Annotated in this window: 58 protein-coding genes (1 of these 58 running past the window's edge); 36 read left to right on the top strand and 22 right to left on the bottom strand. The window is 40.4% G+C overall.

Annotated features, from left to right (window positions below; all coding sequences use genetic code 11):
- The 3 genes from BCU94_RS13370 to BCU94_RS13360 form a co-directional block, all read right to left on the bottom strand.
- Window positions 1–289, bottom strand: partial view of a transporter gene (locus BCU94_RS13370; RefSeq protein WP_241905004.1) — the beginning only. It extends 686 nt beyond the left edge of the window; only the first 289 of its 975 coding nucleotides appear in the window; its start codon is at window positions 287–289; the stop codon falls past the left edge of the window.
- A gap of 76 nt (window positions 290–365) precedes the next feature.
- A complete protein-coding gene (locus BCU94_RS13365) occupies window positions 366–1,406 on the bottom strand; it encodes a LacI family DNA-binding transcriptional regulator (RefSeq protein ID WP_102476632.1) in 1,041 nt (346 codons plus the stop codon).
- An 88-nt stretch (window positions 1,407–1,494) separates the two neighbouring features.
- Window positions 1,495–2,193 carry a DUF3334 family protein gene (locus tag BCU94_RS13360; RefSeq protein WP_102476631.1) on the bottom strand — a complete coding sequence of 233 codons (699 nt, stop codon included), beginning with the start codon at window positions 2,191–2,193 and terminating at the stop codon, window positions 1,495–1,497.
- 290 nt (window positions 2,194–2,483) lie between these two features.
- On the opposite strand from BCU94_RS13360, the gene BCU94_RS13355 reads away from it, so the two are divergent.
- The 11 genes from BCU94_RS13355 to BCU94_RS13305 all read left to right on the top strand — a co-directional run bounded on the left by BCU94_RS13355 (window position 2,484) and on the right by BCU94_RS13305 (window position 11,900).
- Window positions 2,484–4,130, top strand: a complete 1,647-nt coding sequence (locus BCU94_RS13355; RefSeq protein WP_102476630.1) for a methyl-accepting chemotaxis protein — start codon at window positions 2,484–2,486, stop codon at window positions 4,128–4,130.
- A 102-nt stretch (window positions 4,131–4,232) separates the two neighbouring features.
- Window positions 4,233–4,505 carry an HPr family phosphocarrier protein gene (locus BCU94_RS13350; protein ID WP_102437341.1) on the top strand — a complete coding sequence of 91 codons (273 nt, stop codon included), beginning with the start codon at window positions 4,233–4,235 and terminating at the stop codon, window positions 4,503–4,505.
- A 25-nt stretch (window positions 4,506–4,530) separates the two neighbouring features.
- Window positions 4,531–6,225: a phosphoenolpyruvate--protein phosphotransferase gene (gene ptsP / locus BCU94_RS13345; protein WP_102476629.1), complete on the top strand. Its 1,695-nt coding sequence runs from the start codon at window positions 4,531–4,533 to the stop codon at window positions 6,223–6,225.
- 74 nt (window positions 6,226–6,299) lie between these two features.
- Window positions 6,300–6,809, top strand: coding sequence for a PTS glucose transporter subunit IIA (gene crr / locus BCU94_RS13340; RefSeq protein ID WP_102437337.1), 510 nt, complete (start codon window positions 6,300–6,302; stop codon window positions 6,807–6,809).
- A gap of 54 nt (window positions 6,810–6,863) precedes the next feature.
- Window positions 6,864–7,214: an arsenate reductase gene (locus BCU94_RS13335; protein ID WP_102476628.1), complete on the top strand. Its 351-nt coding sequence runs from the start codon at window positions 6,864–6,866 to the stop codon at window positions 7,212–7,214.
- A complete protein-coding gene (dapE, locus tag BCU94_RS13330) occupies window positions 7,214–8,344 on the top strand; it encodes a succinyl-diaminopimelate desuccinylase (protein ID WP_102437333.1) in 1,131 nt (376 codons plus the stop codon). The genes BCU94_RS13335 and dapE overlap by 1 nt, the downstream gene beginning before the upstream one ends.
- Entirely contained in the window at window positions 8,338–9,024 is a 687-nt protein-coding gene (locus tag BCU94_RS13325; protein WP_241904077.1) for a M15 family metallopeptidase, read from the top strand. The genes dapE and BCU94_RS13325 overlap by 7 nt, the downstream gene beginning before the upstream one ends.
- A 99-nt stretch (window positions 9,025–9,123) precedes the next feature.
- Window positions 9,124–9,930: an alpha/beta hydrolase gene (locus tag BCU94_RS13320; protein WP_102437331.1), complete on the top strand. Its 807-nt coding sequence runs from the start codon at window positions 9,124–9,126 to the stop codon at window positions 9,928–9,930.
- 190 nt (window positions 9,931–10,120) lie between these two features.
- Window positions 10,121–10,735, top strand: coding sequence for a carbonate dehydratase (gene can / locus BCU94_RS13315; protein WP_102437329.1), 615 nt, complete (start codon window positions 10,121–10,123; stop codon window positions 10,733–10,735).
- A gap of 175 nt (window positions 10,736–10,910) precedes the next feature.
- Window positions 10,911–11,654, top strand: coding sequence for a 3-deoxy-manno-octulosonate cytidylyltransferase (kdsB, locus tag BCU94_RS13310; protein WP_102437327.1), 744 nt, complete (start codon window positions 10,911–10,913; stop codon window positions 11,652–11,654).
- 39 nt (window positions 11,655–11,693) lie between these two features.
- Window positions 11,694–11,900 (top strand): DUF2897 family protein, encoded by a 207-nt coding sequence (locus BCU94_RS13305; protein ID WP_102437325.1) that lies wholly within the window; start codon window positions 11,694–11,696, stop codon window positions 11,898–11,900.
- A gap of 236 nt (window positions 11,901–12,136) precedes the next feature.
- On the opposite strand, the gene BCU94_RS13300 is transcribed toward BCU94_RS13305, so the two are convergent.
- Both BCU94_RS13300 and BCU94_RS13295 read right to left on the bottom strand, forming a co-directional pair.
- Complete coding sequence (locus tag BCU94_RS13300) at window positions 12,137–13,243, bottom strand: AI-2E family transporter (RefSeq protein WP_102437323.1); 1,107 nt, start codon at window positions 13,241–13,243, stop codon at window positions 12,137–12,139.
- Window positions 13,244–13,312: 69 nt separating this feature from the next.
- Entirely contained in the window at window positions 13,313–13,546 is a 234-nt protein-coding gene (locus BCU94_RS13295) for a sulfurtransferase TusA family protein (protein WP_102437321.1), read from the bottom strand.
- A 180-nt stretch (window positions 13,547–13,726) separates the two neighbouring features.
- Between BCU94_RS13295 and BCU94_RS13290 the strand changes: the two genes are divergently transcribed.
- The 4 genes from BCU94_RS13290 to BCU94_RS13275 all read left to right on the top strand — a co-directional run bounded on the left by BCU94_RS13290 (window position 13,727) and on the right by BCU94_RS13275 (window position 18,167).
- Window positions 13,727–15,136, top strand: coding sequence for a M48 family metalloprotease (locus BCU94_RS13290; protein WP_102476650.1), 1,410 nt, complete (start codon window positions 13,727–13,729; stop codon window positions 15,134–15,136).
- Between the two features lie 97 nt (window positions 15,137–15,233).
- Complete coding sequence (gene arsC, locus BCU94_RS13285) at window positions 15,234–15,584, top strand: arsenate reductase (glutaredoxin) (RefSeq protein WP_102476627.1); 351 nt, start codon at window positions 15,234–15,236, stop codon at window positions 15,582–15,584.
- Window positions 15,585–15,592: 8 nt separating this feature from the next.
- Window positions 15,593–15,970, top strand: coding sequence for a DUF2069 domain-containing protein (locus BCU94_RS13280; RefSeq protein WP_102437317.1), 378 nt, complete (start codon window positions 15,593–15,595; stop codon window positions 15,968–15,970).
- Window positions 15,971–16,217: 247 nt separating this feature from the next.
- Window positions 16,218–18,167: a hypothetical protein gene (locus BCU94_RS13275; RefSeq protein ID WP_102476626.1), complete on the top strand. Its 1,950-nt coding sequence runs from the start codon at window positions 16,218–16,220 to the stop codon at window positions 18,165–18,167.
- A gap of 122 nt (window positions 18,168–18,289) precedes the next feature.
- Here the strand turns inward: BCU94_RS13275 and hda are convergent, their stop codons facing one another.
- Both hda and BCU94_RS13265 read right to left on the bottom strand, forming a co-directional pair.
- Window positions 18,290–19,000, bottom strand: a complete 711-nt coding sequence (hda, locus tag BCU94_RS13270) for a DnaA inactivator Hda (RefSeq protein ID WP_076537757.1) — start codon at window positions 18,998–19,000, stop codon at window positions 18,290–18,292.
- A gap of 53 nt (window positions 19,001–19,053) precedes the next feature.
- Entirely contained in the window at window positions 19,054–20,184 is a 1,131-nt protein-coding gene (locus tag BCU94_RS13265; RefSeq protein ID WP_102476625.1) for a DUF2066 domain-containing protein, read from the bottom strand.
- 186 nt (window positions 20,185–20,370) lie between these two features.
- Between BCU94_RS13265 and BCU94_RS13260 the strand changes: the two genes are divergently transcribed.
- Complete coding sequence (locus tag BCU94_RS13260) at window positions 20,371–21,597, top strand: uracil-xanthine permease family protein (protein WP_102437312.1); 1,227 nt, start codon at window positions 20,371–20,373, stop codon at window positions 21,595–21,597.
- Window positions 21,598–21,755: 158 nt separating this feature from the next.
- On the opposite strand, the gene grxD is transcribed toward BCU94_RS13260, so the two are convergent.
- The gene (gene grxD / locus BCU94_RS13255) at window positions 21,756–22,097 is read right to left on the bottom strand and encodes a Grx4 family monothiol glutaredoxin (protein WP_076537750.1); all 342 of its coding nucleotides are present in this window, start codon (window positions 22,095–22,097) and stop codon (window positions 21,756–21,758) included.
- A gap of 233 nt (window positions 22,098–22,330) precedes the next feature.
- Here grxD and sodB point away from each other — a divergent pair, with 233 nt between their 5' ends.
- From sodB to BCU94_RS13235, 4 genes are all read left to right on the top strand, one after another.
- Entirely contained in the window at window positions 22,331–22,915 is a 585-nt protein-coding gene (gene sodB / locus BCU94_RS13250; protein ID WP_102437310.1) for a superoxide dismutase [Fe], read from the top strand.
- A gap of 316 nt (window positions 22,916–23,231) precedes the next feature.
- The gene (locus tag BCU94_RS13245; protein ID WP_102437308.1) at window positions 23,232–25,166 is read left to right on the top strand and encodes a PrkA family serine protein kinase; all 1,935 of its coding nucleotides are present in this window, start codon (window positions 23,232–23,234) and stop codon (window positions 25,164–25,166) included.
- Window positions 25,167–25,236: 70 nt separating this feature from the next.
- Entirely contained in the window at window positions 25,237–26,508 is a 1,272-nt protein-coding gene (locus BCU94_RS13240; RefSeq protein ID WP_102476624.1) for a YeaH/YhbH family protein, read from the top strand.
- Window positions 26,509–26,517: 9 nt separating this feature from the next.
- Window positions 26,518–28,140 (top strand): SpoVR family protein, encoded by a 1,623-nt coding sequence (locus BCU94_RS13235; protein ID WP_102437305.1) that lies wholly within the window; start codon window positions 26,518–26,520, stop codon window positions 28,138–28,140.
- A gap of 80 nt (window positions 28,141–28,220) precedes the next feature.
- On the opposite strand, the gene fadR is transcribed toward BCU94_RS13235, so the two are convergent.
- Complete coding sequence (gene fadR, locus BCU94_RS13230; protein ID WP_102437303.1) at window positions 28,221–28,952, bottom strand: fatty acid metabolism transcriptional regulator FadR; 732 nt, start codon at window positions 28,950–28,952, stop codon at window positions 28,221–28,223.
- A gap of 445 nt (window positions 28,953–29,397) precedes the next feature.
- Between fadR and nhaB the strand changes: the two genes are divergently transcribed.
- Window positions 29,398–30,984 (top strand): sodium/proton antiporter NhaB, encoded by a 1,587-nt coding sequence (gene nhaB, locus BCU94_RS13225; RefSeq protein ID WP_102437301.1) that lies wholly within the window; start codon window positions 29,398–29,400, stop codon window positions 30,982–30,984.
- A gap of 110 nt (window positions 30,985–31,094) precedes the next feature.
- Window positions 31,095–31,604, top strand: a complete 510-nt coding sequence (gene dsbB, locus BCU94_RS13220; RefSeq protein ID WP_102437299.1) for a disulfide bond formation protein DsbB — start codon at window positions 31,095–31,097, stop codon at window positions 31,602–31,604.
- A gap of 7 nt (window positions 31,605–31,611) precedes the next feature.
- Here the strand turns inward: dsbB and BCU94_RS13215 are convergent, their stop codons facing one another.
- From BCU94_RS13215 to BCU94_RS13205, 3 genes are all read right to left on the bottom strand, one after another.
- Complete coding sequence (locus tag BCU94_RS13215; protein ID WP_102476623.1) at window positions 31,612–32,052, bottom strand: YcgN family cysteine cluster protein; 441 nt, start codon at window positions 32,050–32,052, stop codon at window positions 31,612–31,614.
- A gap of 40 nt (window positions 32,053–32,092) precedes the next feature.
- A complete protein-coding gene (locus BCU94_RS13210) occupies window positions 32,093–33,067 on the bottom strand; it encodes a lytic murein transglycosylase (RefSeq protein ID WP_102476622.1) in 975 nt (324 codons plus the stop codon).
- 134 nt (window positions 33,068–33,201) lie between these two features.
- Window positions 33,202–33,480, bottom strand: coding sequence for a YcgL domain-containing protein (locus BCU94_RS13205; protein ID WP_102437293.1), 279 nt, complete (start codon window positions 33,478–33,480; stop codon window positions 33,202–33,204).
- A gap of 122 nt (window positions 33,481–33,602) precedes the next feature.
- On the opposite strand from BCU94_RS13205, the gene minC reads away from it, so the two are divergent.
- From minC to minE, 3 genes are read left to right on the top strand one after another with little or no spacing between them, the layout of a single operon-like run.
- Window positions 33,603–34,268 carry a septum site-determining protein MinC gene (minC, locus tag BCU94_RS13200; protein WP_076537727.1) on the top strand — a complete coding sequence of 222 codons (666 nt, stop codon included), beginning with the start codon at window positions 33,603–33,605 and terminating at the stop codon, window positions 34,266–34,268.
- A gap of 28 nt (window positions 34,269–34,296) precedes the next feature.
- Entirely contained in the window at window positions 34,297–35,106 is an 810-nt protein-coding gene (gene minD / locus BCU94_RS13195) for a septum site-determining protein MinD (protein ID WP_076537724.1), read from the top strand.
- 2 nt (window positions 35,107–35,108) lie between these two features.
- Window positions 35,109–35,369, top strand: a complete 261-nt coding sequence (minE, locus tag BCU94_RS13190) for a cell division topological specificity factor MinE (protein ID WP_076537720.1) — start codon at window positions 35,109–35,111, stop codon at window positions 35,367–35,369.
- Between the two features lie 117 nt (window positions 35,370–35,486).
- Here the strand turns inward: minE and rnd are convergent, their stop codons facing one another.
- The 8 genes from rnd to BCU94_RS13150 form a co-directional block, all read right to left on the bottom strand.
- Window positions 35,487–36,599: a ribonuclease D gene (gene rnd, locus BCU94_RS13185; RefSeq protein ID WP_102476621.1), complete on the bottom strand. Its 1,113-nt coding sequence runs from the start codon at window positions 36,597–36,599 to the stop codon at window positions 35,487–35,489.
- Window positions 36,600–36,668: 69 nt separating this feature from the next.
- Window positions 36,669–38,342, bottom strand: a complete 1,674-nt coding sequence (gene fadD / locus BCU94_RS13180) for a long-chain-fatty-acid--CoA ligase FadD (protein WP_102437289.1) — start codon at window positions 38,340–38,342, stop codon at window positions 36,669–36,671.
- A gap of 230 nt (window positions 38,343–38,572) precedes the next feature.
- Window positions 38,573–39,487 (bottom strand): alpha/beta hydrolase, encoded by a 915-nt coding sequence (locus tag BCU94_RS13175; RefSeq protein ID WP_102476620.1) that lies wholly within the window; start codon window positions 39,485–39,487, stop codon window positions 38,573–38,575.
- A gap of 43 nt (window positions 39,488–39,530) precedes the next feature.
- Entirely contained in the window at window positions 39,531–40,307 is a 777-nt protein-coding gene (locus BCU94_RS13170; protein ID WP_241905006.1) for a methyltransferase, read from the bottom strand.
- Between the two features lie 165 nt (window positions 40,308–40,472).
- The gene (locus tag BCU94_RS13165; RefSeq protein WP_102476618.1) at window positions 40,473–41,159 is read right to left on the bottom strand and encodes a M50 family metallopeptidase; all 687 of its coding nucleotides are present in this window, start codon (window positions 41,157–41,159) and stop codon (window positions 40,473–40,475) included.
- A complete protein-coding gene (locus tag BCU94_RS13160; protein WP_102437281.1) occupies window positions 41,152–41,550 on the bottom strand; it encodes a hypothetical protein in 399 nt (132 codons plus the stop codon). Before BCU94_RS13160 ends, BCU94_RS13165 begins: the two co-directional genes overlap by 8 nt.
- 127 nt (window positions 41,551–41,677) lie before the next feature.
- A complete protein-coding gene (gene tsaB, locus BCU94_RS13155) occupies window positions 41,678–42,385 on the bottom strand; it encodes a tRNA (adenosine(37)-N6)-threonylcarbamoyltransferase complex dimerization subunit type 1 TsaB (RefSeq protein ID WP_102437279.1) in 708 nt (235 codons plus the stop codon).
- A gap of 147 nt (window positions 42,386–42,532) precedes the next feature.
- The gene (locus tag BCU94_RS13150; RefSeq protein WP_102476617.1) at window positions 42,533–44,476 is read right to left on the bottom strand and encodes an ATP-dependent DNA helicase; all 1,944 of its coding nucleotides are present in this window, start codon (window positions 44,474–44,476) and stop codon (window positions 42,533–42,535) included.
- A 585-nt stretch (window positions 44,477–45,061) separates the two neighbouring features.
- On the opposite strand from BCU94_RS13150, the gene hisG reads away from it, so the two are divergent.
- The 8 genes from hisG (at window position 45,062) to hisIE (ending at window position 52,343) form a co-directional block, all read left to right on the top strand.
- Complete coding sequence (gene hisG / locus BCU94_RS13145; RefSeq protein WP_102437275.1) at window positions 45,062–45,961, top strand: ATP phosphoribosyltransferase; 900 nt, start codon at window positions 45,062–45,064, stop codon at window positions 45,959–45,961.
- 26 nt (window positions 45,962–45,987) lie between these two features.
- Window positions 45,988–47,274 (top strand): histidinol dehydrogenase, encoded by a 1,287-nt coding sequence (hisD, locus tag BCU94_RS13140; RefSeq protein WP_102476649.1) that lies wholly within the window; start codon window positions 45,988–45,990, stop codon window positions 47,272–47,274.
- 23 nt (window positions 47,275–47,297) lie between these two features.
- Window positions 47,298–48,365: a histidinol-phosphate transaminase gene (gene hisC, locus BCU94_RS13135; RefSeq protein ID WP_102476616.1), complete on the top strand. Its 1,068-nt coding sequence runs from the start codon at window positions 47,298–47,300 to the stop codon at window positions 48,363–48,365.
- Window positions 48,366–48,491: 126 nt separating this feature from the next.
- A complete protein-coding gene (hisB, locus tag BCU94_RS13130) occupies window positions 48,492–49,559 on the top strand; it encodes a bifunctional histidinol-phosphatase/imidazoleglycerol-phosphate dehydratase HisB (protein ID WP_102437271.1) in 1,068 nt (355 codons plus the stop codon).
- A gap of 9 nt (window positions 49,560–49,568) precedes the next feature.
- Complete coding sequence (gene hisH, locus BCU94_RS13125) at window positions 49,569–50,207, top strand: imidazole glycerol phosphate synthase subunit HisH (RefSeq protein ID WP_102437269.1); 639 nt, start codon at window positions 49,569–49,571, stop codon at window positions 50,205–50,207.
- The gene (gene hisA, locus BCU94_RS13120) at window positions 50,204–50,941 is read left to right on the top strand and encodes a 1-(5-phosphoribosyl)-5-[(5-phosphoribosylamino)methylideneamino]imidazole-4-carboxamide isomerase (RefSeq protein ID WP_102437267.1); all 738 of its coding nucleotides are present in this window, start codon (window positions 50,204–50,206) and stop codon (window positions 50,939–50,941) included. The genes hisH and hisA overlap by 4 nt, the downstream gene beginning before the upstream one ends.
- Window positions 50,923–51,696 (top strand): imidazole glycerol phosphate synthase subunit HisF, encoded by a 774-nt coding sequence (gene hisF, locus BCU94_RS13115; protein ID WP_102437265.1) that lies wholly within the window; start codon window positions 50,923–50,925, stop codon window positions 51,694–51,696. Before hisA ends, hisF begins: the two co-directional genes overlap by 19 nt.
- A 23-nt stretch (window positions 51,697–51,719) precedes the next feature.
- Window positions 51,720–52,343 (top strand): bifunctional phosphoribosyl-AMP cyclohydrolase/phosphoribosyl-ATP diphosphatase HisIE, encoded by a 624-nt coding sequence (gene hisIE / locus BCU94_RS13110; protein ID WP_102476615.1) that lies wholly within the window; start codon window positions 51,720–51,722, stop codon window positions 52,341–52,343.
- A gap of 123 nt (window positions 52,344–52,466) precedes the next feature.
- Here the strand turns inward: hisIE and BCU94_RS13105 are convergent, their stop codons facing one another.
- The gene (locus BCU94_RS13105) at window positions 52,467–52,913 is read right to left on the bottom strand and encodes a DUF4826 family protein (RefSeq protein ID WP_102437261.1); all 447 of its coding nucleotides are present in this window, start codon (window positions 52,911–52,913) and stop codon (window positions 52,467–52,469) included.
- A gap of 261 nt (window positions 52,914–53,174) precedes the next feature.
- Here BCU94_RS13105 and BCU94_RS13100 point away from each other — a divergent pair, with 261 nt between their 5' ends.
- The 3 genes from BCU94_RS13100 to BCU94_RS13090 all read left to right on the top strand — a co-directional run bounded on the left by BCU94_RS13100 (window position 53,175) and on the right by BCU94_RS13090 (window position 55,566).
- Window positions 53,175–54,206 carry a Glu/Leu/Phe/Val dehydrogenase gene (locus tag BCU94_RS13100; protein WP_076537679.1) on the top strand — a complete coding sequence of 344 codons (1,032 nt, stop codon included), beginning with the start codon at window positions 53,175–53,177 and terminating at the stop codon, window positions 54,204–54,206.
- Window positions 54,207–54,544: 338 nt separating this feature from the next.
- Entirely contained in the window at window positions 54,545–54,967 is a 423-nt protein-coding gene (locus BCU94_RS13095; RefSeq protein ID WP_102476614.1) for a CBS domain-containing protein, read from the top strand.
- 254 nt (window positions 54,968–55,221) lie between these two features.
- Entirely contained in the window at window positions 55,222–55,566 is a 345-nt protein-coding gene (locus tag BCU94_RS13090) for a hypothetical protein (RefSeq protein WP_102437257.1), read from the top strand.
- Window positions 55,567–55,716: 150 nt separating this feature from the next.
- Here BCU94_RS13090 and BCU94_RS13085 read toward each other — a convergent pair whose 3' ends face one another.
- Window positions 55,717–56,106: a PliI family lysozyme inhibitor of I-type lysozyme gene (locus tag BCU94_RS13085; protein WP_206747670.1), complete on the bottom strand. Its 390-nt coding sequence runs from the start codon at window positions 56,104–56,106 to the stop codon at window positions 55,717–55,719.
- Window positions 56,107–57,671 lie beyond the last annotated feature (1,565 nt).

Here is a 57,671-nt window from a genome sequence, read left to right as displayed (position 1 = left end):
AACCCACTACCGCGGCATCAAGTGTGAGCTGGGCATCTTTGAGAGGAACTGAAGGAGATGGCGATAATGCCCCTTCAGAGTGTAAATATCCAAGGGCAACAAAGTGCATGCCAATAGGAATATTGGTGTAACTTCTCGGTTCAAGGTCTTGGGCTTTAATTGATAGTGGAAATAGTAGCAGTACGATGAGTAAGAGGATGAGCAATAGCCAGCTTAATGGCCAGTAAAATAACTGGCGCCAGTAGTGTCGAGTCTCAATGACCAGCAAAAATACACCTTTAAATGTCACATTATTATCCATAATAATTTCAAACCAGCTATGAAATAATAGCTGGTCAAGTGTGAATCCGTCAGTATTTATCTGATTAGCTTTGATCTTGCTCTGCAGTACCACATGATTGACGCACCACTAAATTAGTCGGAATAAGTTGCGGCGCCACTTCTTTCCCTCGAATGAGTTTTAGCAGACTTTCTACCAGGATCTCGCCGGCTAATTTAGTATTTTGCCTAACCGTCGTCAGCGCCGGATTAGCAAAACTCGCCACTGGTATATCATCATAGCCAACCACAACAATATCTTCAGGTACCCTCACACACCGTTGCTTTAAAGCGCGTATCGCACCAATTGCAATTAAATCACTGGCGGCAAAAATAGCGTCAAATGGATGGCCACTATCCAATAAATTAATGGCCGCATCAAAACCTGAGCTTTCAGTGCTAATGGCATCAAACTGAATATTTTTATTGGCTTTAATGCCTACTTTTTTTAATGCATCAACATGGCCTAGATAACGGTCTCTAAATTCTGGGCTATGCTCAGATGCATCACCCAAAAAGGCAATGTTTTGTTTATTTAACGAGATAATATGCTCTGTGGCAATCACCCCACCTTGCTGGTTGTCACAGCCAATTGATAACACTTCTTTGTGGTTAGGCTCTGCGCCCCAAATGACAAAATGGGTATTTTGCTCCAGCAGCTTTTGTAGTTTGTGCCCATAATCCACATAATCGCCATAACCTAATAAAATAATGCCATCGGCTTTATTACTGTCTTCATAATCGGCATGCCAGTCGCTAGAAAGCTGCTGAAAAGATACTAGCAAATCATAACCTTGCTGCGCCGTAGCACGGGTTATAGAGCCTAGCATCGATAAGAAAAATGGATTGATTAATGATTCATCGTTAGTGGGATCTTCACAAATCAATAATGCCAGCGTGTAACTATTTTGAGTACGTAAATTACTGGCGTTTTTATCCACTTTATAGTTAAGTTCTTTCGCAATAGCTTGAATACGTTGCCTTGTTTCAAGATTGACTAAGGGACTATTTCTCAGCGCACGAGAAACAGTCGATTGAGATACACCTGCTTTGTAAGCAATATCAATTGAAGTAGCTTTAGATGTCATATTCGCATCACGCCTTTATTATAGTTTTTTAGGTACTCTGTTATTGTTTATACCTAAAATGACATTAACAATCACCGTTTAATTACTTTTATAAACCTAATTCACTTAACAGATCATCAGCTTCATTTGTAACAGCAACTGCAGCACTTGTTGCTGCCAAATAACCTGCCTGCTTGTTAACACGATTGCCATGGCTTTCAATTAAAGCATCAGGGTCTATATCTTCATCCATGGCAAACTCTTTAAGTTTAATAAACTCCGTTTTATCCATGGCAAATTCAAGATAAAAGATATGATTATCTGCCGTTCTAAAGGTAACTCTTCGAGATACGGCCTCATCTAAATTGGTATCGATTGATATAGTCAGCTCTTTATTGATAGTCAACATTTTAGGCTGGCTTTGACTGATAGAGGTTTGTAATTCCTTAGAAATGGTTTTAATGAAATTACCCAAAATTTGATTCATTAATTCGCCCATCACATTGGCAACATCATCAGATGTATGTGAAATGGCTAGTTCAGATTCAGGCATGCCCATGTTAAGCATGTAGCGACGGTAAATTTCTATAGCCGCTTCTTTGGTAAAATTGATCACCACTAAGCCAGAAAAACCACCATCAAATATAGAAAAACAGCCAAGATCAGGTTTTAAACAGGTGCGAGTGATGTTTTGCACCATACCGGCATGAGTCACTTGACTGTCGCTGGTGCTTGAGAGGACATGGGTTACTGAGTGACATAACTTGAGTAAAATATCATCAGTAGTAACGACTTGCAGAGAATTCATAACAATGTTTGCCTTGTTTTAAAATTGCTTCATTTTAGGCTTATCACTGAACAAATCAAAGCTAAAACATTTTATTAGCAAAAATAAATACCCGCACCAACAAATGCTCAATATAAGCAAATGTTTTTAATGGTTTAGATCAATATAATTAAACCTTTCCCCACCTAAAAATGTATCATTTTGTACGAAACCGTTATTAGCTCACAAAAAACCACATAAATTGTTATTTATATAACAATTTATGACAATATTTTACTCATAAATATTTACCTAAATACATAAGGTCAAAAATGATTTCCTTTTTACGGCAATTAACAATTTTAAAACGCCTTTTTATAATGCTAGGCCTAGCAGCTGTTGGTACTGTCATTTTTGCCAGCTTCTCGATTAATGAGCAGTACAACAATTTATTAAAGCAAAAACATCTACAACTTGATGCACAAGTTTCCACGGCGGTATCGATGCTTGATGCACTGAGCGCCAACAAGCTAACAGTTGATAATGACACTAATGATCATCAAAGATTAGCCGAGCAAGCACTCTCAATTATCAATGATATCCGCTACCTGACAGATGATGCCTATATTGTATTCAACCAAGAAGGCAGCGTAATCAGTTTTCCAGCTAACGAGTCAAATTTGGGCCGCAGCGCAGAGTCATTTATTGCAGCTGATGGCAGCCTGCCCTTTGTTGAGTTAATCACTGAAGCTAAAACAAACACAACTGCCCATTTGGATTATCAAGGCAGTGAAGGATATTCGAGTAAAGTTACAACAATTTTGGCTGAAGCGCATTTTTATCCTCAATGGGGCTGGACCATTATCGCTCAAGCAAGCGCCGCCGATGTAAATGAGAGTATGGGCAGTGTGATTATTAATTACTTAATTATTATGTTGATAATCTCCATCCCAATTTTTGGCTTCTTTTTACTGCTTAATGTATCAATCACTTCACCTATTAATGCAGCCATTGCTGCCATGGAAGATATCGCAAAAGGTGAAGGTGATTTATCTAAGCGCTTAAACAACAGTGGTAATGACGAAGTGGCGAAAATGGCCGATGCCTTTAATGCATTCGTCGAAAAAATTTCAACTATGGTGGCAAATTTAAAACCCTTAGGTACTGAGCTTGATACCGATGCGCAGCAGCTATTGGTGGCCGTGGAAGAATCCAACCAAAGCGCGGAGCTAATACACCGCGAAACCCAAAGTGTTGCCACTGCTGTTAACCAAATGTTAGCCACCACCAATGATATGGCGCAAAACACCTATCAAGCTGCAGATGGTGCCAACAACGTTAAACAACAAGCGCAGCAGTCTCAGCAGTTTATGCAGCAAACAGTGCATGAAACCCAAATACTGGTGACTGAACTTAAAAATGCTGAAAGCGTTACTCATGATTTAGGTAAATCTTCAGTTGAAATCAGCAGCATTTTAGACACCATTGGCGCCATTGCAGATCAAACCAATTTATTAGCATTAAACGCTGCAATTGAAGCTGCGCGGGCCGGTGAAAATGGTCGCGGTTTTGCTGTAGTTGCCGATGAAGTTCGCGCCCTTGCCACCCGTACCCAAGCCTCTACCAATGAAATTAATAAAATTATTTCTCAGATCCACAATGGCGTTGAACATGTCATAAAAAGTAATACTGAAACCCAGTTGCAATCTGAGCAATTACAAACTAAAGCAATACAATCGCAACAAGCCATGACTGAAATCTTAACCGTGATTGCCAGTATCAGTGATATGAACACGCAACTTGCCAGTGCTACCGAAGAGCAGTCACATGTAACCGCCGAAATTAGCCGTAATATCACCACGATTTCAGATCTCACTGAGGTAGCGGTTAAATCCAATGAAACTAATAGCCAAGCCGCGCAGTCATTACAGCACATCAGCCAACATGTGACTCAGACCTTGAGTCAGTTTAAAACATAATTTTTTTTAATTTAAAGCCTAAAAAATACGTAAACCCGCTACTTACACTAGCGGGTTTGCGTTATTATCATTTGTATTATTAATGCTAAGAACGTAACTTCAATGTCCGATAGAATCTATTATGAAAAAACCGTTACCATTATCGCTCCCCATGGCATTCATACGCGACCTGCAGCTTTATTAGTAAAAGCGGCAAAAACCTTTGACTGTGATGTCATTGTCGAATGTAATGGTAAACAGGCCAGTGCCAAAAGTTTGTTTAAATTACAAACCTTAGGATTATATTTAGGTCAATCAGTTAAGGTCTTTGCCGTAGGTGATAAAGCAGAAGAAGCCGTTGAGACAGTGTCTGAATTACTCATCACCTTAAGTTAGTAGGATAAAATTTACAGGAAGTCATATGGCGGTATCAGGTATTGTAGTGTCACCAGGAATAGCATTTGGTAAAGCGATTCATATTAATCTGCACCACTCAAAGGTGGACTACAGATTATTGCCTGTCGCACAAATCCCACAAGAATGTGAAAAAGCCACCAAGGCGATTATCTTCCTAAGTCAATATTTAACTGATTGCCAGCAACACCTTGCCGTAGACAGCGAACACTTTAGCCTGATAGATGCTGACATCATGTTACTGCAAGATGATGATTTGGCCTTAGAACTCAAAAAGTATATCACCCGCTTTCGTTTTTCAGCCGAAGTTTCCATTGAGCGGGTATTTGCTCAACATGCTGATGAACTGGCTCAGCTAGACGACCCTTATATGGCTAATCGCAGTAATGATGTTATTTGCTTAGGCAAAAGGTTGATGGCTGCCGTAAATGGTACCTTGCTGTGGGATGTTTCAAAGTTAACTGAAAATGCCATTTTGCTGGCTGAAGACCTCACCCCTGCTGAATTTGCCACTATTCCACTCAATAAAATTAAAGGCATAGTGCTCAAAACAGGTGGGCTTACCAGCCATACTGCTATTTTAGCCAAGGCGGCCGGTATTCCAGCACTGCTAAGTTGTCAGTTTGACAATTTCAATATAAATGATGGTAGCCCACTTATTTTAGATGGCATTAGTGGTGAATTACACATTAATCCCACTGAATCAATTACCCAGCAACTTCAGCTTAAATCAGCACAAGAAACTCAACGACGCCAAGCACTAAAACAGTATGTGGACCAAGACAGTATCACCCAAGATGGCCATCCTGTGTGCTTACTCGCTAATGTCAGTAGTTTAAATGATGTTAGCCAAATACAAGATGCGGGCGCTGCGGGGATCGGTTTATTCCGCACAGAGTTTTTACTCATGCAAGTGGATAGTGTACCTGATGAAAAACAACAGTTTCATTTATACTGCGATGCGCTGCACAGCTTAAATGGAAAGGTGCTGACCATACGTACCTTCGATATTGGTGCAGATAAAGAAATCCCCTGCCTAAGTCAAGATTATGAAGACAATCCGGCACTGGGCGTACGGGGGATCCGCTACAGTTTGCAACATAAATCGCTATTTAGTACTCAAATTAAAGCAGTGTTACGGGCCGCTAATCATGGCCGAGTTCGGCTATTATTTCCTATGGTCAATCAAATAGAAGAATTAGAGCAAGCATTTGAAATCATAGACTGGTGTAAGCAGCAATTAATTGAAGAGGAAAAAGGCTTTGGTGAGATTAATATCGGCATCATGGTTGAAACACCTGCTGCAATATTAAATTTACCCCACCTATTGCCTAAGTTAGACTTTATCAGTATTGGTAGTAATGATTTAACCCAATACACCCTTGCTGCAGATCGAGGTAACCCTGAGCTGGTTAAGGATTATCCCCCCGTATCACCTGCAATGATCAAATTTATCAAAATGGCGGTTGATGAGTGTAAAGCGCATCAAACCAAAGTCTGCTTATGCGGAGAATTGGCCAGCGAACCCAAACTCATTAGCCTACTGGTGGGTTTAGGCATTGATGAGTTAAGCGTTAACAGTGCCAGTTTATTGGATGTAAAAGCCACTATTTGTAACGGCAATTACGCCCAGTTTACTCAACAAGCTGAGCAAGCATTAACCTTAAGTCATATTAACCAGCTCAACGAATTGTTAAATTAATAACAGCGATAGCGATGTGTTATCGTTAACTATTTTAAACATCGAAATAATCATAATAAAAGAGGCTGCATGTAATGGGATTTTTAAGCCGTATACGCAGATTAATATCAGGGCAACCGACCTTAACTGGTGGGATCAAAGTCTACGCGCCAATTTCTGGCGAGCTAGTTGATATCGAGAAAGTACCGGATGTAGTTTTTGCCGAAAAAATTGTCGGCGATGGTCTTGCAATTAACCCAACAGGAAAATTCATCCTAGCGCCGATTGACGGCACCATAGGTAAAATTTTTGAAACAAACCACGCATTCAGTATTGAGTCACACCAAGGACTCGAGCTATTTGTGCATTTTGGAGTCGGCACGGTCGAATTGCGCGGTAATGGCTTTAAACGACTCGCAGAAGAAGGCCAACAAGTTAAAGTTGGCGAACCCATTTTAGAATTTGATTTAGACTATCTAACCGATCAAGTTGAAAGCCTGTTAACCCCTGTAGTGCTCGCTAACATGGAAGATGTGCAATATTTAGATAAAGCCCAAGGCGCAGTAATTGCTGGGAAAGACGTAATATTTACCGTTGAATTATAACGTTAGCAGCAACATAATGACTATCACACCACCATACTGGGAAATCAAACAAAAATGAGTAGTAGTGTTATTTTCGGAATAAAGAATTGCGATACCGTACGTAAAGCCCGTAAGTGGTTAGAAGCAGAAAACCAACCTTTTAGCTTTCACGATTTTAGAGAACAAGGTATCGATGCCAAAACCATTACTCAGTGGACTGAATTAACCGACTGGGAATTATTATTCAATAAACGCAGCACCAGTTTTCGCGCCTTAACTGATGCCCAAAAAGACGGCATAGATAAACAAAAGGCCATCAGCTTGATGGTTGAACACCCTACTTTAATTAAACGCCCAGTACTTATCCAAAATGATCAGATCCTTATTGGTTTTAAAGCGGCAGATTATCAAGCGTGGTTTAACTAATGACTCAAGACGTATTAGCATTAACTAAAGAGTTAATTTCTCGCCCTTCTGTGACCCCATTAGATGAAGGTTGTCAAACCTTAATGGCTGAGCGCCTTGAAGCTGCTGGGTTTAACATTGAACCTATGGTATTTGAAGACACCACAAATATGTGGGCAAGACGGGGCACCGAAGCGCCTGTTTTTTGTTTTGCTGGTCACACTGATGTGGTGCCCGCGGGCGATTTAAATAAATGGCACACCCCGCCTTTTGAACCTACGGTTATAGATGACTATATTCATGGCCGCGGCGCCGCAGATATGAAAGGTTCACTGGCAGCGATGACTATTGCTACCGAACGTTTTGTGGCTAAGCATCCCGATCATAAAGGCTCTATTGCATTTTTAATCACCAGTGACGAAGAAGGCCCATTTATCAATGGCACCACTCGCGTTATTGATACCCTTGAAGCTCGCAATGAAAAAATCACCTGGTCATTGGTTGGCGAGCCTTCATCTACCCATAAGTTAGGTGATATTGTAAAAAATGGCCGTCGAGGCAGCTTAACCGGTAATCTTACCGTTCATGGCATTCAAGGCCATGTTGCCTACCCGCACCTTGCAGATAACCCAATCCATAAAGCCTCACCCGCATTAGCTGAGCTTGCGCAAATGCATTGGGATAATGGCAATGAGTTCTTTCCACCAACCAGCTTTCAAATAGCCAATATTAATGGTGGTACGGGTGCGTCCAATGTCATTCCAGGTGAACTAGAGGTGATGTTTAACTTCAGGTATTCAACAGAAGTCACTGCTGAGGAACTAATTAAACGCGTGCTCAACATCTTAGATGCCCATGGATTAAATTATGAAATTGACTGGGTGTTTAACGGCCTGCCTTTTCTAACCGGCGGCGGACCCTTGCTTGAAGCCACTAAAGCCGCGATTTTAGAAGTCACTGGTTATGAAACCGATCCTCAAACAACAGGTGGCACCTCTGATGGACGCTTTATTGCACCAACAGGCGCACAGGTTATCGAGTTAGGTCCGGTAAATGCGACCATTCATAAGGTCAATGAATGCGTGAAAGTCTCAGATTTAGAAGTCTTAGCCCTATGCTATGAGTCTATATTGGAAAAGCTTTTGTGCTAAATGTTGATATCAGCAATCCAGCCCTTTATGGGCTGGACGAATCACAACTTGTCACTGTACAAGGGCATTTACTGACTCAAAAAACCGCTGACGCATTTGGCCAAATGCAGCAACACGCAGTCCTTGATGGTATTGCCATTGAGCTTTGTTCGGCTCACCGCAATTTTGCTAAACAAGCAGCAATTTGGAACGCGAAAGCCCAAGGGAAACGGATTCTTTTAGACCTCAACAACCAAGTATTGGATTGTCAAAACCTCACTGACGATCAACTTGTTGATACGATTTTAAATTGGTCTGCCCTACCCGGCGCATCACGCCATCACTGGGGGACTGACATTGATGTCTATGATGGCAATAACATAAATCGGCAACAACTAAAATTAATTAGTGACGAATACTTGATTGATGGCCCTTGCGGCGCCCTTTCAGTATGGTTGCAACATCATGCTCAACAATATGGGTTTTATTTACCTTATCAAGCCGGGCGCAGCGGCGTGAGCCCAGAACCTTGGCATTTAAGCTATTTTCCTGAATCTAGCCTTTATTTAGCCCAATACGATCGCAAAAGCCTCAAACAACTGTTGTCTAATTCTAATATCTCATTAAAATCAGCGCTGATAAATCGACTCGATGAATTAGTTGACCGCTATGTGTATTTTATTGCAGATGCGCCGAAGTGATTTTAAGCCGGTTAAATCAGTATCAAACACTAGATCTGATGAATTTATCATAGTATCCGCAGATTATTTTTATATTGTTAACCTTTATTGAGACCATTCATGCCTAATCAAAGCCAGACCTTTGCTATTAATGAACAACCGCTACATTTTATTGATCAAGGCCAAGGTCCTGTCATCTTGTTTATCCACGGCTTCCTCAGTGATTGTCAACAATGGCAGCCGCAAATAGAATTATTTAGCCTATCTCATCGCTGTATTGCGGTTGATTTATGGGCTCACGGTCAATCAGGTGCACTACCTAGTGGCACCACATCTTTGGTCACTGTCGCTCAGCATTGCTTATCCTTATTAGCCCATTTAAATATTGATCAGTGTATGGTTATTGGTAATGGTTGCGGCGGCGCTATTGCAGCAGAAATGGTCTTAGCCCAACCTAAAACGATTTCAAAATTGGTCCTAGCCAACAGTTTTATTGGCTTTGAACCACAGGTTAATAGTGCCAAATACCAATTATGGATTGATGAGCTTTGCGCAGCTAAACAGTGCAGTGAAGCACTCGCCGATACGATAAGCAGCCAGTTTTTTGCTGCAACCGATGATTCTCAAACATTAATGGCTAACTTTAACCAACAGCTAATGGGGTTATCAGCTCAACGCATTGAACAACTTGCCTTGTTTGCGCCGTTAGTATTTTATAAACGTGACAGCTTAGAATTAGCAGAGCAATTCACCCTGCCATGTTTAATCCTCGTTGGCTCACAAAATAAACTGCGAACGCCGCTAGAAGCCTATTTAATGCAAGACTGTATTAGCGCCAGTAAACAGCTGCAGATCAGTAACGCTGGTCACATGTGTAATCAAGAACAGGCAGACGAATTCAACCAGCTTTTACACGCTTTTTTATAAAGCCTAAAACAACTAATGTTACTGCTAATAAGCTGCACGACTTGATTAAAAGTTATAATAATTACGCATTTTCATCACCTTATATAGATTAAACAGTACATTGCAATATACTGATATAATAATAAAAATTTATAGTGCAACCAGTACTCCTGTTTGTCCGAGTAAACTTAAAAACGGTTATAAAGCATAAATGAAATTATTAAAGCCTCTTTTTGACAATAATCGCCGCTGGGCTGAACGCATTAGTAAGGAAGATCCTGAATTTTTTGCCCAGCTTGCCCAACAGCAAAATCCTGAATATTTATGGATCGGTTGCTCTGATAGCCGCGTACCTTCAAATCAAATTATCGACTTGATGCCTGGCGAAGTATTTGTGCACCGTAATATTGCTAATATGGTGATCCATACCGACCTTAATTGCTTATCTGTCATTCAATACGCTGTGGAAGTGCTCAAAGTAAAACATATTATGGTTGTGGGGCATTATGGCTGTGGCGGTGTAAAAGCGGCTATGAGCAAAGAGCGTTTAGGCTTGATTGATAACTGGTTAGGTCATATTCGTGATATTTACCGCATACACAACAAAAACCTAGAACAACTTAGCCCACAACAACGTTTTGACCGCTTGTGCGAGCTAAACGTTATGGAACAAGTTGCCAATGTAACCAGCACAACGATTGTTCAAGATGCATGGGACAGAGGCCAAGAAATTGCCATTCACGGCTGGATATATGGCATTAATAATGGACTACTTACAGATTTAGATGTCACGGTAAATAGTGAGCATGCCAATAATGCGCTGTAAAAATGTTGATATGGCCAACGAACCATCTCTGCAGATCAGATAATCTTTACAGAGATTAAACTAAATAGGTAACAACCAAATGCTGACTAAGCTAATTGGTTGTATATAATAAAGCATAAGTTACATTCGGGCTCAGTAGCCCCTTTGTTTAGCGTTTCAGATAAGTAGGATATTGATGAAAGTTACTCTTTTAATCCCAGCAAGATATGGCTCAAGTCGTTTTCCAGGTAAACCACTGGCACACATTAACGGCAAACCAATGATACAGCATGTGTGTGAACGTGCGGCACTCGCTAAAGGGTTAGATAATATCTACGTTGCTACTGATGATGTTCGCATAAAAGACACGGTTGAGTCTTTTGGTGGTCAAGTAGTCATGACCAGCTCTGATGCGGCTTCTGGTACTGATCGCATCAATGAGGCCATTGATATACTTGGATTGGACGACAGTGATTTAGTGATTAATGTACAAGGGGATCAACCGTTAATTGACCCTATTTCAATTGAACAAATGATCAGCTTATTTGAACGCCACCCAGGCGAATTCGAAATGGCGACATTAGGTTATAAAATTGATAAAGACAAAGATATTGATGACCCTATGCAAGTAAAAGTGGTTTTTGATAACGAGTTTAATGCCCTGTACTTTTCACGTTCTCGTATTCCTTTTTGCCGTGATAATGACAGTGAGGATTACGCGGTATACAAGCATATCGGCATTTATGCTTACACCAGTAAATTTGTTAAAGCGTTTGCTAAATTGCCCCTCGGTCGCTTAGAGAACCTTGAAAAACTTGAACAGTTACGAGCCCTTGAATATGGCCATAAGATAAAAATCGCCATCAGCGCTTTCAACTCACCAGAAGTTGATACCCCTGAAGATATCCGTAAATGTGAACAACGCTTAGCTGTTGATTAATCAGCAACTTAATGGTCAAAACACCAGTTAAGGATTATCATGAACGATTTAGAAGTTTGGCTTATTATCATTTTAGTCGTCGGTATTATTGCCAGTAATTTAGCGGTATTAAAATATAGCGCTAAGTTTAAAATGCCGCAGTTTGGTGAGCCAAAAACTAAAACTGATAAAGCTGCAGAAGACGAATCAGTAAAAGATCTTAATACCGACCAAGCGCCAACGGATAAGGGTGATAACGACAAGTAACTCAAGTAATTCAAGTAACTACCGGCTTAAATACCTTATGATGCATCAGGTATGACTCATAGGCTTCAGCCCTGGTAAATTAGCCTGACTTGAACGAAAAAAATAAAAAAAGCGAATGACACTGTTTATATGCAGTAGTCATTCGCTTTTTGTAGTTTTCTCTAAATTTATACAAACTATGCCAGTTGAATTAGAGCAGTAGCTTGGCTCAGTTTTAACAGGTTTTGAGTGTCTATTTAGGATTTTGAAACAGATGAAGTCTCTTTATCTAAAGCTAAACTGTTGTTTTGATTACTACTGTTAGGCCAAGCATTAATCACCGCTTTTACCAGTGACGCTAATGGAATTGCAAAGAATACCCCCCACACGCCCCATAAGCCGCCAAAAACCAACACCGCGGCAATAATCATCACTGGGTGTAAATCCACTGCATCAGAAAATAATATTGGCACCAACACATTACCATCAAGGGCTTGGATTATCCCGTAACCAATCATCACATAACCAAATTCAGGGCTTACGCCCCACTGAACAAAGGCCACTAACGCTATGGGTAATGTCACCAGGGTCGCGCCAACATAGGGGATCAATACGGATAAACCCGTTAGCACCCCTAACAATGCTGAGTAACGCAGTCCCATAATGGCAAAAAATACGTAGCTCACAGTACCAATGATGACAATCTCAATCACTTTTCCGCGAATGTAATTAAAAATTTGTTGGTCCATTTCAAACCAAACTTTACGAGCTAAATCACGATTATTAGGAAAAAAACGTTTACTGCTTTTCAGTAACTGATCTTTATCTTTTAAGAAGAAAAACACCAATAACGGCACTAGAATCACGTATACCATCAATACCAGTAGCGAGGCAGAGTAACCTAAAAGTTGTTTGCCTATATCAAATAAATGCTGGGTATCAACTAACTTTTTAAGCTCTATTACCATGGCATCAATTTGTTCAATGCTGACATATTGTGGGTAATCAACCGTTAATGCCTTAAGTGACTGCATCCCGGTATCGATCATTATCGGTAAGTCCGTAGCTAAGGCAACTCCTTGACGCCATAAGCTAGGGATAAGCCCAAATGCGACTAATACCATAAGGCCGACAAATAACACTAAGATCAGTGAGGCGCCGACTGTGCGATTAATACCAAATTTCGCTATTTGCGCCACAGGCCATTCAAGTAAAAAAGCTAAAATGAGTGCTACAAACAATGGCGCAAGTAAGCCACCAGCAAAATATATTAATAGCCCGATCCCCAATAAAATAAATAATAATGTAATTGCATGTGGATCACTAAAGCGCGCTTTATACCAATCACCTAAAAATGAAAGCATTTTGTTCCTTAAACAGTGTCACAGAAGACTGAGTCATATTAAGAGTTAACTAATCTTAAGTCAGCCTAATTATTCAGTTAAATTGTTACCTTTCGTAACCATAAAAGACAGAGAGTTAGGGCTTTCATCAGTTATTTTGAGCTGATAACCCATTTTTTTTAAAAACTGCGGAACATCTCGACGTGAACCAGAGTCAGAGATACTGAAAGATAGCGATTCACCGAGCTTGAGCTTCTTCAATGCCAACTTGATTTGTACCAAAGGATACGGGCATTGATATGCAGTTAAATCAATTAATTTCATTATAAATTTGCTTAAAAAATTCTCTAGCCATTATCCTAGCAAGGATAGTAAAGTACAAGTAATTCGCTTTAGCTTAAATTGCTTACCACCCTATTTAAATAATTATAATAAAGGTTACATTTGCGCAAATTATCGTTTACCCAATTCTCAAAAAGTGTTGTAACAACTGCAGTTGCCTTAATGCTAACCGCTGGTGTGGCAAAAAGCTTTGCCAGTAACAATCTTCCCGATCTTGGTACTGCCGCAGTCAATACCTTTAGTTTAGAAAAAGAAATGGTATATGGCGATGCCTATATGCGGGTCATTCGTTCATCAGCACCTATTGTTAGTGATCCTGTGCTGAATCAATATATGTCAGAACTTGGCAATAAACTGGTTGCCCACGCCACTGGAGTAAAAACACCCTTTTACTTTTTCTTATTAAAAAATGATGAAATTAACGCCTTTGCTTTTTTCGGAGGCCATGTAGGCGTACATACTGGCTTATTTCTTAATGCCGACACAGAAAGCGAATTAGCCTCTGTACTTGCCCATGAAATTACTCACGTAACGCAACGTCACTTAGCCCGTTCGTTAGAAGCACAAGAAAAAAGTTCTACTGCTACTATTGTGGGGATGTTAGGGGCGATTTTATTAACCATTGCTGCGCCACAAGCAGGTATGGCAGCGTTAGCTACAACCCAAGCGTTATCTACACAATCACGCATTAACTACACACGTTTACATGAAAGAGAAGCTGATAGAATTGGCATGCAAACGCTCGCAGCTGCGGGATTTGACCCCAATGGCGCCGCCGATTTTTTCTCTAAGCTTGCTATACGCTATCGCTTTACTACTACGCCACCGCAAATGCTACTGACTCACCCATTACCCGAGTCACGTATTACCGATGCCCGTAACCGCGCAACCCAGTTTCCTCATCGATATATCCCTGATCAGTTAAACTACCAACTTGCTAAAGCGCGTATTCAAGTGCGCTTTTCAAGTTACAGTGAACAAGCGGCTTTATCTATGTTTGAGCAGCAACTAAAAAAAGAAAGCTATAGCTTTAAAAGTGCTGCACTTTATGGGAAAGCATTGGCTCTATTTAGAGCGAAACGCTTTACTGAAGCAGAAGATATTATCGATGACTTGTTAGCAAATAAGCCAAACAATCTGTTTTATATTGATACTAAAACTGATTTGTTAGTTCAAAAGAAAGATTTTGACGGCGCCATTGAGATGTTATTGCATCACAATAAGCTTAAACCTATGTCGCAAGTAATTTCAGCTAACCTTGCCAACGTGTATGTGGAAGCTGAACAACCCGAAAAAGCCATTCCGCTATTAGAAGATCTTATATTTCTAGATAAGCAAAATATATTGCCTTATCAAATTTTAACTCAGGCCTATCGCAAAATGGGTAATAAGGCACTTGAATATTATACTAATGCTGAAGTCATGGCCTTAGCGGCCAATTATGATGGCGCGATTGATCAACTTAACTATGCCTATCGCCACTCAGAAGGCCAATCGTTACAAGTTGCCAGAATTGAGGCGAGGATCCGCCAATTTAGACAAGCTAAACGTGAGCTTGACGCTCTCAAATAATTACCGCTAAGCAATGGTGAGTTAAGTTATCAGATAGCTAACCATTGCTTAGATTTTTTTGTTAATATGCCCCAAAATATAAAAAAGAAGCAATCTAATGACAACTGTTACCCTTTATCATAACCCTCGCTGTTCAAAAAGCCGCCAAACCCTTGCGTTACTAGAAGCACAAAATGTTCAAATAAACATTGTTGAATATTTAAAAAACGTTCCTTCTAGCGACGAAATTAGCGCTATTTTAGCCATGTTAGCAATCAGTCCAAGAGAGCTAATGCGCACTAAAGAAATCGAATACAAAGAACAAAACCTTGCGGATGTTAATTTAACCGATGAGCAATTAATCAACGCCATGATTAACACCCCTAAATTAATTGAGCGCCCTATTGCTATTGCAAACGGCAAAGCTGCAGTAGGTCGACCACCTGAAAATGTGTTAGCCATTTTGTGAGAATAACCATGACAACACATACCTTATTTCAACTATGCCGTGTGGGCTATGTCTCATTATTAATGCTGCTTACTGGCTGGTTTATCCAGCAAGGCATGACAGGTGAATATTCATTAGCCTTTAATTTGTTATGGATAGCCCCTTTGTTACTGCCCATTAAAGGGATATTAACGGGTAAGCCATACACTTATGCCTGGGCAAGTTTCATTTTATGCTTATACCTTTTACATGGACTAACCCTGCTGTATGTCACAGAAGATGCATTATATTTTGCGCTTATTGAATCTGTACTTATTAGCGCACTGTTAGTCGCTTTTCCTTTTTATGCCCGCCTACGTGGTAGAGAACTAGGCTTAGGTTTAAAGAAAAAGTCCAAAGACCAATAATATAAGCTTGCTACTTATAAACGAAATTACTTAAGCGCCTTTGGGCGCTTTTTTATTTAAAAACAGCAAATCACTTCGCCATAACCAAGCACCTAGTAAGTGACAAGTAGATAAAAAGATAAGTAAGTAACAAGTAAAGAAAAGGTTACCAAATAGTTTCACCGTTCTTTTTGCAAGCAAGACTCCATGCTATATTGATTTTTGATAACATTTTTAGATTAGAATGCAAAAGCAACGGAGATTGTGTATGAAAAATAACATGGCTATTACAGCTATACTCGCCTCAGTGACTTTTCTGTCAGCCTGTGGCGGTAGCTCTGACTCATCTTCGCCAGGAGCCCCTGAAACCACATTGCCCATCAATGTCTGCGAAACCAGCTCCGGTTTAACAACCGTTAATAATGGCACAGAATTGAATTTTAATGTTGAACAGCAATATTACGTCAATCAATCCGCCAGTATTACTGTTGGGGTCAGTAACCAAAACAGCAACGACTACCAGTTTAACTGGCAACAAACTGCAGGACCTGCATTAGATATCAGCTCAGAAAACAGCCCAGTGCTGGCATTTTATATTCCTGAAGCTGCAGACTATAGCTTCACTGTCGAGGCAACCAGTGGCCAAATTTCTTACAGCGACAAAATTTCCATCAGTGCTGCGCAAATGTCGCAACAGTTAAATGTCTATAGCGATCATCAAGTTGTTGCAGGTAATGATGTCAGCCTGCGCCTTGGTCAGATCAACAACCAAGTGCCATCTAACATACAATGGTGTTATTTTTCAGACCAACAAATTAGCCTTGATTTAACCAATGCAGAAAGGCCACTATTTACCGCACCAGATAATATTGCAGAAGATACCTTTGTTGGCCTTAAAGTGACCGCAGACTTTGCCGGTGAAACCTTAACCGATGAAGTCTTTGTATTAGTGACGAAACAAAACGCCATCACCTCGCCCTACTTTGATAGCCCCATCGCTAAAACCTATGCCTATAACAGTGCATCACCTTATGCAATTAACGCGCAGCGGTGTGTTTACTCTAACCAGTTAAACCAAACGTGTGAGCTCAATGACTTGCCGTTAATTGGTCAGCAATTAGATTCAGAAACCATTGCTGATGTCATGGATAGAGTGGTTGTTTCCCATGACTGGATGGGCCGAAACTTTGAGCAATTTTTAACTGAAGCGGATCCTAACAGTGATTTTATCAAGTTATTACAATCAGTAAGCGCAGTTGTCATTAGCTATGATATTAGACCATCATTTTACTGGGTGGCTACGGGCGCTATTTACCTCGACCCTGAGTATTTATGGTTAAGCCCGACGGAAAGAGACACCATCAATGAAGCACCTGATTATCGTAGTGACTTTGGTAACGATTTAAAATTTATTATGCCGTGGCGTTATGTGAAAAATAATGACTATGTATCTATTAGTTATGATCGGGCAATCCGTCAATCGCGCACTATTGCAGATCTTACACCGCGCTTAGCCAGTTTGATGTATCACGAATTAGCTCACGCTAATGACTTTTTCCCGCGTTCGACCCATAGCCAGTTACAAGGCCCGACTTTAATTGATGACTTCTATCGTAGAGCAAATAGCAATTCACTGGTATCTGATCAATTGCAGAATATTGAGCCATTAACCAGCGCTGAAATGTATGGTTTAGCCGCCGTCAGCTTTTTAGGTGAAACCGCTGACGCAACTCAAAAAGCCTATGTACCTAGTGATGTCACTAGCTTCTTTTTGACCGATTATGCTAATGATTTTTATAACTACTCGTCGACTCGTGAAGACGCCGCAATGTTGTTTGAAGAAGCCTTTATGAGTCATCGTTATCAAATTCAAAGGGATGTGGCAGTCACAGATACCGATAACTTAATCGTAGATTGGGGGCAGCGAGGCCGCATTGGCGCAGACGAACTCTCAACCCGAGCTGCATTTGTTATTAATCAAATGATGCCTGAAGTAGATGGTGAATCGTTATTAAATGGCTTACCTGCGCCAATAAACATGATTGCCGGCCAAGATTGGTTTGATAATGTCGATATATCACCCGCTTTATCTAGGTCAATGTCCAGAGTTACCACTATGTCTAACATCAGTGCGAACTCTACAGCCGTGACATTGCATAATAGACCCGCTATACAAGTGGGTCGTGAGCACAGAGATATGCCTATACCTTCGCGTTAACCAAATCAGAAAATAACCAATTTTTTGTGACTACCAATAAAAAACCACCTTAATCGGTGGTTTTTTATTTTAGATTGTAAGCTTTCATAAAAGCGTAAAACTCAATTATAAAAAATTGTCACTTACAATCGCAGCATTTCTTTAATGAAAGGAATCGTCAATTTACGTTGATGCACCATAGAAGCTTTATCTAGCTTATCAAGCACATCGAATAAGGTACGTAAGTCTCGAGCCATGCGAGTTAACAGAAAGCGCCCCACCTCATCAGAAAGCTGCAAACCACGCATCGCTGCACGCCGCTGTAATGCCACTAACTTTTCTTCGTCTGCCATGGGTTGTAATTGATATATCAAGCCCCACTGCATCCGTGAAATTAAATCAGGTAATGCAAAACCAGCTTCAGTTGGTGATGAGGTGCCACTTACAATCAAGCGACAATCTTGCTGCTCTTCAATACGATTGTATAAATGGAACAGCGCCTCTTCCCATATTGGGTGTCCTGCAATGGCATCAATATCATCGATACAAATTAGTTGTAACGACTCAATACCTTCAAATAGCTCAGGAGAAATACTGGCATGAATGCCAAGTGGGATATATAAAGTACGGCGCTCTAAATCGTTCGCGTGCGCACAAGCTGCGTGCATTAAGTGAGTACGGCCAGATTTTACCGGACCATATAAATACAAACTAGAAGCAAGGCTGCCTTCAGCGGCAGCCTGTAGCTTTTGGATTAACTCATCGTTACCTACTGCAGGGTAATAACTCTGAAATGTTTCATCATCAGGTAAATAAACTGGTAACGATAATTGTTTTGGTGAGTTTTGGGTCACTCAAAAATTCTCTAATAATTAATACAAGCGACAGTTAGTATAACACACTCAATCTAATGCCATTGATAGATTAATGACACTGTTGTTTCAGAATCTAGATTAGGATCAACATTATTGATACTGTTTTCTTGCCCAGCGTTTAAATTGGGTGGAACCACTGTGTTAACAGTATCAATTTGCGTCAGTCTTTTATTAATACTCAGTAATTTTTCTAAATCGCTGGCATCACCAAATAACGATAAGTTGTAAGTAACGGTATCAGCTTTAAACTGGCTTAAACTCACCGACTTAATCGCACTTAATTGGGTTAAGTAAGCTTCAATGTCAACTAATTGCGCCATAGTTTGAACCCCTACTAAGGTTAACTTAGTTTGGGCGCTGTTTCCTGAGTCAGCGAAGGCATATTGGCTAACAAAATATCCCGCTAACCTTGATAAGATTTCATCTGTTGCTTGCTCGTAATCCGCGACTTCTGCTTGGTGGTTAATTAAAGGCTGCATAACACCGCTAGCATTGCCTTTATCAAATAAAGCTACATTAAAGCGCACAAAACCGCCCACTTGATCAATATCGGCCATGGCAAAATAGTCCGCTTGGTAGCGTTTTGATGCATTGGCAACCACATCGGCAAACATGCCTCGTACATCAGAGACATTAACTTGCATCACATCGTCTAAATCCATCACAGGTAACAGGATTGGAATGCCTTTATTATTGGCATCTAAATCGATTTGCGTTCTAATATCAGATTCAGCTGCATCCGCTAAAATAGCTCTATCGCCAGCATTTTCGATAGACATCCATAACAAAGTTGATGGGCGTTGGCGGCCCCACACTGGTAATTCTGCTTCACGAAGGGCCGAAATAATACGTTTATGATCAAAGTTTGCCTTTAACACTAACTCATCATCCACTTGGCTGTAGCCGTATTGAGTCAGTAAGGATTCAGGCTTGTTAATAAGACTTTTAATCAATGGGTGTTCAAGCACTGAAGTTAAGCCCGAATTCTTTATAAATACAGTGGATAGCGCTTGTTTTAAGGCAACTTGTCGTTCATTTGTGGCTCGAGAAGTTACCACAACATCAGCTTCATCGAGTAAAGCGATTTCAGCAGCAATAACAGCAAAGCTGTTTAGGGCAAACACACAACCAATAACAATGAACTGAATTAAAAGTTTTAACATGGCAAAGTAAACGCAATCTAAGAAAAGTGTTCGAAGTGTAGCATATTAATTTTACTTCTAAAATTACATTACAGTGCTGTAATTTGCAGCAAAAGGCTGTTAAAGATGATCTAAAATACAGACATTATTAGCAATTTCACTTATCTTAAATTCGAAACTCTCATTTATAATAAACATAGGATTTATATGAAACGCTTGTTCATACCCTTACAGGGCGCACAAATGCTGTTTGTTGCATTTGGTGCCTTAGTATTAATGCCATTGTTAAGTGGGCTTGATACAAGTGTCGCCCTATTCACTGCCGGATTTGGCACATTGTTATTTCAAATCATCACTAAGCGCCAAGTGCCTATTTTTTTAGCCTCATCATTCGCGTTTATAGCGCCAATTATGTATGGGGTACAAACATGGGGCATTCCCGCCACAATGGGTGGACTCATGGTGGCAGGTTTCGTTTATGTGCTGTTAGGTTTGATGGTCAAGGTCAAAGGGAGTGGCTTTATTCATAAGCTTTTACCTCCGGTTGTTGTTGGGCCTGTCATTATCATTATCGGTTTGGGCCTTGCGCCTATGGCCGTTAACATGGCGCTGGGTAAAACAGGTGACGGTAGTAGCGTTATTGTTGAACAAGAAATTGCACTATTTATCGCGCTAATGTCATTAGCGACCACTGTGTTAATTGCCGTTTTTGCCAAAGGTGTGCTTAAGCTAATGCCGATCCTTGCCGGTATTTTGGTGGGTTACGGCTTTAGCTTGGCGTTCGGTATTGTTGATTTTAGTCCAGTTGCGCAGGCAAGTTGGCTTTCTGTTCCCAAATTTGTTGCCCCTGAATTTCACTGGCAAGCGATACTGTTTATGATCCCCGTAGCCATAGCGCCAGCCGTTGAGCATATTGGCGACTTATTAGCGATTTCAAATGTGACAGGTAAGGATTACTTTAAAAAGCCTGGGCTACACCGTACGTTAACGGGTGATGGCGTGGCCACCATTGCGGCCTCAGCACTAGGCGGACCACCAAACACTACCTACAGTGAAGTCACTGGCGCAGTAACACTGACAAAAAACTTTGACCCGCGAATAATGACTTGGACTGCTATCACGGCGATCACGTTAGCGTTTATTGGTAAATTAGGCGCATTGATGCAAACAATTCCGTTACCCGTTATGGGCGGCATTATGTGTTTATTATTTGGCTCCATCGCCGCAGTTGGCTTAAATACCTTAATTAGAAATCAGGTAGATTTAAATGAGCCACGTAATCTCAGCATTGTTGGGGTGACTTTAGTGTTCGGTATTGGGGGAATGGCTTTTGGTATTGGTGAGTTTAGCCTGACAGGCATTAGCCTATGTGGCTTAGTGGCGATTGTAATGAATTTAGTCTTACCTATGCCAAAAGAGCCTCAAGCCGATTAAGTTTTAATTCCATATTACTATTGTAGGCAACAAATTATAGGCAACAAAAAACCCTTAATTTAAGAAAATTAAGGGTTTTTACTTTAAAAGTTCATCTATTTTGCGTTTAAGCTTTGAAAAATTCGAAGCTAACGCTTACAGGCGCAACAAAAAATGACTTATTCAGCGTCTTCTTCAGTGCGGAACTTATCAGCTGTTGCGGTGATCATTGGCTGTAACTCACCTTTTTGGTACATCTCAGTGATGATATCGCAACCACCGATAAGCTCACCTTCAATCCACAACTGTGGGAATGTCGGCCAATTAGCGAATTTTGGTAATTCAGCACGGATATCTGGATGCTGTAAAATGTCTACGAAAGCAAACTGCTCACCACAGTTGATCATCACTTGCGCGACTTGAGATGAAAAACCACAGCTTGGTAATTTTGGAGAGCCTTTCATATAAACAATGATAGGGTTTTCACTAATTTGCTGCTTAATTTTGTCTACTGTTTCCATTTTTATTCCTAAGTGCTACTTAATAATCTAAGGCTATTGTACGCCAGCTTTCATCATAACAAAATCCCACAGTTTGTAGGGTTTTGTTAGAAAATGATTTTTTCGATTGACTGTATCGACATATTTCATCAAACAATGATTCACATCACAAAAATTTTAAGTACAATGTCAGGGTGAGCATGTCATACCAAAAGGTATATAAAACGATAACCTAAGTCCATGGAGAGATACTAATGGCTTTCGAATTACCAGCATTACCATATGCTAAGAACGCACTTGTACCACATATTTCTGAAGAAACTATCGAATTCCATTACGGTAAGCATCACAACACTTATGTTGTTAAGCTTAATGGTCTTGTTGCAGGTACTGAATTTGAAAACAAAACCTTAGAAGAAGTTGTAAAAACTTCAACTGGTGGCGTATTCAACAATGCAGCTCAGATTTGGAACCACACTTTTTACTGGAACTGTCTAGCGCCTAATGCTGGCGGTGCTCCAACGGGTGCTATCGCTGAAGCAATTAATGCAGCTTTCGGCTCATTTGAAGAATTCAAAGCGAAATTTACTGATTCTGCAGTAAACAACTTTGGTAGTGCTTGGACTTGGTTAGTTAAAAATGCTGACGGTTCTGTGGCTATTGTTAACACAAGCAATGCTGCGACTCCTTTAACTGACGAGTCAGTAACACCATTGATGACTGTTGATGTTTGGGAACACGCTTATTACATCGATTACCGTAACGTTCGCCCTAACTACCTAGCTGCTTTCTGGGAATTAGTTAACTGGGAATTCGTTAACGCAAACTTCGCTGGCTAAATGCTAACAAGTTTACAATGAGATGAATAAAAGGAGCTAATTAGCTCCTTTTTTATTGGTTCATGTTTAGTGTTTCTGTTTTATCGTTACTGCTCAAACCGACCAACTACATTTGCAACAGTTGCATTTGCAACGTTTTATCTTTGTTTTTATTAGAATTTTTTACAATTCCCTATTCGCTAATCTCAAATCCCTGACCTAGACTTTATCTAACGGCCATTAAAAAGCACTACTATTTTGTTTAAATTAAAATCGGCTTAACACCATAAATGCGCTGTCACTCAAGTACTTTCACCTTAGTTTAAAGGGGTTTCTTATGGGCATATTCGAACATTACCAACAACGTTATGAGCAAAAACTAGACGAAGAATACTCACTGCAGCAGTTTCTTGAAATCTGTAAGGAAGACAGAAGTGCTTATGTGTCGGCGGCCGAACGGATGTTAATGGCCATCGGTGAATCTAAAACCATCGATACTTCAAAAGATCCTAAACTCAGTAGAATTTTTTCAAATAGATTAATTTCTTACTATCCAAGCTTTACTGATTTTTATGGCATGGAAGAGTCCATTGAACAAATTGTCTCTTACCTTAAACATTCTGCCCAAGGTCTAGAGGAATCAAAACAAATCCTCTATCTGTTAGGACCAGTAGGTGGTGGTAAATCATCATTAGCAGAAAAACTCAAAGCCTTAATGCAAAAGGTGCCTATTTACATCTTAAGTGCCAATGGCGTTCGCAGCCCCGTTAACGATCACCCTTTATGCTTATTTGATCCCGATGAAGATGCTGAGCTGCTAACTAACGAGTATGCGATTCCACCACGTTATATTAAAACCATCATGTCACCATGGGCAGTAAAACGTTTACATGAATTTGGTGGGGACATTACTAAATTTAAAGTAGTTAAGGTTTACCCTTCGATCTTAGATCAAACCGCTATCGCTAAAACCGAACCCGGTGATGAGAATAACCAAGATATTTCAGCATTGGTGGGTAAAGTTGATATTCGTCAGTTAGAGCATTTTTCACAAGATGACGCTGACGCTTATGCCTACTCGGGCGCATTATGCCGTGCGAACCAAGGGGTGATGGAGTTTGTGGAAATGTTTAAGGCTCCAATTAAGGTGTTGCATCCACTGCTTACAGCCACACAAGAAGGTAATTACAACGGTACAGAGGGCTTATCTGCCTTGCCATATAACGGTATGATTTTAGCTCACTCCAATGAGTCTGAGTGGACCACTTTTAGAAATAATAAAAACAATGAGGCATTTTTAGACCGAGTTTACATCGTAAAAGTGCCCTACTGTTTACGGGTCTCTGAAGAGATGGAAATTTATCAAAAATTACTGTCAAACTCCGAACTATCCAAAGCGCCTTGTGCCCCTGGCACCCTAGAAACTTTAGCTCAGTTCAGTATTCTGTCACGCTTAAAAGTACCTGAGAACTCCTCTATTTACTCCAAAATGCGCGTCTACAATGGTGAAACGTTAAAAGATACTGACCCTAAAGCCAAGTCGTACCAAGAGTATCGTGATTATGCCGGTGTCGATGAAGGAATGCAGGGGTTATCAACTCGTTTTGCATTCAAGATATTATCTAGAGTGTTTAACTTTGACGATACTGAAATTGCTGCAAACCCAGTACATCTATTTTATGTACTTGAAAAGCAAATCGAACAGGAACAATTCCCTGCAGAGTTAAGTGAAAAGTACCTCGAGTTTTTAAAAGGTTATCTCATTCCTAAGTATGTTGAATTTATCGGTAAAGAAATCCAAACCGCATACTTAGAGTCTTATTCAGAATATGGTCAGAACATCTTTGATAGATACGTCACTTATGCAGACTTTTGGATTCAAGATCAGGAGTTTAGAGATCCAGAAACTGGCCAATTATTTGACCGCTCAGCGCTAAATGCTGAATTAGAAAAAATCGAAAAACCAGCTGGTATCAGTAACCCTAAGGATTTTCGTAATGAGATCGTCAACTTTGTATTACGTGCTAGAGCCAATAATGACGGTAATAATCCACTGTGGACCAGTTACGAAAAGCTCAGAGTGGTGATTGAGAAAAAAATGTTCTCCAATACCGAAGATTTATTACCGGTTATTTCTTTTAACGCGAAAACCTCAGCAGATGATCAACGTAAACACGATGACTTTATCAATCGCATGATGGAAAAAGGCTATACCCAAAAACAAGTCAGATTACTTTCAGAGTGGTACTTGAGGGTACGTAAATCGTCATAAGTATTGCTAACTTTGCCCTTACCTTTATGCGCTAAAAACCGTTAAGGGCAAAGTCAATTAGGAGTTGTGTATGGCAAATTTTATTGATAGACGCCTCAATGCAAAAGGTAAAAGTACCGTCAACAGGCAACGTTTTATTGAACGCTACAAAAAGCAAATCAAAAAATCAGTCAGTGAAGCCGTAACCAGAAGAAGTGTTACTGATATCGATAAAGGCGAGAAAATCAGTATCCCAACACGTGACATCAGCGAACCGACATTTCATCAAGGACAAGGCGGTGTGAGAGAGCGTGTCCACCCAGGTAACGATCAGTTTAATAAAGGTGATCAAATTGAGCGCCCCAAAGGCGGCGCAGCCGGACAAGGTAGTGGCGAAGGTGAAGCCTCTAATAGCGGCGAAGGTAAAGATGAATTCTTGTTTGAAATCTCAAATGATGAATATTTAGAGCTGTTATTTGAAGATTTGGCGTTACCGGATTTACAGCAAACTAACGCCAAGCAAATGGTTGAGTTTGAAACATACCGCGCTGGTTACACTAATGTCGGCGTACCAGCCAATATCAATATTGTCCGCTCACTGCGATCTTCATTGGCTAGACGCATTGCCATGACTGCAGGTAAAAAGAAATTACTCGCCGAGCTTATTAAGCAGTTTCACGAGCTTGAAAATACCCCCGGCACCCAAGCTGAGTTGATCATGGATTTAAAACAGCAAATTGAAGATCTTAAAAAGCGTATCGATAGCGTGCCTTTTATAGACAGTTTCGATTTACGTTTTAATAATTTTTCCAAACGTGAAAAACCATCTAGCCAAGCAGTCATGTTTTGCCTAATGGATGTTTCAGGTTCAATGGATCAAGCCACCAAAGATATGGCAAAACGATTTTATATTTTACTGTATTTATTTTTAACCCAGACCTATAAAAATCTTGAAGTGGTCTACATCCGGCATCACACCCAAGCAAAAGAAGTAGACGAACATGAATTTTTCTACTCACAAGAAACAGGCGGTACCATTGTTTCTAGTGCCTTAAATTTAATGCATGAAATTCAGCAAAAACGTTACCCTGCTGATGAGTGGAATATTTATGCCGCACAAGCCTCTGATGGCGATAATTGGGCTGATGACTCACCAGCTTGTAGGCAACTCCTTGCTGAGAAAATATTACCGGTATCTCGCTATTTTAGTTACATCGAAATAACCCGTAGAGCGCATCAAACGCTTTGGCGTGAATATGAAACCTTACAAGCACAATTTGGCAATATCGCCGTACAACACATCAAAGAAGTAGACGATATTTATCCAGTGTTCCGTGAATTATTCAAAAAGCAGCCTAGCTAAGGAGTCACAATGACAAAACCGACTACTGACGACAAAAGTGCTGGCATTGAAGAGCTACAAAACACGGCACAATCAGCCAATATTGCCGAAAAATCACAGCCTAAAGCCCATGGTAAACAGCCTTTAGATGATGGCCCTGATTGGACCTTTGACCTACTCGAAACCTACATGGCAGAAATTGAAAAAGTAGCGGCTTTTTACAAATTAGAAAGTTATCCCAATCAAATTGAAGTGATCACCGCAGAACAAATGATGGATGCCTATGCAGGTATCGGTATGCCTATTGGTTACACCCATTGGTCATTTGGCAAACGTTTTATTGAAACGGAGCAAGGTTACCGTCGCGGTCAAATGGGATTAGCCTACGAAATTGTGATTAATTCCGATCCGTGTATTGCTTATCTAATGGAAGAAAATACCATTACCATGCAAGCCCTTGTGATGGCTCACGCCTGTTTTGGCCATAATAGTTTCTTTAAAAATAATTACTTATTTAAAACATGGACCGATGCTAGCTCGATTATTGATTACTTGGTGTTTGCTAAAAACTACATCCGAGAATGCGAATTAACTTACGGTGTTGAGCAAGTTGAGCTAACCCTCGACTCTTGTCACGCATTAATGAATTATGGTGTTGACCGTTATAAACGCCCTGCTGAAATATCGTTTAAAGAAGAAAAAATGCGCCAAAAAGACCGTGAGAGTTACTTACAGAGTCAGGTTAACGACCTGTGGCGAACCGTACCAGTTAACCCTGATAACATAAAAGCGGAAAATGAAATTAAATTTCCTGAAGAACCACAGGAAAATATCTTATATTTTATCGAAAAGAACGCCCCATTACTTGAACCTTGGCAACGTGAAATCGTTCGAATTGTGCGGAAAATGGCGCAATATTTTTATCCGCAAAAACAAACCCAAGTAATGAACGAAGGTTGGGCCACCTTTTGGCATTACACCATTTTGAATCATATGTTTGATCAAGGCACTGTGACAGATAGATTTATGTTGGAGTTTCTACAAAGTCATACTGCTGTGGTCGCTCAGCCAGCTTACAATAGCCCACATTATAGTGGCATAAACCCCTATGCTTTGGGCTTTAACATGTTTGTTGATATCAGGCGTATATGTGAGCACCCTACTGAAGAAGACAAACGTTGGTTTCCTGAGATAGCCGGAAGCGACTGGTTAACGACGGTTACATTTGCAATGGAAAACTTTAAAGACGAAAGCTTTATAAGCCAATACCTGTCGCCAAAAGTTATGCGAGATTTTAAGCTCTTTAGTGTGTTAGATGATGATAGTTGTAACCGTTTATCTATTTCAGCTATTCATGATGATAGTGGTTACCACTTAATCAGAGAAAAATTATCACAGCAATATAACTTGTCAAATCTAGAGCCAAATATCCAAGTGCAACAAGTAAAAGTTAATGGTGATCGATCATTAACATTACGCTACATCCCCAATAAACGTATTCCACTGAGCCACAGCCACGAAGAAGTGCTAAAGCATTTACACCGTTTATGGGGCTTTGATGTCAGCATTGAGCAACTTGAAGAGTCTGGTAATGTAACTAAGTTGTCGCAATGCCCCCCAGCTAAAGCAGAAACTAAGATGACTACCATGTAATCACTGCTATTGAGTTCCATTAAACTTAAGCCATAAAAAAACCAACCTCGCGGTTGGTTTTTTACTGTATTAATTAGCTATTATTTATTACTGATAGCAATCTCTGCAGGCATATCATCACGCAACTTTTGCCACATAACGCCGCTGTTAATGCCATTTGATTTCATCAACCCATTAACGTCATTGTATTTGTGCTCAATGGCTAAAACTTCAAGCTTTTTGTAAAAATCTAGTGAGATCGCTCGCGCCTCTTCACTCGAGAAATAATAGCGACCTACTCTGCTATACAATCCCTTGAAACCATTAAGAATAAGAACATAGAGCGGGTTTCCTGAAGAAAACGCTAACGCATGATGTAATTCATAATCATAATCAGCATAAGCTTCAGCAGTGTCTTCTAACTGATGAATTTTTGCTAATACCGCTTGAGCTTTTTCTGGGTTATTTCTAATGGCGCCGCGAAAATAAATAATACTCACATTGGCTCGCGCTGAAAGCAGCTGATCAACCAATAACGGGAATCCCTCAGGGTTTAAATCAGCAATAGTTTCTAAAATATTTAAGCCAGAGGTTTCCCAAAAATTATTCACTTGGGTTGGTTTGCCATGTTGAATTTTGAGCCAACCATCACGCGCTAATCGTTGTAACACTTCTCTTAATGTTGTTCTTGTTACGCCAATTAATTCTGATAGTTCACGCTCTGCGGGTAATATCGACCCCGGTGGAAACTTATTTTCCCAGATGGAACGCACAATCCATTTTTCTGCAAAACTTGCAGGACCCTTTGCATTGATAATTGTCAACTTTAACATCCCGTGGTTAACCAATAGACAGATCATACCAGAGGAAATATAAATACACACCATACATAGCAGTTAAAGCCTAGATCTAACCTTGTTACCGGTTACTTTTTCACCAATCGCAGATAAGTTTGTGACGTAGCAGTTATATTCGTTGGCTATTTGTCGAATGATAGATTTTCTTGGATTACAATCAATGAAGTTTGCGCTAAAATACCGCGTCAAACAAAAGGATGTAAGTTAGCGATACAGCTAACGAATTTTGAACCTAACAAATATAATGCGTTTAAATGACTGATAAAAAAGGCTATGACGAAAAATTGTTTACTGAGCAAGATAGTTTAGAAACAATGTAATTCGTCTTATTCAAAGTCAGCTGTAAATACGTCGCTCTATTTGTCACGAAATTCCTTCCAGTAAATTTCACTATCACAAAATCACAACTGGAGAGGCTATTATGCCGTCAACTGCTGGTAATGCATTTTTTCATAACTTCTTGGGTAATTCACCAAGATGGTATAAATATGCAATATTGTTGTTCCTCGTTATAAATCCATTATTATTTTTCTATGTCAGCCCATTCATCGCAGGTTGGGTACTGGTAGTAGAATTTATTTTTACCCTTGCAATGGCACTAAAATGCTATCCATTACAGCCTGGCGGCTTACTCGCCATACAAGCTGTAATTATAGGCATGACCTCCCCCACACAAGTTCTACATGAAATAGAAGCTAACCTAGAAGTATTATTATTATTAATCTTCATGGTTGCTGGTATTTACTTCATGAAGCAATTGCTACTTTTTGTATTCACTAAAATGATCACTAAAGTACGTTCAAAAATTGTTGTTTCATTGATGTTTTGTACCGCTTCTGCTTTTCTGTCGGCCTTTTTAGATGCCCTAACAGTTATCGCGGTTATCATCGCTGTAGCCGTTGGTTTCTACTCGATTTATCACAAGGTGGCATCAGGTAAAGACTTTAGTTCAGATCATGACCACACTAAAGAAGATCGTGAACAGTTATGCGATGAAGAGTTAGAGGCTTTTCGTGGTTTCTTAAGAAACTTACTAATGCACTCTGGTGTAGGTACTGCTCTTGGCGGTGTTTGTACTATGGTCGGTGAACCACAAAACTTAATCATTGCAGCCCAAGCTCATTGGCAATTTGGTGAATTCTTTATTCGTATGTCACCTGTTACCATGCCAGTATTAATCGCGGGTGTAGCCACTTGCTTCATTGTTGAAAAATTTAAATGGTTTGGCTATGGCGCACAACTGCCAGATGCGGTTCATAAAATTTTAAGCGATTATGCTGCCTATGAAGATGCAAACAGAACCACTGCCGATAAGATGAAACTGGTTGTTCAGGCTCTTGTAGGTATTTGGTTGGTCGTAGGTTTAGCCTTCCATTTAGCCTCTGTTGGTTTGATTGGTTTATCCGTTATCATCTTAACCACGGCATTTAATGGCGTGACAGATGAACATGCGATTGGTAAAGCATTTGAAGAGGCCTTACCTTTCACAGCCTTACTTGCGGTATTTTTTGCCGTGGTTGGTGTGATTATTGATCAACATTTATTCGCCCCTGTTATTCAATGGGCACTAAGCTTTGAAGGTAACGCCCAGTTAGTGGTGTTCTATATTGCTAATGGCTTATTGTCGATGGTGAGCGATAACGTGTTTGTGGGTACTGTCTATATTAATGAAGTAAAAGCAGCATTAATCAGTGGCCAAATCACCCGTGACCAATTTGATTTATTAGCTGTGGCGATTAACACAGGTACTAACCTGCCTTCTGTTGCGACCCCTAACGGTCAAGCTGCATTCTTATTCTTACTGACCTCTGCTTTAGCACCATTAGTAAGACTGTCCTATGGCCGTATGGTTTGGATGGCACTGCCTTATACGATTGTACTGTCAATTGTCGGTGTTGTTACTATTGAATCTGGCTTCTTAACCGATATGACCCAGTATTTTTATGATAGTCACATCATTATTCATCATACTGCGAAAGACGTTATTGGCGCTGCAAGCGGGCATTAATGTTTAATAATTTGAACATTATCAATTAAGCACCCTCTAATGAGGGTGCTTTTTTATATCCCGTTGAGTTTTCATACTAATAATAAATATAAGATCGAAAGGAGTTTGATTTGAATCGTTTACAGAGTTTCACTCGTTCACGTAGCGCTTGGTTAATATTACTTATGTCAGCAATTGGCCTAGAGGCTGCTGCGCTATTTTTCCAATACGTGATGAATTTAGCCCCATGTGTCATGTGCATTTATGTCAGAGTGGCGGTTTTAGGATTAATTATTGCCGCTATGGTGGGGCTGATAGCACCAAAATTCTGGTTAACCAGAATAATAGCTATCGGAGCTTGGGGAGTCAGTGCTGCCTGGGGATTAAAGTTATCACTTGAACTTAATAAACTACAGGTCGACCCATCGCCTTTCTCCACCTGCTCATTTTTCCCTGAATTTCCAACATGGATGCCACTGGATAAATGGCTCCCAGCAGTGTTTTCCCCTACTGGCATGTGCAGTGACTCGCCTTGGACATTCTTATCAGTAAGCATGGCGCAATGGATGGTTGTCACTTTTATCGTTTATTTAGTCGTACTGGCAGTAATAATCATTCCTGCAGTAAAACCAGCTAAATAAAAAATGACTATTCAACGTCTTTTAATGGCCAAAGTACGATATAGTCTTCTAGCTCACGTACTTTGGTTTCATTAATGGTTTTACCCTTCACCGATATGCCAGCTTCATGCATGGCCTCTTTAGAACCTGTCAGTAAAGGATGCCAGCTGGGAAGCGTTTTGCCTTGGTATAAACGCTTATAAGCACAAGAATCTGGTAGCCATGTTAATTCAGCTACATTATCTGCAGTAATGGCCGTACAGGCTGGAACATATTTGAAGCGTTCAGGATAACGTCGACAACCGCCAGATTCATCATCTAACAAATGACAAGCTGCATTGGTGTAATACAACTCTTCTGTTTCATCATCGATTAATTTGTTTAAGCAGCATTTTCCACAACCATCGCACAGTGATTCCCACTGCACGATACTCATTTCTTCGAGTTTTTTTTCATTCCAAAAAGACATAGTTCAATAGTAATAAAATAACATTGCCGCTATTGTACCACTAATTGATTGGCGGATTTTTGATTCGTTCAGAAAGGTAAGTCACAGTTAATAAAAAATGTTCGCTGTTAGACCATTTTTGAAGCAGTTTGAAATTATTATACACCAGATATTGGCGACCTTTTTCACCGTCAGGCATTAACAAAGCAACTTGCATATCATCACGCTTGGGCAAATCATTACCGTTATAGCGACGTACACCAAGCGCTTGCCATTCATTAAACGTTTTAGCATTGTCTATACCGGTATCTTCCACGGCTAATGCTTCAATTGAGCTAACTTGACGCCCCCAGGTTTCATCATTACGCCAACCGGATGCCTGCAGCATTGATGCTGCAGTTGCAAAGGCATCGTACTGATTATTCCAAATATCTTTATTGCCATCGCCATTACCATCTTGCGAAAAAGCTAAGTACTGTGACGGCATTAATTGTAGGTGGCCCATAGCGCCAGTTGATGAACCGATTAATTGCTCGTATTGAACATCATTAGATTCAATGATGCGTAAAGCAGCAATAAATTCATCAATGTAAAATTGCTCACGATTGCCAGAATAAGCATTGGATGCGGTGACAGATAAAATCGGAAAATTACCTTGTTGCTCACCAAACTCTGAGGTTAATCCCCATAGCGCAACTAAAAAACGTGGCTGAACACCATAACGATCGCCAATAGCAACGATAGCGTCTTGTTGCTCTTTGAGCATAGCTCTTGCGGTAACGACGGTTATTTCAGGTACATTTTTAGGTATGTAACTTTCTAGATTCAAACTGGTTTCAGAGCCCTTTACTGTGGCTCTTTTAAACACTTTGATTTTTGAGAAATGTTCATCGATCGTGTTTGAGGAAATACCCGCAACGATAGCTTTATCTTTAAGTGAGTCTAAATAATCATCAAAACTAATATCTTGCTGCGCAAAAACCAAATTCACAGCCAATAAATAAACTATTACAGATGAAATGATCTTCCAAATCATAAATTGTCCTAAATTAACTCAGCATTGCTATTCTTATTTTTATTAACTAAACGTTAACACGTTTTAGCAGGCACCGGAATAGTAAAATATATAATTATATCATAAACAAACTATAACTATTTTAAAAAATATCGCTAGTCATTTAAACCTAAACTTCTACGATGCTCTGCCAGTAAATTAACAACAGGGGGCGGTATTTGTAAATAGTAGCCTTTGTCAGCAAGCTCAGCTTTTACTTTTTCAATGTCGGCCATGGCAAGTTCAGTTCTTTTTAATAAAGGCACCATCATCACCAGTTTGGGGACGCCAAACATTTTCATTAAAGCCTCAGGAACGGCATCGAAATTGTCACGCTTCTCGACAAATAAATAGGTATCAACTTTTCGACTACTTTTATATACAGTACAAATCATCTTGGGGTTAAATTCCTCTGTTTCTTGCTTGATAGTAAACAACGCACACTATAACATGGACAATGATTAAATTAATTGTAATTCAGTTCTTAGACTGACATTTTTTGGAGAGTAAAGCCTGGATGGCCACACAAAGTCTCGAGTTAAAAGCTACCTCTTTCACGCTTTCAGTACTCCATATCAACACCCATGATTTCAACGCTATTGCAGCTGACTTAGAAAGTAAATTATCCCAAGCGCCACAGTTTTTTATTGGTGCACCGTTAATCTTAAATTTAAGTGCAATTGAGCAAGAAAACATTAATTTAGCCGCATTAAAACAACTTCTTACTGATAACCAACTCATTATAGTGGGTGTAACATCAGCAAATGAAAGCATTAGTAGCCAAGCCAAACTATTAGGCCTTGCAGTGGTTAAATCAGGCAAACAAGCTAAAAGTATGCCTGCGCCATTAAAAGAAACCAAAATAGTTAAGCAAAATATCCGTTCAGGACAACAAATTTACGCAAAAAATGCTGATTTAGTCATTTTTGGTGCGGTTGGCAATGGCGCAGAAGTCATTGCAGATGGTAGCATTCATATATACGGTGCATTACGTGGCAAAGCAATGGCCGGGGCGTCTGGCGATGTTAATAGTATTATTATTGCCAATGCATTAGACCCCGAACTCGTTTCTATTGCTGGGCAGTATTGGTTAGCTGAGCATTTGCAACAAAACTGCAGTGACCAACGCGGCTGCATTCGCTTAAATGGCGAAACACTCATGGTTGAATCATTGCCACAGTAAGTGGCAACTTAAAAGGATATATAACAACATGGCACAGATTATTGTTGTCACATCAGGAAAAGGCGGTGTTGGTAAAACAACCTCAAGCGCAGCAATAGCGACTGGCTTAGCCTTGAAAGGAAAGAAAACAGTCGTCATTGATTTTGATATCGGTTTACGAAACCTCGATTTAATTATGGGTTGTGAGCGACGAGTCGTTTACGACTTTGTCAATGTGATCAATGGTGAAGCCAATCTTAATCAAGCATTAATCAAAGATAAGCGTTGTGACAAACTGTTTATTTTACCCGCGTCACAAACACGTGATAAAGATGCCCTGACTAAAGAAGGCGTTGGCGGTGTATTAGAAGAGCTAAGCAAAGATTTCGATTATATTGTTTGTGACTCACCGGCAGGAATCGAGCAAGGCGCAATGATGGCATTGTATTTTGCTGATATTGCTATTGTTACCACCAACCCAGAAGTCAGTTCAGTACGAGATTCTGACCGTATTTTGGGAATGTTGCAAAGCCGTTCACGTCGAGCTGAACAAAATTTAGAACCTATTCAAGAGTTTCTATTACTAACACGTTATTCTCCTGCTAGAGTTAAAACAGGTGAAATGCTCAGTGTTGAAGATGTGAATGAGATTTTGGCAATTAAATTACTTGGGGTCATTCCTGAGTCACAAGCAGTGCTAAAAGCTTCAAACTCTGGTGTGCCAGTAATTATCGATGACGAAAGTGATGCAGGTCTTGCTTATGCTGATACTGTACAACGTTTACTTGGTGAAGAAGTACCATTTAGATTTCTGACAGAAGAGAAAAAAGGATTCCTAAAAAGGATATTTGGTAGCTAACTATGTCTATACTCGACTACTTTAAAAGTAACAAAAAAACCAACACAGCGGTCACAGCTAAAGAGCGTTTACAAATTATTGTTGCGCACCAACGTGGTGAACGTGACGCGCCAGATTATTTTCCGAAAATGAAACAAGAGATCCTTGAAGTCATTAGAAAATATGTACATATCTCTGAAGATCAGGTATCGGTTCAATTAGAACAAAATGATGAAAACCTATCTGTATTAGAACTAAATGTGACCTTACCTGAAGGTAAATAAGCCTGAGTTTGTACCTGAGCTTGTAAAAAATACTCTCTAGTCACAGAGCGTAAAGAAAAGCCAAGAGTTTACTCTTGGCTTTTTTGTAGCAGCAATTTTTACACTTGATGTGTCTATTTAGCTAAACTTGATTGCAACTAGGGCATCTTTTACTAGCTTGGCGCGCCAGCCTTTTAATAACAATGGTTTTTCTGCAGGTTGCTTATTGTACAACCACATTAAAAACTCATGAATTAAACGTTTAGAACCGATAAACTCAATAGCAACGTCATGTTGCTCAGCCACCTGAATAAGAATATTTTTCACTTCTTTAAATGAGGCTTTGTAACCATTTTTCAGAGCGATTACATCTACTGCTTCAGGCAGATTGTTTAAGTCAGCAGTTTGTAACACTTTAATCAGTTCTTTACCGTGAAAGCGTTTTTCATGCTCTGTTAGATCATTTAGCTGATTAAGCTCAATCACTGTCTTAGGTTGTTTTTTAGCTAATGCAATTAAGGCATGATCTTTAATGATAAACCCAAGGGCTGAGTCTTTTTTCAACGCTTTTTGTAAGCGCCAAGTAGCTAATACTTTTAAGTAAGCGAGCTGCTGTGGAAATAGTTGAAACGCATTTTTCACTTTTAAATAAGCAAGCTCTTCATCAGGCGGAGTTAAACGCCCTTCTGTCATGCGCTCACCTTCTTCAAGTAGCCAATCCATACGGTTAGATTGTTGTATTTTCGCTAACAATTGCGGGTAAAGCTTGTAAAGGTAAAACACATCATTTGCAGCGTATTGCAGTTGTGCATCAGTCAGTGGACGTTTCATCCAGTCGGTGCGTGATTCACCTTTATCTATTTCGATATCTAAAAAGGTATTAACCAGTTTCGCGTAACCTAAACCATGCCCTAGGCCTGTAAAGGTCGCTGCAATTTGACTATCAAATAAGGGACTTGGCTGACATTGACCATAGCGCGCGAACACTTCTAAGTCTTCACTGCATGAATGAACAAGTTTAGTGATCTTCGTATCTGACAATAACTGCCAAAATGCTGATAAATCAGCTAAGGCAACGGGATCAATCAACGCTAGCGTCTTACCATCATAGGCTTGAATAAGCCCTAACTTTGCGTAATAAGTTCGTGTTCTAACAAATTCGGTATCAAGCACAAGTAATTCACTTTGCTGATACTGTGCTACTAATTTCGCTAAACTTTCTGGGTCGCTGATATATTCAAACGATAACAAAATACGCTCCAATTTTATCTTTTTAACCAATATAAAGCTAATAAAAAGCCGGCTATTGCCGGCTTTACTTTACGCTGATTTAACTTCGTCTCGAAGTTCTCGTCGTAAAATCTTACCTACATTGGATTTGGGTAACTCATCTCTGAATTCTACCAGTTTTGGTACCTTATATCCTGTTAAATGTTGGCGACAATGCTTAATGAGATCGCGTTCAGTCACAGTGTTATCTTTTGCAACGACAAAAATCTTAACTAATTCCCCGCTTGCATCATTTGGAACACCAACAGCAGCAACTTCAACCACTTTTGGGTGCAATGCCACCACGTCTTCCACTTCGTTAGGGAAAACATTAAAGCCAGAAACTAAAATCATGTCTTTTTTACGATCAACAATAAAAAAGAAGCCTTGCTCATCCATGTAACCAATATCACCCGTGGCTAACCAACCATCTTTATCAATCACTTTGGCAGTTTCTTCTGGGCGTTGCCAGTAGCCTTTCATTACCTGAGGGCCTTTAGCAAATAACTCACCTGTTTCACCTTGGGCTAATACCTTACCGTCATCATCTCGGACTTGAATGAAAGTCGAAGGAGCAGGAAAACCAATTGAGCCATTGTAACCTTCGAGGTTATAAGGACAACAGGTCACTAGTGGTGATGCCTCGGTTAAACCATAACCTTCTAACAGGCGCGTTTTGGTAATGGCCTGCCATTTATCAGCCACTGCTTTTTGTACCGCCATGCCACCGCCAATTGAGAACTTTAAGCGGCTAAAATCTAAATTTTTAAAATCTTCGTTATTCACTAAGGCATTAAATAAGGTATTAACCCCAGTTAAGGCTGTGAATGGATATTTCTTAAGTTCACCAATAAATGCTGGCAAATCTCTTGGGTTAGTAATAAGTAAGTTTTTACTGCCCTTGTGTAAAAACAATAGGCAATTAACAGTTAATGCAAATATGTGATAAAGCGGTAAAGCGGTAACCACAAACTCTGAGCCATTTTTTAAGGCTGGCGAATAGGCACCATTAGCTTGCAAGACATTACTGACCACATTGCCGTGAGTTAGCATTGCGCCTTTAGAAACACCTGTGGTACCACCGGTGTACTGTAAAAATGATAAGTCATCAGTGGTTATCTCAGGCTTGATATATTGTAAACGGCGACCTTTGGTAAGCGACTGTCTGAAAGATAATGCATGTGGCAAATCATATTTAGGCACCATCTTTTTGATATATTTAACAATAAAGTTAACTAGGGTGCGTTTAGGTGCACTAAGCTGATCACCAAGCCCGGTGATAATCACAGATTCTACCGGTGTTTCTGCAACGACTTCTTCAAGGGTGCGGGCAAAATTAGATACCACCACAATAGCCTTAGCGCCAGAGTCGACTAACTGATGTTTAAGTTCTCTTGGGGTATAAAGTGGATTGACGTTTACCACTACCATCCCTGCACGTAAAATACCAAACAGTGCAATAGGGTATTGCAACAGGTTTGGCATCATTAACGCGACTCTATCGCCTTTTTCAAGCTTGAGTTCGTTTTGTAAATAGGCAGCAAATGCACGACTTCTTTCTTCTAACTTACGATAGGTTAATGTCGCCCCCATGTTGATAAAAGCAGGCTGATCAGCATATTTAGACACTGCTGTTTCAAACATGTCTACCAAAGAGGTAAATTGTTCAGAGTCAATTTCTGCTGGTACATTTTCTGGTAAATTATTAATCCAAGGATGGTCCACAATTTTCTCCTATTTAATTAGCCCATTGCTATGAAGGAGCCCTTCAATATTGGCAAGGTCTAAAAATCACTGCTCTTTAAAACTAGCGTAAAATTTTATTATTGTTAGTCGCAGCAAAGTTGTTTGCGTTAATTTTTATTGTTTAGCCATAAAATCATACGGCCGTTTAAATTCGGACCATAATCACATAAATGAAATAAAAATCCTAGTGATTTCACCACAACAAGATACTAACTTAGAATAAAAGTTCTAATTTTATCGGACACAAGCTTTGCACTACCCATATGTAGGTGGTGATCACCTTCAATTTGTATATGGGATAGGCGACTAAACCATGATAATGCTTGAGGTAAAGCTAATTTTAACTGCTTAAAGCCCTGCTCGCCTAATATTAATAAACACTGGGTATCGCTCATGCTCATTAATGCGTCAACCTGTTCAAAGGTTAAACGATAAGGTGAGTCTAGCTTAAGGCGGGGATCACTTTTCCAACATAATTGCTGATGTTTAATTTCAACATTACGTTTAATGATTAACTCACACCATACTTTATCAAGGCCAGTTAACTGATGACGGGCATTAACCGCCCTGTCGAGGGTAAAGCTTTGCTTAACTATTGCTATGTTTGCCATCGATGATTTAGCGCCATTAAAACGATTATGCTGTTGAAAGCTATTAATCAGCCGCTTTTGGGCATGGGTTGGCTTTTCATATAACGGTGCTAATGCTTCAATCAAAATGAGCTTATCGACTTTGTGTGCAAAGCAAGCATTATAAGCCGCAGCAATAATACCACCTAAAGAGTGTCCAATGATGTTGAGGGGGGTTGAAGGGCTTATTTGATTGATTAATTCATCCAAGTCATAAATATAATCAAGCCAATGAAGTGGATAACTACCAGGTCTATGTTGTGAATTACCGTGACCTGGCCAATCAATAGCGAGTAGTTGAAATTGGCTTAATATACCCTGAGTATGTAACGCTTTAGCTAAAGGTTCAAAGCTATCAGCATTATCTAACCAGCCATGTAAAGCCAATAAAATAGGCTTATTTTTACAGCCATAGCGTTTGGCGCTTAAACGAATATGAGCCAATTGAAAATCGACTTCTTCAACTGGCAGCGATTGTTCAATTGACTCATTCATAAGCACGTAATTGACTCTTTTTATCTGAATGTCTAACTTAAGATTACTTAGCTTTTTTGATGAATTTTAGCGTCATGCGATCGCTTTCACCAATAGCAAGATACTTGTCTTTATCTTGCTCTTTTAATGCTAAACGCGGTGGTAAAGTCCAAACCCCTTTCTCATAATCTTTGGTGTCTTTAGGGTTAGCATTAATTTCAGAGGTTGCCGCTAGCGTGAAACCCACTTTTTCAGCTAGAGTAATCATTTCAGCTTGATCCATATAACCGCTTTCAAATGACATTCCAGGGTTTGATCTGTGTTCTACTACACCAAACACACCACCCTCTTTTAACACTTTATAAGATGTAGTGAAGGCATTTTCTAATTGCGCTTGCCCAGCCCAATTATGTAGGTTTCTGAAAGTCAGTACATAATCAACACTGTTATCATCCCCTAAAGCTAATGATGCTGGCGGCTGGAATGTAACTGTTGAAGCATTGCCTAATACCGCTTTGTTTTCAGCAAGCCAAGCTTCAAACTTTTTACCGGCTTTAGCGTAATACTGGGTTCTTTTAGTGTCTTCTTTTGGGTTGGTCTCAAAAATCGCACCAATATAATGGCCTTTATCAGCTAGGTATGGTGCTAAAATTTGCGCATACCAGCCACCGCCAGGCCATAATTCAATCACGGTATCATCAGGTTGAATACCTAAAAATGTTAAAGTTTCTGATGGGTTACGGTATTTATCCCGTGCGCTACTTTTCTCGGTTCTGAAATCACTGGCGACGGCTGCAGCCAGTTGCGGGTTAACCTTAACAGCCTGTGTATTTTCAGCCATGCCATGGTTATGAGCTATTGCTGTGTTAGTGACAGCAGACAAGCCTAAAACGCTAAGCCCAATAGCGGTAGATAATAATAACGTACGTTTCATTGTCTTCTCCCTGAAGAAATTGTCTCGAAAATATCAGCAACTGGTACGGCAAAGGTTGCTAAGTCGATCACTTTAGCCGATTGGCAGCTTTTTGTCGTCAACTCTTTTCCAACACATCCATAACATAAAACAACTGAATATCAGCCACATAATCACCCATATCCATGCAGGAATCCAAGTCAGTTGCGACAGTTTAGCTGCATCCCCTTGGCCTACGACTCGAAATAGTACCGTAGGGCTCGCCATGGCATTTAAGACAATCATCAATCCCATGACCCTTAATAGGCTATTAAGTAAAGCATTATGATCAAATTTAAGAGGTAATAAGAATACCACCGCAAGTGAAATTAATATGCCGATGGTGAGTAGATCCCGTGCCCACAGGATTAATGAACCAATAACGGTTATTCCTAAAATGCCTAAGGTAAAGCGGATCCCTGCACGCCAAGTGGCTAGCAAGAAAATCATATAGCCCCACAAGGCAGCACCGGGGTAGCCAGAAAAAGTAATCAATGGCGCAAAACCGCCTTGAGTAAAACAAAGGCCTGCACCATTGGGAAACAACTGGATTTTAGTGACTATGCCGCCAGATAAGATGGCTGCTATGCCATGAGATATTTCATGGAAATAACTTTCAAACCATTTGAATGGAATACTAATGAAAGGCAGTTTGGTAATTAAAAAGGCAAATAATAGTTCGAGAAAAAAGCGACCTTTTGAAGGGATAGCGGATAACTTGTTAGGTCGCGCATCATGCATATAAATCTATTCCTACCATTTGTTGAATATGTTCTCGTTGCGCAGAATGTTGGTTTATTAAATATTCTTGTATCGCACCAGCACTGGCCAATGTCTGACAATGGTCTTTGAATGGCTTATCTCTTGTCGCTGACGCCATGTCATTGTCGTATTGCAATTTAGCATCAAGCTTGGAATCAAATTCTGCGCTAGTTAGCGCCGGTAACTGTTTGCTGTCATCTTTAACGGCATCAAGCGTATCTGTTTGATTAGTTAGTTGAGTTTGATTTTGTAATGCAGAAAGCTTAACAACAGCGTTAGTTGAGATAGCTGAAACGTTTTTATGCCCATTAATATTGCTGGGATTATAGGAGGATAAAGGCTGAACTGAAGTATGTAAAAAAGCATTCATTGTTATCACTCCTATTATAAAAAGCCATTATGGCGCATTTGACAATGGCAACCCAATCGGCCTTATCTGTTACATCAGTGATAGCTGACAATAGCTCCCTATCACTGCTGTAAACTCATGGTGTTATTTATTCACGACCAGGTAATTTTTTCCAGGTGACTTTGTCACGTAAATACACAGGTGCAAGTTCATCCACTGAGGTCGCAAGTCCTTGCTCATGAGCTTTTATAGCTAACTTAATCATAGCTGATGCGTCGGGTAATGTTATCTGGGTCGCCTGTTTTTTCGCTACATCATTTAATAAATCTGGATAGGCTACAAAACCAGTGCCACAAATATGCATTGGCTTTTGCTTATCTAAAATAACGTCAACTGAATCAGGGCTAGAAACATGCTCAGCCCCCACTAGCGTTGCAATGCCGTCGACATTAATAAATTGTCCCCAATAAATTTCACTCATACGGGCATCAATGGCACAAAATATCTGTTCAGCTTGTTCGGTTTCGATGGCCATTTGCGCCATTGCAGCCAAGGTTGATACTCCAATCACGGGAATATCATGACCAAGCGCGAGGCCTTGAGTCATACTGGTACAAATACGAATACCGGTAAAGCTGCCAGGTCCACGACCATAGGCTATTAAATTTACATTTGAAATTTTAATGCCGGCTTCGGTTAGCACCTCATCAACCATAGGTAATATACGTTGGCTATGCTCTCTTGGTGCATCAAACACGCGATTATACTGTTTGTTGTCATGTAACAAAGCCGCTGAACAAGATTCAGTGCAAGTATCTAATGCGAGAATCGTTAAATCTGTATGAAGTTGAGTCATGTAAAAACGTGTTTACCTTACCATTAACTATGGAAAAAATGCTGGGCTAACTAATGCTGAGTATGGTGATTTAGCTAAATAACCTAAAGCCTGCAAGGCATTGTATCGGCACTGAGTCAGCTAAATCATCAACTGCAGTATAATAACTTATGGGATGCTTTTTAAAAAGCTTAACGCTTTATCTAAATCTCGGGTGCGATGCATTGGCGGTAACGAGTTAATAAAAGCTTCACCATAAGCTTTGTTTACGATGCGATTGTCGCACAATATTAACACCCCGCGATCTTTCTCATCTCGAATTAACCGTCCTACGCCCTGCTTTAAACTGATCACCGCTTGGGGCAAAGATATACTGGCAAAGGGATCTTTATTACTGCGTTCAGCATTAGCTGCACGGGCGCGGTACAAGGTATCATCAGGTGAAACAAACGGCAGCTTATCAATAATCACACAGCTAAGTAGCCGCCCTCTTACATCGACACCTTCCCAAAAACTGCTGGTGCCAAGTAATACCCCATTACCGAGTTGCCTGAACTTGTTTAACAGACTTTGTTTACTGGCTGAGCCTTGCACTAACAAGGGGTATTGCACTCGCCTTTGTAATGCGATAGCCACTTGCTGCAACATCTGGTGACTGGTAAATAAAATAAACGTTCGCCCTTGGGCCGCATTAATGGCTTGAATACAAACATCCACCAGCTGATTAACATTAGCTGCAGACTGGCCTGATTTCGCTAAATGGCGCGGCACGCAAAACATGGCTTGATTGGGGTAATCAAATGGGCTATCTAAAATCATTTGCTTGGCTTTCGATAAACCCATTTCATCGGCAAAATGCGTTAACTGGCGATTAACCTGCAAGGTCGCCGAGGTAAAGATCCACTGGGTTTGCTTATCAAATAATTGCTGACATTGTTTAGCAATATTAATCGGCGAGATCCGTAGCATAGTATGCTGCCCGCTGGGCTCAACACTATAAGCTGCATTACTGTCATTGCATTCAAAGTAACTATAAAGATTAGCCACCAGTGTCGATAACTTCACTACAATGTCATCTAAAGATTCACTTCGTCCGACGTGTTCGGTAATAACCAGTGTTAATAAATTGAATTCTTTCAACAATTCCCAAGATGAACTCGCAAGTGATTTATTGGAAATAACCTGTCGCCAGTCAGAAACATCAGCATCAATCAAATCATTTTGCCACGAAGCCAATTTGATTAAACAACGTTGACTTAATTGCTCAAGCTGAATGGTATCGCGCAGCTCGTTGCGATAGACCTCAATGATACGATGAAGTAATCTGTCTAGCTCTCTGGTTGGAATTTGTTGGCCGAAATAATTAATACAAACATCAGGCACCAAATGTGCCTCATCAAAAACGACCACATCAGCATCGGGCAATAACTCGGCAAAGCCAGTGTCTTTTAGTAAACGATCGGCAAAAAACAAGTGATGATTCACCACCACAACTTTGGCATCTTGTGCTTTTATTTTGGCTTTACGATTGAAACAATCATCATAAAAACTGCAACGTTTACCGGTACAAGTTTCTTTGGTGCTGGTTACTGTGGCAATGGTGGCTGAGTTTTCAGCCACAGCGGTCAAGTTACCAATATCACCATCTTTGGTCACACTGGCCCATTGATTAATTTTAATGAGTTCATCAACCACTTTCGGTGGCATCTGGCTAATATGTTGTAAGTTTTTGTCCAATTTTAATTGGCATAAGTAATTACTACGGCCTTTTAATAAGGCGGTTTTGGGCGCTACTGAAAACATCTTCAGTAATAAAGGTAAGTCTTTAAAAAATAACTGCTCTTGAAGGTTTTTACTGCCAGTGCTGATGATAATTTGTTTGCCACTTAATAACGCCGGGATCAGATAGGCGTATGTTTTACCCACCCCAGTACCAGCCTCAAGGATCACATTATGCTTTTGATCTATAGCATCGCTCACCGCCAGCGCCATATCGTATTGGCTTTGTCTTGGGCGATAGGAATGGATCCCTCTCGCTAATGCGCCAGTTGGCGAAAAAGCCAGTTGTACTTCTTTTTGTAATCGAGTGGTCACATTTGACTCTTTCAGCATTGATAGTAAGCAACTTATATGTGGCTTATTATCTATTTTAATCGCTTGGGTAACAATCTTTGCCTATCAATTTATCAATTTAAAGTTGCTATTCGAACAGTAATCTAGGCTCACTATTTTACAGCCCTTTTTAAATATCGATAAAATCCTTAACTTTACATAAACTAATGTTTATCATTAACTTGTATATACAAACTGGACAAATAAACGCCTAAAAACCATGTAATCATCAGCCTGATATAAAATATATTTTTTATTTCAAAAAAATACAAAATATGTGTTTATTCTGTATTGCAAACAAACTTAAAAGCGGTTAACGTGTTTGTACACAAATTACAGTCTGTCGCAAAATAGGTTGTAAAAAAATTACATACGTTAATTTAAAGAGAATTTATTATGTTCATCCGAATCAATACAAATCATCATCATCACCATATGCGGTAGCCTTCGGATGCTAACTGCCGAAGGACTATTTCCTTCAGGCGGTGGACAAAATACCCAAACCCCTGAAAGAAATTTCAGGGGTTTTTTAGTTTTAGGTTTTAAATATTTGTTTTTTATATCAATTTTATTAGAGGCTTCATTATGAGCGAAAATAACAGACTACGTATCGCAATCCAAAAATCTGGCCGACTTTCAAAAGAGTCTCAAAAGCTATTAAAAAGCTGTGGCGTTAAATTCAATGTTAATGAGCAGCGCTTGATTGTGCACGCTGACAACATGCCAATCGATTTATTGCGGGTACGTGATGATGATATTCCGGGTCTAGTTATGGATGGTGTGGTTGATTTAGGGATTATTGGCGAGAATGTTCTAGAAGAAGAACAAATAGAGCGTCAATCACTGGGTAAACCATCAGATTGCGTTAAATTACGCGAACTTGATTTTGGTGCTTGTCGTTTATCACTGGCGGTGCCTAATGAATTTAGCTACCAAGATGCCACTTCTTTAGAAGGTTTACGTATTGCCACTTCTTATCCCAACCTGCTACGTCGTTATATGCAAGAAAAAGGCATTAATTACAGTGACTGTATGCTTAAAGGTTCAGTTGAAGTCGCACCACGTGCAGGCCTTTCTGACGGGATCTGTGACTTGGTTTCAACTGGTGCCACCCTTGAAGCCAACGGCTTATACGAAACTGACGTTATCTACCGTTCAATGGCTTGTATTATCCAATCAGCACAAGAGCAAGTGCCTGCTAAACAAGCACTTATCGATAAAATATTATCACGCATGAATGGTGTGGTTCGCGCTCGCGAAAGTAAATATATCCTGCTACACGCGCCAACTGAAACATTAGATCAAATTGTGGCTTTATTACCGGGCGCTGAAAACCCAACTGTGCTGCCATTAAACGATGATAGCAATCGAGTTGCTGTTCACGCTGTCAGCACTGAAGATTTATTCTGGGACACGATGGAAGAATTAACCGCCTTAGGGGCAAGTTCAATTCTAGTTATGCCAATTGAAAAAATGGCGGGGTAGCCTTTATGGCAAATGTGAAGCAGCAAATGCAAATTCTTCAATGGACCAAGCTTGATGCTAAGGCGCAGCAACAAGCCTTAGCTCGCTCGCCATTAATTGGTGATTATAGTGTTGAGCAAACCGTGCGCGACATAATTAATGCTGTGGTTAAAGACGGCGATCAAGCGTTAACGCTCTTTAATCAAAAGTTTGATGGCGTTGAAGTCGACACCTTAGGGTTAACTGAGCAGCAAGTTAATGCCGCCTGCGCCCGCGTATCTGATGAGGTGAAGCAAGCCATTGCCGTGGCCTCAGAAAATATTGAACGCTTTCATCAGGCACAAACCTTTAGCCCTATTGATGTTGAAACTCAGCCAGGGATCCGCTGCGAGCTTCGCTCTGAAGCTATTGAAAATGTGGGTTTGTATATTCCAGGCGGCAGTGCGCCGTTGATTTCCACTGTAATGATGCTAGCGCTGCCGGCAAAAATTGCTGGATGCCAACAACGGGTTTTAGTTAGCCCGCCACCAATTAATGATGCCATTGTTTACGCAGCAAAAGTATGCGGCATCACTGAGATTTATCAAGTTGGCGGCGCACAAGCAATTGCCGCCCTCGCCTTTGGCACTGAAAGTATTCCTCAAGTAGACAAAATCTTCGGCCCTGGTAATCGCTTTGTGACTGAAGCAAAACGTTTAGTATCCCAAGATGGTCGCTGCAGTGTATCTATTGATATGCCAGCAGGTCCATCAGAGGTATTAGTGATTGCCGACAAAGACGCTGAGCCTGCGTTTGTTGCGGCAGATTTATTATCACAAGCTGAACACGGCCCTGATTCACAAGTTATGTTAGTTACTGAGTCTATGGCGTTAGCTGAAAAAGTTAATATGGCGCTTGAGTCTCAATTAAAGACCTTATCGCGCAGTGATATAGCAGCTCAAGCACTGAGCTGTAGTCGCAGTATTATTGTGAATGATATTGAGCAAGCGGCTTTAGTGTCTAATTTATATGGGCCGGAGCATTTAATCATTCAAACCAACAACCCACGTGCAGTTCTAAAACAAGTTCGCGGCGCAGGTAGCGTGTTTCTGGGTGCTTATACCCCTGAATCTGTTGGTGATTATGCTAGCGGCACTAACCATGTACTGCCGACATACGGTTATAGCCGCTCTGTATCAAGCTTATCCCTTGCAGATTTTAGCCGCCGCTTTACCGTACAAGAACTGAGCGCCCAAGGATTACAAAGCTTGGGTGAGACAGTGATGGTATTGGCTGAAAATGAATTACTCGATGCCCATAAGCAAGCCGTTGCCATACGTTTAAACAGCCTGTGAAATAAAAGTGAAGTGAGATTAGGATGATGACTGATTCGATGAATACGCCAATAGCAGCCAGACTTGCACGACCAGAACTGCTTGAATTAACGCCTTACGAAAGTGCAAGGCGTATTGGCGGTCAAGGTGATGTATGGATAAACGCTAACGAGTCGCCATTTAACAATAATGAACTTGATAAGCTCAACCGTTACCCTGAATGCCAGCCAGCAAGTTTGATTAATGCTTATGCTGAATACTCAAAAGTGAGCGCAGATAAAATTGTCACTTGCCGCGGGGCTGATGAAGCTATCGAATTATTAATAAGAGCATTTTGTGTTCCTGCGGTTGATAGTATTGCGTGCTTTGGCCCCACTTATGGCATGTATGCCATCAGTGCTAAAACATTCAATATTGGCATCACCAACTTATCGCTGACCAAAGATTATCAGTTACCTGATGCTTTTGCCCAGCAAGTCGAGAATGCCAAACTGGTGTTTATTTGTAATCCGAATAACCCCACTGGCACCATCATGGATAAAGACACCATTGAAGCCGCTATTGCTGCTATGCCTAATGCCATTGTGGTGATTGACGAAGCCTACATTGAATTTTCAGCCCAATATTCTGTTGCAGACCTGCTCCCTAAGTACCCTAATTTAGTGGTGTTAAGAACATTATCAAAAGCCTTTGCACTGGCTGGCGCACGTTGTGGGTTCTTAATGGCAAATACCGACATCATTGATTTAATCATGCGAGTCATCGCGCCCTATCCGGTGCCTTTACCTGTTCAACAAGTGGCAGAAAAAGCCTTATCCGCAAATGGTATCTCCTTGATGCAACAACAGGTTGAAGCACTAAAAGTGCAAGGTAATAGATTATCCGCAACCTTAACTGAGTTTGGCGCCAAGGTATTACCTGCCAATGGCAATTTCATCTTAGCGGAATTTGAGGATGTAGAACGGGTCGCCGTCGCACTAAAACAAGCGGGCATTGTAGCAAGAGCCTACAAAGACAACAGACTTGCTTCGCGTATTCGTTTTAGTTTTAGCTCACCAGCCGATACCGATAGATTAATCACTATGTTCAGAACGCTAAAAACTCACTCTTAAACTAAATATAAAAAACGCTCAACCCCTATTAAAAATATAATCGCTGGATAAATAGCTACTCATAACGCATTAAATTAAGACGTTAACGTCCTGCGAAACAGAATGATAAAAATTGAAGGAAGTAAGATGAAACAGAAAATACTCTTTATCGACCGAGACGGTACTTTAGTTGAAGAACCAGCAGTAGATAAACAGCTCGATCGTTTAGACAAATTGGTGTTTGAGCCACAGGTTATCCCTTCTCTGCTTAAGCTACAAAAAGCGGGCTATCGCTTAGTCATGGTGTCTAATCAAGATGGTTTAGGCACAGACTCATTTCCACAAGCTGATTTTGATGCACCACATAACATGATGATGGACATTTTTTCGAGCCAAGGGGTGATATTTGATGATGTGGTTATCTGTCCTCATTTTGATGCTGACAATTGCAGTTGTCGTAAACCCAAGCTTGGCTTAGTCAAAGATTACTTAACCCAAGGTAAAGTGGACTTTACGACCTCTGCTGTTATTGGCGATCGCCACACAGATATTGAACTGGCTAATGCCATGGGTATTGCCAGCTTTCAATATCAGCGCGATGGCTTAGATTGGTTAGCTATTACCGATGCACTGCTCAATAAAGGCCGCACATCAGAAGTGGTTAGAACCACCAAAGAAACTGACATTAGAGTCAATGTGAACCTAGATGACACCAGTAAAGGCGTTATCAACACCGGCATTGGCTTTTTTGACCACATGCTTGATCAAATACAAACCCACGGTAATTTCAAAATGGACGTCACTGTTGATGGCGACTTAGAAATTGATGATCACCACAGCGTGGAAGACACAGCGCTTGCCATTGGCGATGCACTGCGCCAAGCATTAGGTGATAAACGTGGTATTGCCCGTTTTGGTTTCAGTCTGCCAATGGATGAAGCCAGTGGTGAATGTTTAATGGATATATCTGGCCGCCCTTTTATCAAATTCAATGCTGATTTTGAGCGTGAAATGGTCGGTGAGATGGCCACAGAAATGGTACCTCATTTCTTCCGCTCATTTGCTGATGGCCTTCGATGCACCTTGCATATCAGCACCACGGGCGACAATGATCACCACAAAGTGGAAGCTTTATTTAAAGTGCTGGGCCGCACCCTTCGTCAAGCCGTGAAAGTTGAAGGTGATATTTTGCCATCAAGTAAAGGCGTCCTGTAAGGAGTGAGTATGAATACTGACACTACTGTGATTTTAGACACTGGCTGCGCCAATTTAAGCTCGGTGCGCTTTGCCTTTGAACGCTTAAATGCCGACGTTATCGTGTCACGTGATCATGAGGTTATCAAAGCTGCCACCAGAGTAGTACTGCCTGGCGTAGGAACAGCTGGCGCTGCTATGGATGCCCTCAATAATCGTGATTTAACTGAGGTTATTAAACAGCTCAAGCAACCGGTTATGGGTGTTTGTCTTGGCATGCAAATGATGGCTGACAAGTCTATCGAACACGGTGGCCGCTCAGAAGCAGGCCGCAGTGACAATGATATTACTTGCCTTGGTTTAATCCCAACACAAATTGATCATCTTGATAGTAAAGGACTACCACTACCTCATATGGGCTGGAACCAAATAAGCGTGTCAGATCATCCGCTATTTGAAGGGATAGAAGATGGCAGTTACGTGTACTTTGTCCATAGCTTTAAGGCACCGATAAATAAATACACCATCGCGACATCAGAATACGGTGAAAAGTTTAGCGCCGCCATTGGCAAAGACAATTTCTTTGGGGTCCAGTTTCACCCAGAAAAAAGCGCCAATGTCGGCGCCAAAATATTACAAAATTTCCTAAACATGGGGAAACCAGCATGATCATTCCAGCAATCGATTTAATTGATGGCCAAGTAGTGCGTTTGTACCAAGGTGACTATGCCCAGCAAACCACTTTTAATTTAAGCCCATTAGCACAATTACAGTCATACCAAGACCAAGGCGCAAAGCTATTACACATTGTTGATTTAACTGGTGCGAAAGACCCTGAAAAACGCCAAATAGCACTCATTGGTGAATTAGTAGCGGGCCTGAGCACCGACATACAAGTTGGCGGCGGTATTCGCAGCGAACAGCAAGTTAAAGAGCTGCTTGAGCTAGGAGTTAAACGAGTCGTTATTGGCTCTCTCGCAGTTAAAGAACCAGCATTAGTTAAAAGCTGGTTGCTAAAATACGGTAGCGAAGCCATTTGTTTAGCACTTGATGTCAATATTAACCAGCAAGGCGAGAAAATTGTTGCAGTCTCTGGTTGGCAAACCGGTGGCGGGAAATCACTTGAATCCTTAGTCAGTGAATTTAAAACCGTTGGCCTTAAACATGCTTTAGTCACTGATATTAGCCGTGATGGTACCCTTCAAGGTGCTAACAATGAGCTTTATCAAGAGCTAGCAACCACCTACCCTGACATCAACTGGCAAGCATCAGGTGGCATTGCCTCACTTGATGATGTTGCCGCCGTAAGAGACAGTAACGCCGATGGTATTATCATAGGTAAAGCACTACTTATTCAAAACTTTACCGTTGAGGAGGCAATAACATGTTGGCCAAACGCCTAGTACCTTGCCTTGATGTGCGCGATGGCCAAGTGGTCAAAGGTGTGCAATTTCGTAATCATGAAATTATCGGTGATATTGAGCCCCTTGCTGCGCGTTACGCCCAAGAAGGCGCCGATGAATTAGTCTTTTACGATATTACCGCCAGTGCCCATGAACGGGTCATAGATAAATCCTGGGTTAGCCGGGTTGCTGCGCAAATTGATATTCCGTTTTGCGTCGCTGGCGGCATTAAAACCATTGAGCAAGCTCGGCAAATGCTGGCCTATGGCGCAGATAAAATCTCCATCAACTCGCCAGCGCTTACAGATCCTAGCTTGATATCAAGGCTTCAAGATGAGTTTGGCCGTCAATGTATTGTGATTGGCATTGATTCATTTTATGACGCCGACTCAAACAGCTATAAAGTAAAGCAATTTACTGGTGATGAAGCCGCCACTAAAGACACCCAATGGTACACCCAAGATTGGGTTGAAGAAGTACAAAAGCGTGGCTGTGGTGAAATTGTTTTAAATGTAATGAACCAAGATGGTGTGCGCGGTGGTTACGACATTACACAACTGAGCATCGTCAGAGCCATATGTGATGTACCATTAATAGCATCCGGCGGTGCTGGCACCATGGCACATTTCAAAGAGGTGTTTGAACAAGCGAATGTCGATGCCGCCCTTGCAGCGAGTGTGTTTCATAAAGGCATTATTGATATCAATGAATTAAAACAATACCTAGCCCAGCACAAGATCGCGATCAGGCTATAACTTACAAAACAACAGAGAACACTATGACAACACAAATTACCTTTGATGGCAGTAAGTTAGATTGGGAAAAACAACAAAACTTAATTCCTGCTGTAGTGCAAAACCACCTTACCGGTAAAGTCTTGATGCTAGGTTATATGGACCCAGCAGCACTGGCTAAAACCCTTGAAACAGGCAAAGTCACCTTTTTTAGTCGCTCAAAACAGCGCTTGTGGACAAAAGGTGAAACCTCAGGCAATACCCTAGATTTAGTCGCCATCGATCAAGATTGCGATAAAGACAGCTTGCTTGTGCAAGTCATCCCTAATGGCCCAACTTGTCATACCGGCACAGAAAGCTGCTGGGAAGATGGTAATGCCCATAGCTTTATCGATAACTTAACCAATGTGATTATTTCTCGCAAAGGCCAAAGCGCCGAATCAAGTTATACCGCATCTTTATTTGAGCGTGGCACCAAACGAATTGCCCAAAAAGTCGGTGAAGAAGGTTTAGAAACAGCACTAGCGGCAGCCACTAATGATAAAGAAGAATTGATCAATGAAGCTTCAGATCTAATGTATCACTTAATCGTGTTACTTGAAGATCAAAAGCTATCAATGGCACAGGTAAACCAAAACCTAATGCTGCGTCATCTAAATAGTAAGTAGTAGATAAGCCACTTTCTATAGCGTGAATTATTTACTGCAGATTAGGCAACAAAAAAGGCACTATCAAGTGCCTTTGTTATTTTTATTAAAAACAGCTAATTACGGCGTTTTAAAATATAGCTGCTAGGCTTGATCAGCCCATAGTTTTTCATCACCATGCATCTTATAAAGACTTTCAGCACGAGACACTAATAAGTTAGCAAACTTCAATTGAGTTTCATCTCGGGTCACCCCTGACTTATGTAGGTTTTCTGCTTTAAGTTGCCACATCATTGAAAAATGACGAATCGCATCGCGGGCAGTTGCAGCAACTTTAACATCAACATAATCAGACGGTAAATCACCAGACATCACCCAAAATGTTTGCTTAGTTGGCTGCTTGGACTCCATTTTCCAAATCGCTAAATAAGGCACTAAATAACGGCTTTCATCAGCAATGACTTTTGATGGTATTACACCTTTTTCAGCGAGAAATCGGTTCGCTTTTTGAAATTGTGTTTTTACCCATTCCTGTCTTAATTGCTCAGGATCTTGTTGCGCAGTTGTCGGCTCAGCCACTGATTCACTCATACTACCTTCCTATTTTATTGTTATTTGTTGTCATCATTAATTCAACAATTGCACTCATTTTCAGCTCAAAATGTTACGAAACGATTAAAAAGTTTACGTTTACGTAAAGTGGCAAGCAAAATTGCCACGTAGATCACAAAATTAAATGAATCTAACTTTGTTGAGAGTATCGCTAAATGCTATCGTTCTGCAATAAATATCATAAGCCGTCGTTAATCAGCAGTGGTTGACGACTAATAAATCGCACAGCGGAGATCACAAGTGGCTCTATTTAATCATGTCTCGTTTGATGAACACGAACAGGTCGTGTTTTGTAACGACAAAGAAAGTGGCTTAAAAGCAATTATTGCCATTCACAATACTAACCTTGGGCCAGCAGTTGGCGGGTGTCGTATGTGGAACTACGATTCAGATGATGAAGCACTGACTGACGTATTACGTCTTTCACGTGGTATGACTTATAAAAATGCACTTGCTGGATTAACCATGGGTGGCGGTAAGTCAGTGATCCTTGCCGATCCTAAAACTACAGATCGTGAAGCGTTATTCCGCGCTTTTGGCCGCTGTATTCATACACTTGGCGGTAAATATTTTTCAGCGGAAGATGTTGGCGTAACCACAGCCGATATCATGATTGCTCATGAAGAAACCCCATACATGGCAGGCCTTGAAGGTAAAAGTGGTGATCCTTCACCTTATACTGCTTTAGGTACCTACCTTGGCATTAAAGCAGCGGTAAAACACCAACGTGGTCTTGATAGCTTAAAAGGCCTTAAAATTTCAGTTCAAGGTGTGGGTCATGTGGGATATTACTTATGTAAACACCTGCATGAAGAAGGCGCTGAATTAATCGTAACTGATATTCATCAAGCATCACTTGATAAAGTGGCGACTGAATTTGGCGCGACAGTGGTTGCTCCACAAGACATTTATACTCAAGATGTTGATGTGTATGCGCCATGTGCTTTAGGTGCCACTATCAATGACACGACTATCCCGTTATTAAAAGCAACGATTGTTGCTGGTTGTGCCAATAACCAATTAGCAGAAGTACGCCATGGTGAAACATTAAAAGACATGGGTATTTTATACGCCCCTGACTATGTCATTAATGCTGGCGGTATCATTAATGTTTCGTTTGAAAGTGACTATGATGCAGCTAAATCAACTCAAAAAGTTGAAGAAATCTACAACACGCTACTAAAAATATTTAGCCAAGCTGATGCAGAAAACCGCACCACAGGCGATGTTGCTGATGATATGGCACGTGCCATTATCAATGGCGCAAAGTAACTGTTAGCGCAGTTGATTTAATAGCAGCCGATTAAGTAAAAATACTTAAACGCACATTAATTGCTAAAGAGCACCTATTTAAGGTGCTCTTTTTGTTTCCGACTTCTGACGGGTCAATAAATTAACTTTATACCCATCTTAAATCAATTTTAAATTTATCTTTCAATTCCTGTTTAAACTCAGCTGTTAACTCAGCGATAACTCAGAAATAAGCTTTGAAAGCTTTGAACTGTACACCTCAAAGTAGCTGAATTTAACCTCATAAAATGTATCTTAATTTGATATTTGTTGTCGCTGCAATTGTCTGATATAACTTAATAAAGGAATGGGAGGAAGCGATGAAAACAATTGAACATGTAATGAGTCCTCGAGTTGTCACTGTTGAAATGGATGACAGAATAACTATCGCTAAAAACATTTTTGATAATATGCCATTTCATCATTTAGTGGTGAAGGATGAGCATAATCAAGTTGCAGGTGTTTTATCACGAAAAGATTTATTTAACGCCATAAGTCCCAATTTAGGCACAGCTGCCGAGTTAACCCGCGACATTGATACACTGCAAAAACGAGTTCATCAGGTAATGTCACACCATCCGATCACCATAGGGCCAGAGATAACAATTGAACAAGCCTCACAAATATTACTAACTGAAGGTATAACTTGTTTACCAGTACTTAAAAACCAACAGCTTATTGGAATCGTAAGCTGGCGAGATCTGCTATCTCATTATTGTCATTTAGGCTGCAGCGCCGCTTAAAAAGGCATCTAGTGATTGCAGGTATATCACTCTCCACTTATTCGCCCCTTGAGGTTAAAATCATTGCCAATCTCAAGTGTGGCCCCCTGTATTACGCCGAATATACAAGTATTGTCAGCTTTTGAAATAAAAAATATTTTCCTTATCTCAACAAGTACATAGTCTAAGATTCAAAAATAGTTCATCTGATAAACTGGAAAACGTCATATTTGTCTGCTTATCTTAAGGTAGCTTTAGCAGCCAAGGAGTAGGTCATGACAAGTTTTACATATCAGCTGAATCAAGAGAAAATTGAGTTGCATGCCAGTGACTGGAGTGGTGTTGAGCGAGTATTAGTTAACGACAAAGTGGTTTCAAGCAAAATTAACTTTGGTCAGCGTAGTACTCACCAAATTAAGCTACAAAATGGCAAACCTTGCATGTTGCAGTTGCTTATTGATCCCCAAACAGAACAGCTTACCTGTCGGGTGTACAAGCAAAACGAATTGATTGCCAATTTGAAAGAAGGTAAAACCAAGCTGTTAAGCAGTAAAATTATTTTTGAAGCCAGTGTATTACTCGCCTGTTTAGCAAGCTTAGGGCTTTACTGGATGAGTTAGAGGCTTATTGGCTTGTGTGCCTTTGACTTGTTAAATTAACAAGGCTGCTAAAATCTATCTCTCCACACAATAAAAGCCACTTTAAGTGGCTTTTTGGTTATTTATTCATTCATTGAATACAACATAGGAATAAAGGCCGTAAATGCCCTATTAGCATAATGACAAGCTGTCATTATTGATACAAACCAGCTGCGTGTTTTCATAATTACCGCTACCTGCAGTTACTGTGGTAATGGTTATTTTGCGAAGCGGTTCAGACTCAATAGCCACCGACAATATGGTGCCATCTCGGGCAATAATCAGCCCATCAATAAAATCTCCCACATTTAAGTCAGCATATAATTTAATGCTCATAGTACCAATTGATCGTGGTTCAAGCCGCCCTTCTGCAATCACGACCGTTTGATTATTATCCAGTGGATACGCTTTAATAAAGGTGCCGCTAGTTGAGGTGGATATCTGATAACCATCCTTAGCATAGGAAGGACTAGCAAGGAACAAAAGCACAGCGCTTATTAACATCATTAATTTTAACTTCATCATGTCACCTATATATCAGTCAGTAAACTTAACTATAGCAGTTGTTTAGACTTCTTAGAGCAAGATCTCTTTCAAGCTAGATAGTAACTTTCTAACTTACTTTTGATGGCAGATATTAGCTTGCTAAAGCGTTTATGCCCCATAGCCATTTTGAATAAATCAACGTCGCGGTACTGAGTTCACAGCAGATTTATAACGCTGGATTTCACTTAATTTCCAAACTCCGTTTGGATTAACGTCGTGGCGCTTCGCCCCTTCTTTTGCAAAGAGCAGAGTCAAGGGGGAAAGCGCACACATTTTACAAAAGAAGCCCTTAACAATCCCTCAGCACCCCAACGAAAAATGCTGAAAAACGCATGATTTTCGACGGGGATTGATCCAGCTTCTGACTTCGTTTGTAGACTGCTTCGGTCTTATTCAAAAATGCTAGCGCTTCCGATGGTGCATCCATGCACCGCGAAAGATAGCTTGGCATCCATGCCAAGCTCACGGTCTTTTCTCGATGACCTCAATTCATATTGAGTCTTTTAGCTGATTAGATTCTTGGTTTTTTTAGCTTTTTTAATTGCCACGAATACACTCAAATCGAAGAGATAATAATCCCGGTGTAGATGCAGCAGCGAGCTTCTGACTGCCAAGGATGGCAAGAATGTCATTATTTGTCTGGAACAAATTTGACCAAAACATGGCGAAGTTTCACAGTGTGAAACGCTCTGAGCGAGAGGCAAGGATGCCGAACTGGCCGTTTAACATGGATGTTATTTGTTTTGGCAGAGCTTACATGGACCTTTTGATTTATATAAAGAGTGCAGCGTCTCGCAGTTGTATCTGCACAAAAGGTCGCTCTTTCACATCTGACCCATAGGGATTTGGGAAATGTCATGATGATGTCGGGAACATCATTGACCATGTGATCGCGACATTTGTATATCCTATACATCACCTGCGGCAGGCAATGGATTAAATTGAAGTAATGGACTATCGTAACGGATCCAATATAAATGAAGTATAAAGTTGGTGGTCGTAAAACATTTTGCCCCAAAATGAGTTGGTGCTAGCAATGGGATAATCAGCATAACCTTACTTTTTCTAATCGATTATGACCGCCTTACTTGTCGTCCAAATGACTGGTTGCCTATACAGGTATAACTGATTTTCTCCAAATTGAGATAATTCTGGCACCAAAGGATGCGTAAAATGAGCTTTTTACGCATCGATAATTTTGTAACATTCGAGAAAACCCATACATATCAATCTACTGCGAAATTTTTTAAAGTGTTGTATAGACCTCGTAAACAAAGACGCATTCTTTTTCCGGCAGTATTTTGAGCATTACTTACGTATTCGCGAAAATATTCGATTTACAACAAGGACTTAGCGATGGTATCTTTGAGGTTTGAATTGAGCAGCCTGGAACATTATTGAGCTGCTAATGAATAAGCTGTTCTTGACCTGCGGTAGACGATTTTTAGCAAAAAAGAAGTGATATTTAAGTCTAACCGAAGGAATAGATAGAGCCAAACGTGAGGGAAGAAACGCCTAATTTATGATAGCTTGAAGGCACT

The organism is Shewanella sp. 10N.286.52.C2 (assembly GCF_002874545.1).
Lineage (GTDB): Bacteria > Pseudomonadota > Gammaproteobacteria > Enterobacterales > Shewanellaceae > Shewanella.
This window is presented reverse-complemented; position numbering and strand designations above follow the sequence as displayed.

Bases quoted from the DNA above. Each gene is read 5' to 3' on its own strand.
- BCU94_RS13290 (WP_102476650.1), top strand. From the start codon at position 13,727: ATGCTAACCGCTGGTGTGGCAAAAAGCTTTGCCAGTAACAATCTTCCC.
- BCU94_RS13215 (WP_102476623.1), bottom strand. From the start codon at position 32,052: ATGTCTTTTTGGAATGAAAAAAAACTCGAAGAAATGAGTATCGTGCAG.
- BCU94_RS13300 (WP_102437323.1), bottom strand. From the start codon at position 13,243: ATGCTTTCATTTTTAGGTGATTGGTATAAAGCGCGCTTTAGTGATCCA.
- BCU94_RS13295 (WP_102437321.1), bottom strand. From the start codon at position 13,546: ATGAAATTAATTGATTTAACTGCATATCAATGCCCGTATCCTTTGGTA.
- BCU94_RS13350 (WP_102437341.1), top strand. From the start codon at position 4,233: ATGTCCGATAGAATCTATTATGAAAAAACCGTTACCATTATCGCTCCC.
- BCU94_RS13150 (WP_102476617.1), bottom strand. From the start codon at position 44,476: ATGCTGAAAGAGTCAAATGTGACCACTCGATTACAAAAAGAAGTACAA.
- BCU94_RS13305 (WP_102437325.1), top strand. From the start codon at position 11,694: ATGAACGATTTAGAAGTTTGGCTTATTATCATTTTAGTCGTCGGTATT.
- BCU94_RS13160 (WP_102437281.1), bottom strand. From the start codon at position 41,550: ATGAATGCTTTTTTACATACTTCAGTTCAGCCTTTATCCTCCTATAAT.
- hisIE (WP_102476615.1), top strand. From the start codon at position 51,720: ATGACAACACAAATTACCTTTGATGGCAGTAAGTTAGATTGGGAAAAA.
- BCU94_RS13175 (WP_102476620.1), bottom strand. From the start codon at position 39,487: ATGAATGAGTCAATTGAACAATCGCTGCCAGTTGAAGAAGTCGATTTT.
- dapE (WP_102437333.1), top strand. From the start codon at position 7,214: ATGACTCAAGACGTATTAGCATTAACTAAAGAGTTAATTTCTCGCCCT.
- arsC (WP_102476627.1), top strand. From the start codon at position 15,234: ATGACAACTGTTACCCTTTATCATAACCCTCGCTGTTCAAAAAGCCGC.
- minC (WP_076537727.1), top strand. From the start codon at position 33,603: ATGGCCACACAAAGTCTCGAGTTAAAAGCTACCTCTTTCACGCTTTCA.
- BCU94_RS13260 (WP_102437312.1), top strand. From the start codon at position 20,371: ATGAAACGCTTGTTCATACCCTTACAGGGCGCACAAATGCTGTTTGTT.
- hisD (WP_102476649.1), top strand. From the start codon at position 45,988: ATGCAAATTCTTCAATGGACCAAGCTTGATGCTAAGGCGCAGCAACAA.
- ptsP (WP_102476629.1), top strand. From the start codon at position 4,531: ATGGCGGTATCAGGTATTGTAGTGTCACCAGGAATAGCATTTGGTAAA.
- nhaB (WP_102437301.1), top strand. From the start codon at position 29,398: ATGCCGTCAACTGCTGGTAATGCATTTTTTCATAACTTCTTGGGTAAT.
- BCU94_RS13320 (WP_102437331.1), top strand. From the start codon at position 9,124: ATGCCTAATCAAAGCCAGACCTTTGCTATTAATGAACAACCGCTACAT.
- can (WP_102437329.1), top strand. From the start codon at position 10,121: ATGAAATTATTAAAGCCTCTTTTTGACAATAATCGCCGCTGGGCTGAA.
- minE (WP_076537720.1), top strand. From the start codon at position 35,109: ATGTCTATACTCGACTACTTTAAAAGTAACAAAAAAACCAACACAGCG.
- hisH (WP_102437269.1), top strand. From the start codon at position 49,569: ATGAATACTGACACTACTGTGATTTTAGACACTGGCTGCGCCAATTTA.
- hisC (WP_102476616.1), top strand. From the start codon at position 47,298: ATGATGACTGATTCGATGAATACGCCAATAGCAGCCAGACTTGCACGA.
- BCU94_RS13210 (WP_102476622.1), bottom strand. From the start codon at position 33,067: ATGATTTGGAAGATCATTTCATCTGTAATAGTTTATTTATTGGCTGTG.
- BCU94_RS13275 (WP_102476626.1), top strand. From the start codon at position 16,218: ATGAAAAATAACATGGCTATTACAGCTATACTCGCCTCAGTGACTTTT.
- hisG (WP_102437275.1), top strand. From the start codon at position 45,062: ATGAGCGAAAATAACAGACTACGTATCGCAATCCAAAAATCTGGCCGA.
- hisF (WP_102437265.1), top strand. From the start codon at position 50,923: ATGTTGGCCAAACGCCTAGTACCTTGCCTTGATGTGCGCGATGGCCAA.
- tsaB (WP_102437279.1), bottom strand. From the start codon at position 42,385: ATGACTCAACTTCATACAGATTTAACGATTCTCGCATTAGATACTTGC.
- BCU94_RS13280 (WP_102437317.1), top strand. From the start codon at position 15,593: ATGACAACACATACCTTATTTCAACTATGCCGTGTGGGCTATGTCTCA.
- BCU94_RS13105 (WP_102437261.1), bottom strand. From the start codon at position 52,913: ATGAGTGAATCAGTGGCTGAGCCGACAACTGCGCAACAAGATCCTGAG.
- minD (WP_076537724.1), top strand. From the start codon at position 34,297: ATGGCACAGATTATTGTTGTCACATCAGGAAAAGGCGGTGTTGGTAAA.
- grxD (WP_076537750.1), bottom strand. From the start codon at position 22,097: ATGGAAACAGTAGACAAAATTAAGCAGCAAATTAGTGAAAACCCTATC.
- BCU94_RS13265 (WP_102476625.1), bottom strand. From the start codon at position 20,184: ATGTTAAAACTTTTAATTCAGTTCATTGTTATTGGTTGTGTGTTTGCC.
- hisA (WP_102437267.1), top strand. From the start codon at position 50,204: ATGATCATTCCAGCAATCGATTTAATTGATGGCCAAGTAGTGCGTTTG.
- sodB (WP_102437310.1), top strand. From the start codon at position 22,331: ATGGCTTTCGAATTACCAGCATTACCATATGCTAAGAACGCACTTGTA.
- BCU94_RS13240 (WP_102476624.1), top strand. From the start codon at position 25,237: ATGGCAAATTTTATTGATAGACGCCTCAATGCAAAAGGTAAAAGTACC.
- BCU94_RS13205 (WP_102437293.1), bottom strand. From the start codon at position 33,480: ATGATTTGTACTGTATATAAAAGTAGTCGAAAAGTTGATACCTATTTA.
- BCU94_RS13170 (WP_241905006.1), bottom strand. From the start codon at position 40,307: ATGGCTGAAAATACACAGGCTGTTAAGGTTAACCCGCAACTGGCTGCA.
- BCU94_RS13335 (WP_102476628.1), top strand. From the start codon at position 6,864: ATGAGTAGTAGTGTTATTTTCGGAATAAAGAATTGCGATACCGTACGT.
- BCU94_RS13245 (WP_102437308.1), top strand. From the start codon at position 23,232: ATGGGCATATTCGAACATTACCAACAACGTTATGAGCAAAAACTAGAC.
- BCU94_RS13365 (WP_102476632.1), bottom strand. From the start codon at position 1,406: ATGACATCTAAAGCTACTTCAATTGATATTGCTTACAAAGCAGGTGTA.
- BCU94_RS13360 (WP_102476631.1), bottom strand. From the start codon at position 2,193: ATGAATTCTCTGCAAGTCGTTACTACTGATGATATTTTACTCAAGTTA.
- BCU94_RS13235 (WP_102437305.1), top strand. From the start codon at position 26,518: ATGACAAAACCGACTACTGACGACAAAAGTGCTGGCATTGAAGAGCTA.
- kdsB (WP_102437327.1), top strand. From the start codon at position 10,911: ATGAAAGTTACTCTTTTAATCCCAGCAAGATATGGCTCAAGTCGTTTT.
- BCU94_RS13165 (WP_102476618.1), bottom strand. From the start codon at position 41,159: ATGCATGATGCGCGACCTAACAAGTTATCCGCTATCCCTTCAAAAGGT.
- fadR (WP_102437303.1), bottom strand. From the start codon at position 28,952: ATGTTAAAGTTGACAATTATCAATGCAAAGGGTCCTGCAAGTTTTGCA.
- BCU94_RS13085 (WP_206747670.1), bottom strand. From the start codon at position 56,106: ATGAAGTTAAAATTAATGATGTTAATAAGCGCTGTGCTTTTGTTCCTT.
- BCU94_RS13090 (WP_102437257.1), top strand. From the start codon at position 55,222: ATGACAAGTTTTACATATCAGCTGAATCAAGAGAAAATTGAGTTGCAT.
- hisB (WP_102437271.1), top strand. From the start codon at position 48,492: ATGAAACAGAAAATACTCTTTATCGACCGAGACGGTACTTTAGTTGAA.
- BCU94_RS13095 (WP_102476614.1), top strand. From the start codon at position 54,545: ATGAAAACAATTGAACATGTAATGAGTCCTCGAGTTGTCACTGTTGAA.
- crr (WP_102437337.1), top strand. From the start codon at position 6,300: ATGGGATTTTTAAGCCGTATACGCAGATTAATATCAGGGCAACCGACC.
- BCU94_RS13355 (WP_102476630.1), top strand. From the start codon at position 2,484: ATGATTTCCTTTTTACGGCAATTAACAATTTTAAAACGCCTTTTTATA.